This window comes from Pseudomonas sp. B12(2026) (assembly GCF_057767015.1).
The window spans coordinates 4,886,736-4,942,007 of record NZ_CM173430.1 but is presented as its reverse complement, the minus strand read 5'-3'; the positions used below and the strand labels follow the sequence as shown (position 1 = coordinate 4,942,007).

At 68.5% G+C, this 55,272-nt stretch carries 50 protein-coding genes and 2 tRNA genes (2 of these 52 running past the window's edge); 21 read left to right on the top strand and 31 right to left on the bottom strand.

Annotation, left to right across the window (positions count from 1 at the left end; genetic code table 11):
• The 6 genes from AC3B6A_RS23000 to AC3B6A_RS22975 form a co-directional block, all read right to left on the bottom strand.
• Window positions 1-592, bottom strand: the 5' portion of a protein-coding gene (locus AC3B6A_RS23000) for a ribose-phosphate pyrophosphokinase (protein WP_024128138.1). 350 nt of this gene lie to the left of the window's left edge; 592 of the gene's 942 nt are visible here — the first part of the coding sequence; the start codon lies at window positions 590-592; the stop codon falls past the left edge of the window.
• Window positions 593-644: 52 nt separating this feature from the next.
• Window positions 645-719 (bottom strand) — tRNA-Gln (locus tag AC3B6A_RS22995).
• 63 nt (window positions 720-782) lie between these two features.
• Window positions 783-857 (bottom strand) — tRNA-Gln (locus AC3B6A_RS22990).
• Window positions 858-888: 31 nt separating this feature from the next.
• The gene (ispE, locus tag AC3B6A_RS22985) at window positions 889-1,737 is read right to left on the bottom strand and encodes a 4-(cytidine 5'-diphospho)-2-C-methyl-D-erythritol kinase (protein WP_488399418.1); all 849 of its coding nucleotides are present in this window, start codon (window positions 1,735-1,737) and stop codon (window positions 889-891) included.
• Window position 1,738: 1 nt separating this feature from the next.
• Window positions 1,739-2,383: a lipoprotein insertase outer membrane protein LolB gene (lolB, locus tag AC3B6A_RS22980; RefSeq protein WP_488399417.1), complete on the bottom strand. Its 645-nt coding sequence runs from the start codon at window positions 2,381-2,383 to the stop codon at window positions 1,739-1,741.
• 3 nt (window positions 2,384-2,386) lie between these two features.
• Window positions 2,387-4,111 (bottom strand): tetratricopeptide repeat protein, encoded by a 1,725-nt coding sequence (locus tag AC3B6A_RS22975; protein WP_488399416.1) that lies wholly within the window; start codon window positions 4,109-4,111, stop codon window positions 2,387-2,389.
• 188 nt (window positions 4,112-4,299) lie between these two features.
• Between AC3B6A_RS22975 and hemA the strand changes: the two genes are divergently transcribed.
• The 6 genes from hemA (at window position 4,300) to AC3B6A_RS22945 (ending at window position 9,661) form a co-directional block, all read left to right on the top strand.
• Window positions 4,300-5,568 (top strand): glutamyl-tRNA reductase, encoded by a 1,269-nt coding sequence (gene hemA, locus AC3B6A_RS22970; RefSeq protein ID WP_488399415.1) that lies wholly within the window; start codon window positions 4,300-4,302, stop codon window positions 5,566-5,568.
• Entirely contained in the window at window positions 5,565-6,647 is a 1,083-nt protein-coding gene (prfA, locus tag AC3B6A_RS22965) for a peptide chain release factor 1 (RefSeq protein ID WP_488399414.1), read from the top strand. The genes hemA and prfA overlap by 4 nt, the downstream gene beginning before the upstream one ends.
• A 10-nt stretch (window positions 6,648-6,657) precedes the next feature.
• The gene (gene prmC / locus AC3B6A_RS22960) at window positions 6,658-7,488 is read left to right on the top strand and encodes a peptide chain release factor N(5)-glutamine methyltransferase (protein WP_488399413.1); all 831 of its coding nucleotides are present in this window, start codon (window positions 6,658-6,660) and stop codon (window positions 7,486-7,488) included.
• On the top strand, window positions 7,482-8,237 hold the full coding sequence (locus AC3B6A_RS22955; RefSeq protein ID WP_488399412.1) for a molybdopterin-synthase adenylyltransferase MoeB: 756 nt from the start codon (window positions 7,482-7,484) through the stop codon (window positions 8,235-8,237). The genes prmC and AC3B6A_RS22955 overlap by 7 nt, the downstream gene beginning before the upstream one ends.
• Complete coding sequence (gene murI / locus AC3B6A_RS22950) at window positions 8,230-9,024, top strand: glutamate racemase (protein WP_488399411.1); 795 nt, start codon at window positions 8,230-8,232, stop codon at window positions 9,022-9,024. Before AC3B6A_RS22955 ends, murI begins: the two co-directional genes overlap by 8 nt.
• 115 nt (window positions 9,025-9,139) lie before the next feature.
• Window positions 9,140-9,661 (top strand): acyloxyacyl hydrolase, encoded by a 522-nt coding sequence (locus AC3B6A_RS22945; RefSeq protein WP_488399410.1) that lies wholly within the window; start codon window positions 9,140-9,142, stop codon window positions 9,659-9,661.
• A 163-nt stretch (window positions 9,662-9,824) separates the two neighbouring features.
• On the opposite strand, the gene AC3B6A_RS22940 is transcribed toward AC3B6A_RS22945, so the two are convergent.
• The gene (locus AC3B6A_RS22940; protein ID WP_488399409.1) at window positions 9,825-10,808 is read right to left on the bottom strand and encodes an NAD(P)/FAD-dependent oxidoreductase; all 984 of its coding nucleotides are present in this window, start codon (window positions 10,806-10,808) and stop codon (window positions 9,825-9,827) included.
• A gap of 270 nt (window positions 10,809-11,078) precedes the next feature.
• Here AC3B6A_RS22940 and AC3B6A_RS22935 point away from each other — a divergent pair, with 270 nt between their 5' ends.
• From AC3B6A_RS22935 to AC3B6A_RS22925, 3 genes are all read left to right on the top strand, one after another.
• Window positions 11,079-11,984, top strand: a complete 906-nt coding sequence (locus AC3B6A_RS22935; protein ID WP_488399408.1) for a TIGR01777 family oxidoreductase — start codon at window positions 11,079-11,081, stop codon at window positions 11,982-11,984.
• Between the two features lie 124 nt (window positions 11,985-12,108).
• Window positions 12,109-13,131, top strand: coding sequence for a ferrochelatase (hemH, locus tag AC3B6A_RS22930; protein ID WP_488399407.1), 1,023 nt, complete (start codon window positions 12,109-12,111; stop codon window positions 13,129-13,131).
• A gap of 240 nt (window positions 13,132-13,371) precedes the next feature.
• Window positions 13,372-14,736 (top strand): spinster family MFS transporter, encoded by a 1,365-nt coding sequence (locus AC3B6A_RS22925; RefSeq protein ID WP_488399406.1) that lies wholly within the window; start codon window positions 13,372-13,374, stop codon window positions 14,734-14,736.
• A 248-nt stretch (window positions 14,737-14,984) separates the two neighbouring features.
• Here the strand turns inward: AC3B6A_RS22925 and AC3B6A_RS22920 are convergent, their stop codons facing one another.
• The 11 genes from AC3B6A_RS22920 to AC3B6A_RS22870 form a co-directional block, all read right to left on the bottom strand.
• Window positions 14,985-18,044, bottom strand: coding sequence for a multidrug efflux RND transporter permease subunit (locus AC3B6A_RS22920; RefSeq protein ID WP_488399405.1), 3,060 nt, complete (start codon window positions 18,042-18,044; stop codon window positions 14,985-14,987).
• A 135-nt stretch (window positions 18,045-18,179) separates the two neighbouring features.
• A complete protein-coding gene (locus AC3B6A_RS22915) occupies window positions 18,180-19,292 on the bottom strand; it encodes an efflux RND transporter periplasmic adaptor subunit (RefSeq protein WP_488399404.1) in 1,113 nt (370 codons plus the stop codon).
• 254 nt (window positions 19,293-19,546) lie between these two features.
• Window positions 19,547-21,172 carry a methyl-accepting chemotaxis protein gene (locus AC3B6A_RS22910; protein WP_488399403.1) on the bottom strand — a complete coding sequence of 542 codons (1,626 nt, stop codon included), beginning with the start codon at window positions 21,170-21,172 and terminating at the stop codon, window positions 19,547-19,549.
• A gap of 118 nt (window positions 21,173-21,290) precedes the next feature.
• On the bottom strand, window positions 21,291-22,385 hold the full coding sequence (locus tag AC3B6A_RS22905; RefSeq protein WP_488399402.1) for a DUF1513 domain-containing protein: 1,095 nt from the start codon (window positions 22,383-22,385) through the stop codon (window positions 21,291-21,293).
• 144 nt (window positions 22,386-22,529) lie between these two features.
• Window positions 22,530-23,591: an imelysin family protein gene (locus AC3B6A_RS22900; RefSeq protein WP_488399401.1), complete on the bottom strand. Its 1,062-nt coding sequence runs from the start codon at window positions 23,589-23,591 to the stop codon at window positions 22,530-22,532.
• Between the two features lie 15 nt (window positions 23,592-23,606).
• Complete coding sequence (locus AC3B6A_RS22895) at window positions 23,607-25,031, bottom strand: di-heme oxidoreductase family protein (RefSeq protein ID WP_488399400.1); 1,425 nt, start codon at window positions 25,029-25,031, stop codon at window positions 23,607-23,609.
• A gap of 187 nt (window positions 25,032-25,218) precedes the next feature.
• Entirely contained in the window at window positions 25,219-26,562 is a 1,344-nt protein-coding gene (locus AC3B6A_RS22890) for an imelysin family protein (protein ID WP_488399399.1), read from the bottom strand.
• A 274-nt stretch (window positions 26,563-26,836) separates the two neighbouring features.
• Window positions 26,837-28,915, bottom strand: coding sequence for a putative bifunctional diguanylate cyclase/phosphodiesterase (locus tag AC3B6A_RS22885; RefSeq protein WP_488399398.1), 2,079 nt, complete (start codon window positions 28,913-28,915; stop codon window positions 26,837-26,839).
• 195 nt (window positions 28,916-29,110) lie between these two features.
• Window positions 29,111-29,692: a superoxide dismutase [Fe] gene (sodB, locus tag AC3B6A_RS22880; protein WP_152225940.1), complete on the bottom strand. Its 582-nt coding sequence runs from the start codon at window positions 29,690-29,692 to the stop codon at window positions 29,111-29,113.
• A gap of 321 nt (window positions 29,693-30,013) precedes the next feature.
• Entirely contained in the window at window positions 30,014-30,616 is a 603-nt protein-coding gene (locus tag AC3B6A_RS22875) for a LysE/ArgO family amino acid transporter (RefSeq protein ID WP_488399397.1), read from the bottom strand.
• Window positions 30,617-30,619: 3 nt separating this feature from the next.
• Complete coding sequence (locus AC3B6A_RS22870) at window positions 30,620-31,039, bottom strand: ACT domain-containing protein (protein ID WP_488399396.1); 420 nt, start codon at window positions 31,037-31,039, stop codon at window positions 30,620-30,622.
• A 95-nt stretch (window positions 31,040-31,134) separates the two neighbouring features.
• Between AC3B6A_RS22870 and AC3B6A_RS22865 the strand changes: the two genes are divergently transcribed.
• Window positions 31,135-32,040 carry a LysR family transcriptional regulator ArgP gene (locus tag AC3B6A_RS22865; protein ID WP_488403677.1) on the top strand — a complete coding sequence of 302 codons (906 nt, stop codon included), beginning with the start codon at window positions 31,135-31,137 and terminating at the stop codon, window positions 32,038-32,040.
• Here the strand turns inward: AC3B6A_RS22865 and AC3B6A_RS22860 are convergent.
• Window positions 32,027-33,088, bottom strand: a complete 1,062-nt coding sequence (locus AC3B6A_RS22860; protein ID WP_488399395.1) for a saccharopine dehydrogenase family protein — start codon at window positions 33,086-33,088, stop codon at window positions 32,027-32,029. The genes AC3B6A_RS22865 and AC3B6A_RS22860 overlap by 14 nt on opposite strands.
• 164 nt (window positions 33,089-33,252) lie before the next feature.
• Here AC3B6A_RS22860 and AC3B6A_RS22855 point away from each other — a divergent pair, with 164 nt between their 5' ends.
• Window positions 33,253-34,242 (top strand): NAD-dependent epimerase/dehydratase family protein, encoded by a 990-nt coding sequence (locus AC3B6A_RS22855; RefSeq protein WP_488399394.1) that lies wholly within the window; start codon window positions 33,253-33,255, stop codon window positions 34,240-34,242.
• 111 nt (window positions 34,243-34,353) lie between these two features.
• On the opposite strand, the gene AC3B6A_RS22850 is transcribed toward AC3B6A_RS22855, so the two are convergent.
• A complete protein-coding gene (locus AC3B6A_RS22850; protein ID WP_488403676.1) occupies window positions 34,354-34,623 on the bottom strand; it encodes a hypothetical protein in 270 nt (89 codons plus the stop codon).
• Window positions 34,624-34,872: 249 nt separating this feature from the next.
• On the opposite strand from AC3B6A_RS22850, the gene AC3B6A_RS22845 reads away from it, so the two are divergent.
• Window positions 34,873-35,712 (top strand): kinetochore Spc7 family protein, encoded by an 840-nt coding sequence (locus tag AC3B6A_RS22845; RefSeq protein WP_488399393.1) that lies wholly within the window; start codon window positions 34,873-34,875, stop codon window positions 35,710-35,712.
• A 116-nt stretch (window positions 35,713-35,828) separates the two neighbouring features.
• Here AC3B6A_RS22845 and AC3B6A_RS22840 read toward each other — a convergent pair whose 3' ends face one another.
• The 8 genes from AC3B6A_RS22840 to AC3B6A_RS22805 all read right to left on the bottom strand — a co-directional run bounded on the left by AC3B6A_RS22840 (window position 35,829) and on the right by AC3B6A_RS22805 (window position 44,323).
• Window positions 35,829-37,202, bottom strand: coding sequence for a 4Fe-4S binding protein (locus AC3B6A_RS22840; RefSeq protein WP_488399392.1), 1,374 nt, complete (start codon window positions 37,200-37,202; stop codon window positions 35,829-35,831).
• The gene (locus AC3B6A_RS22835) at window positions 37,199-38,047 is read right to left on the bottom strand and encodes an FTR1 family iron permease (protein WP_488399391.1); all 849 of its coding nucleotides are present in this window, start codon (window positions 38,045-38,047) and stop codon (window positions 37,199-37,201) included. The genes AC3B6A_RS22840 and AC3B6A_RS22835 overlap by 4 nt, the downstream gene beginning before the upstream one ends.
• 14 nt (window positions 38,048-38,061) lie before the next feature.
• The gene (locus tag AC3B6A_RS22830) at window positions 38,062-38,388 is read right to left on the bottom strand and encodes a cupredoxin domain-containing protein (RefSeq protein ID WP_488399390.1); all 327 of its coding nucleotides are present in this window, start codon (window positions 38,386-38,388) and stop codon (window positions 38,062-38,064) included.
• 59 nt (window positions 38,389-38,447) lie between these two features.
• Complete coding sequence (locus tag AC3B6A_RS22825; RefSeq protein ID WP_488399389.1) at window positions 38,448-38,978, bottom strand: iron transporter; 531 nt, start codon at window positions 38,976-38,978, stop codon at window positions 38,448-38,450.
• A 204-nt stretch (window positions 38,979-39,182) separates the two neighbouring features.
• Complete coding sequence (locus tag AC3B6A_RS22820) at window positions 39,183-41,303, bottom strand: TonB-dependent receptor (protein ID WP_488399388.1); 2,121 nt, start codon at window positions 41,301-41,303, stop codon at window positions 39,183-39,185.
• 412 nt (window positions 41,304-41,715) lie between these two features.
• Entirely contained in the window at window positions 41,716-42,765 is a 1,050-nt protein-coding gene (locus AC3B6A_RS22815; RefSeq protein ID WP_488399387.1) for an alkene reductase, read from the bottom strand.
• 30 nt (window positions 42,766-42,795) lie between these two features.
• Window positions 42,796-43,959, bottom strand: coding sequence for an MFS transporter (locus tag AC3B6A_RS22810; RefSeq protein ID WP_488399386.1), 1,164 nt, complete (start codon window positions 43,957-43,959; stop codon window positions 42,796-42,798).
• 46 nt (window positions 43,960-44,005) lie between these two features.
• Complete coding sequence (locus tag AC3B6A_RS22805) at window positions 44,006-44,323, bottom strand: ArsR/SmtB family transcription factor (protein ID WP_488399385.1); 318 nt, start codon at window positions 44,321-44,323, stop codon at window positions 44,006-44,008.
• Between the two features lie 271 nt (window positions 44,324-44,594).
• Here AC3B6A_RS22805 and AC3B6A_RS22800 point away from each other — a divergent pair, with 271 nt between their 5' ends.
• Both AC3B6A_RS22800 and AC3B6A_RS22795 read left to right on the top strand, forming a co-directional pair.
• A complete protein-coding gene (locus AC3B6A_RS22800) occupies window positions 44,595-45,188 on the top strand; it encodes an acyl carrier protein phosphodiesterase (protein ID WP_488399384.1) in 594 nt (197 codons plus the stop codon).
• A 75-nt stretch (window positions 45,189-45,263) separates the two neighbouring features.
• Complete coding sequence (locus AC3B6A_RS22795) at window positions 45,264-46,130, top strand: universal stress protein (protein WP_488399383.1); 867 nt, start codon at window positions 45,264-45,266, stop codon at window positions 46,128-46,130.
• A 145-nt stretch (window positions 46,131-46,275) separates the two neighbouring features.
• Here the strand turns inward: AC3B6A_RS22795 and AC3B6A_RS22790 are convergent, their stop codons facing one another.
• Together AC3B6A_RS22790 and olsB are read right to left on the bottom strand one after the other, a co-directional pair.
• A complete protein-coding gene (locus AC3B6A_RS22790; RefSeq protein ID WP_488399382.1) occupies window positions 46,276-47,046 on the bottom strand; it encodes a lysophospholipid acyltransferase family protein in 771 nt (256 codons plus the stop codon).
• Window positions 47,046-47,801 carry an L-ornithine N(alpha)-acyltransferase gene (gene olsB, locus AC3B6A_RS22785; RefSeq protein ID WP_488399381.1) on the bottom strand — a complete coding sequence of 252 codons (756 nt, stop codon included), beginning with the start codon at window positions 47,799-47,801 and terminating at the stop codon, window positions 47,046-47,048. The genes AC3B6A_RS22790 and olsB overlap by 1 nt, the downstream gene beginning before the upstream one ends.
• A 147-nt stretch (window positions 47,802-47,948) precedes the next feature.
• On the opposite strand from olsB, the gene AC3B6A_RS22780 reads away from it, so the two are divergent.
• The 5 genes from AC3B6A_RS22780 (at window position 47,949) to AC3B6A_RS22760 (ending at window position 52,112) form a co-directional block, all read left to right on the top strand.
• Window positions 47,949-48,845, top strand: a complete 897-nt coding sequence (locus AC3B6A_RS22780) for an acyl-CoA dehydrogenase family protein (RefSeq protein WP_488399380.1) — start codon at window positions 47,949-47,951, stop codon at window positions 48,843-48,845.
• A 110-nt stretch (window positions 48,846-48,955) separates the two neighbouring features.
• Window positions 48,956-49,741: an oxygen-binding di-iron domain-containing protein gene (locus tag AC3B6A_RS22775; RefSeq protein WP_488399379.1), complete on the top strand. Its 786-nt coding sequence runs from the start codon at window positions 48,956-48,958 to the stop codon at window positions 49,739-49,741.
• A gap of 244 nt (window positions 49,742-49,985) precedes the next feature.
• Window positions 49,986-51,128 (top strand): serine hydrolase domain-containing protein, encoded by a 1,143-nt coding sequence (locus AC3B6A_RS22770; protein ID WP_488399378.1) that lies wholly within the window; start codon window positions 49,986-49,988, stop codon window positions 51,126-51,128.
• Window positions 51,125-51,472 carry an amidase gene (locus tag AC3B6A_RS22765; protein ID WP_488399377.1) on the top strand — a complete coding sequence of 116 codons (348 nt, stop codon included), beginning with the start codon at window positions 51,125-51,127 and terminating at the stop codon, window positions 51,470-51,472. Before AC3B6A_RS22770 ends, AC3B6A_RS22765 begins: the two co-directional genes overlap by 4 nt.
• 43 nt (window positions 51,473-51,515) lie before the next feature.
• Entirely contained in the window at window positions 51,516-52,112 is a 597-nt protein-coding gene (locus AC3B6A_RS22760; RefSeq protein WP_488399376.1) for a YceI family protein, read from the top strand.
• Window positions 52,113-52,503: 391 nt separating this feature from the next.
• Here AC3B6A_RS22760 and AC3B6A_RS22755 read toward each other — a convergent pair whose 3' ends face one another.
• Complete coding sequence (locus AC3B6A_RS22755) at window positions 52,504-54,003, bottom strand: MFS transporter (protein WP_488399375.1); 1,500 nt, start codon at window positions 54,001-54,003, stop codon at window positions 52,504-52,506.
• A 108-nt stretch (window positions 54,004-54,111) separates the two neighbouring features.
• On the opposite strand from AC3B6A_RS22755, the gene AC3B6A_RS22750 reads away from it, so the two are divergent.
• Both AC3B6A_RS22750 and AC3B6A_RS22745 read left to right on the top strand, forming a co-directional pair.
• Complete coding sequence (locus AC3B6A_RS22750; RefSeq protein WP_488399374.1) at window positions 54,112-55,017, top strand: LysR family transcriptional regulator; 906 nt, start codon at window positions 54,112-54,114, stop codon at window positions 55,015-55,017.
• A gap of 112 nt (window positions 55,018-55,129) precedes the next feature.
• Window positions 55,130-55,272, top strand: partial view of a YceI family protein gene (locus tag AC3B6A_RS22745; protein ID WP_488399373.1) — the 5' end (the start) only. It continues 433 nt past the right edge of the window; 143 of the gene's 576 nt are visible here — the first part of the coding sequence; its start codon is at window positions 55,130-55,132; its stop codon lies beyond the right edge, outside the window.

Below are 55,272 nucleotides of genomic sequence, written 5' to 3'. Positions count from 1 at the left end.
CCTTCGGACGACGCTTGTCGATGATGGCCAGGTCGACGCCCAGGGACTTGGCAACGGCGCGAGCGCGCACCACGCCACCGATGTCCGGGGAGACGATCATCAGGTTCTCGAAGCGCTGGTCCTCGATGTCGTCGACCAGTACGGGCGAGCCGTAGATGTTGTCGACGGGGATATCGAAGAAGCCCTGGATCTGGTCGGCGTGCAGGTCAACGGTGAGGACGCGGTTGACGCCTACGACGGTCAGCATGTCGGCAACGACTTTGGCGCTGATGGCCACGCGGGCGGAACGCGGGCGGCGATCCTGGCGGGCGTAACCGAAGTAGGGGATGACGGCCGTGATACGAGTCGCCGAGGAGCGGCGGAAGGCATCGGCCATTACCACCAGTTCCATCAGGTTGTCGTTGGTCGGTGCGCAGGTCGGCTGGATCAGGAAGACGTCCTTGCCGCGGACGTTCTCGTTGATCTCGACGCTGATTTCGCCGTCGGAGAACTTGCCGACGGAAACGTCACCGAGGGGAATGTGCAGCTGCCGTACGACACGGCGTGCCAGATCGGGGTTGGCGTTCCCCGTGAAAACCATCATTTTGGACACGCTGCGGTACCTGTGTCGGCTTGAGGGTAGGCCCGGTTGAGCCAGAAGAAAATGGCAGGGGCGGCTGGATTCGAACCAACGCATGGCAGGATCAAAACCTGCTGCCTTACCGCTTGGCGACGCCCCTGTAGCTTACAACTTGCGGAGCAAGGTCTTCGTTGGTGCTGTACGTATAACCTGCGTGGGTTAATGGCAGGGGCGGCTGGATTCGAACCAACGCATGGCAGGATCAAAACCTGCTGCCTTACCGCTTGGCGACGCCCCTGTATCGTACAACCGACGACATTGCTTTCTTCTCAGGCCAGGCTTTGCAGCTTGCGGTGCAACATCGAGATGTTGCGACCCTGGGCGACGAAGCTCGGCAGAGTGGCCGGAAGTTGGCGGCGAACTTTATCAGCATCGCCCTGATTTGGGAAGCTCCCAAACACACAAGCTCCGGTGCCGGTCAATCTCGCTTCGGTAAATTTACCTAGCTGGATCAGTGCGTTACGTACATCCGGGTAACGTTTCTCGACGACCGGCTGGCAGTCGTTATGACCGTCCACCCCGAGAAGGCTGCGAACTTTAATGGGCGGAGTATCCCGTGTCAACTCGGGATCGGAGAAAACTTCTGCTGTGCTGACAAAGACTTGCGGCACAACGACGAGGAACCAGGGCTCCTCCAGCTCGACCGGCGTGAGCTTTTCGCCGACGCCTTCGGCGAAGGCCGCGCGGCCACGCACGAACACCGGCACGTCCGCGCCGAGGGTCAGGCCCAGCGCGGCGAGGCGGTCTTCGTCCCAGCCGAGCCGCCACAGATGATTGAGTCCGAGCAGGGTGGTGGCCGCGTCGGAACTGCCGCCGCCGATGCCACCGCCCATGGGCAGGCGCTTGTCCAGCCAGATGTCGGCGCCCAGCGTGCAGCCCGATTGCTCCTGCAGCCGGCGGGCGGCCCGGACGATCAGATTGCTGTCGTGGGGAACGCCGTCGATCTCGGTGTTCAGGCGGATCTGGCCGTCCTCGCGCAGGGCGAAGTGCAACTCGTCGCCGTGGTCGAGGAACTGGAAGAGGGTCTGCAGCTCGTGGTAGCCGTCGGGGCGGCGGCCGTTGATGTGCAGGAACAGGTTGAGCTTGGCCGGTGCCGGCAGGGTAAGGCGTTCCTGCATGTCACTGCCGGCCCGACTGGCTCGATTGGCCGGCGCCCAGTTGGCGGGGCTGCCAGGTCTTCACCACCAGGGTCACGTCGAGGTCCTGGCCATGCAGCTTCAGGCGCTCGGGCAGCCAGTAGCCGTTCTGCTCGCTGTAGCTGGTGTATTCCACCTGCCAGCCATCCTGTTCGAGCCGGGCCAGACGGCTGTCGCTGTCCAGGGTCAGGCGGCTCTTGCTGTCCGGTGCGGGCAGGCCGCGAATCCACCAGAGCAGGTGGGAGACCGGCAGGCGCCAGCCCATCTGTTCTTCCAGCAGGGCTTCGGGTGAGGTCGACTCGAAGCGGCCTTGCCCTGCGACCTCCAGGGTCACCGCGCCCTCGCGGCCGGTCAGGCGCGCGGCGCCGCGGCCCAGCGGGCCGGACAGTCGGATGTCGTAGTAGTCCTGGCGCTGCAGCCAGAACAGGGTGCCGCTGCCGGAGTCCTTGGGGGCGCGGATGCCCACCTTGCCGTCGATCTGCCAGCCGTCGAGGGTGGCGATGCGGGTCTTGTGGGCGCTCCAGTCGCTGGCGTTGCCCTGGCCTTCCAGGGATTCATGGGGGCCGAAGCCGGCGCAGCCGGCGAGCAGGGCAAGGGCGGCGGCCCCGAGAAGATGACGTAGACGCATGGATCAGAGGGTTCCGGAGCCGGTCAGGCGCTTCATGGTGTCGCGCAGGACGGCGCTGTCAGGCTGGCTTTGCAGGGCGGCGGCCCAGACCTTGCGGGCTTCGCCCTGCTTGCCCTGGGCCCAGAGCACTTCGCCCAGGTGGGCGGCGACTTCGTGGTCGGGGAAGCGCTCCAGCGCCTTGCGCAGGTATTTTTCCGCTTCACTGAGGTTGCCCAGGCGGTAGTTGACCCAGCCCAGGCTGTCGAGGATCGCGGGGTCGTCCGGGTTCAGCGTGTGGGCTTTCTGGATCAGCTCCTTGGCCTCGCTGTAGCGGGTGGTGCGGTCGGCCAGGGTGTAGCCCAGGGCGTTGAGCGCCATGGCGTTGTCCGGCTCGCGCTGGATGATCAGGCGCAGGTCCTGCTCCATCTGCGTCAGGTCGTTGCGCCGTTCGGCGAGCATGGAGCGGGTGTAGAGCAGGTTGGGATCGTCCGGGAACTGCTTGAGTCCCTGCTGGATGATGCCCCAGGCGCGGTCGATCTGGTTGCGGTTGGACAGGCCCTCGGCCTCGATCAGGTACAGCTGGATGGCGTAGTCCGGCTGGCGCTCGCGGGCTTCGGCGAGGAGGCGGGAGGCTTCGTCGAAGCGCTGCTGGTCGAGGAGGATTTCGGTCTGGCGCATCTGCGCCGGGAGGAAGTCGTTGCCCGGGCCGACCTTCGCGTATTCCCTGAGCGCGCTTTCCAGGTCCTTCTGCTCCTCGGCCAGGCGGCCCAGGTTGAAGTGGGCGGCGTCGACGTGGCTTTCGCGTTCGACCAGTTCCTGCAGGTAGACCTTGGCTTCGTCCCAGGCCTGGGCTTCCAGGCAGACCAGCGCCAGGGAGAAGCGCAGGTCGTCGTCGTCGGGGAACTGCTCGAGCAGCGCGGAGAACTCGGCCTTGGCTTCCTCCAGGCGGTTCTGCTCCACCAGCAGGCGGGCGTAGGCCAGGTGCACGCGCTTGTCGTCCGGGTGTTCCTTGATGCCGGTCTTGAGCAGCGGCAGCGCTTCGTCGCTGCGCTTCATGTTCTGCAGCAGGCGCGCACGCAGCAGCAACGGGGCGACCTCGTGCTTGCTCGCCTGATTGTCTTCGAGCAGGTGCAGGGCTTCCTGCGGGCGGCCGTCCTGTTGCAGCAGCAGGGCCTTGCCGAACAGCAGCTGGCCGTTGTCCGGGTATTTCTTCAGCAGGCGGTCGAAACTCTGCAGCAGGCCGGCGCGGGTATCCGGGTCGGTCTCGGCGGCGGACAGCGCAAGGAAGTCGAAGTGGGTGTCACCCTGGCCGTTGAGGACTTTCTCCATGTAAATCATGGATTCGTCGTACTGGCCGGTGCGCGCCAGCTGGATGGCGGCGGCGCGCTGGGCGTCGAGGTTGTTCGGCGCGGCCTTGGCCCAGATCAGCGAGGTGTCCAGGGCTTCCTGGTCGGCGCCCAGGTATTCGGCGATGCGGAAGGCGCGTTCGGCGACGCCCGGGTCGCGGGTGGCGCGGGCCTGCTCGACGTAGTTGGCCAGGGCGATGTCGAAGCGGTTGCGCTGGCCGGCCAGTTCGGCCACCAGCAGCGAAAACAGCGTCTCTTCACTGAATGAGCCGAACCGCTGCTCCTTTTGCGCCGCAGCGGCCTTGTCCTTCCCGGCGGAAGAATCATCCGGAGTTTTATGGGAGAGGGACTGGCAGCCGCCGAGCAGCAGCAGAGCAGTCAGCAGCGCAAGAGACTTGTTCATAGAGGAAGGACGGTGACCTGACCTGCAAGATGGGGCCCATCATGACATAAGGAATGTGGCAATCCCATGGGAAAGCACGGCATCGGGCCTTGTATACGATTTGCAGTGTGCGATACGTCGCGGGTGGTTGTCCTTCACAAGGCTAAGTAGGACAATTGCGGGCTTTCCGATCAGCTCAGCGATTCTGCATGGCCTTCATTGCCCTCGGTATCAACCACAAGACCGCGTCCGTGGCCGTCCGCGAGCGCGTGGCCTTTACTCCCGAGCAGATGGTCGAGGCCCTGCAACGGCTGTGTCGCCTGACATCCAGCCGCGAAGCCGCGATCCTCTCCACCTGCAACCGCAGCGAACTCTACCTGGAGATCGAGCATCCGGACGCCGGCGACGTGCTGGCCTGGCTGGCCGATTACCACAGCCTGGGGATCGACGAACTGCGCGCCTGCGCCTATGTGCACCAGGACGAAGAGGCGGTGCGCCACATGATGCGCGTCGCCGCTGGCCTGGACTCGATGGTGCTGGGCGAGCCGCAGATCCTCGGCCAGATGAAGTCGGCCTACGCCGTGGCCCGCGAGGCCGGCACCATCGGGCCGATGCTGGGCCGGCTGTTCCAGGCGACCTTCAGCACCGCCAAGACCGTGCGCACCGATACCGCCATCGGCGAGAACCCAGTGTCCGTGGCCTTCGCCGCGGTGAGCCTGGCCCGGCAGATATTCAGCGACCTGAGCCGCAGCCAGGCGCTGCTGATCGGCGCCGGCGAGACCATCACCCTGGTCGCCCGCCACCTGCACGAGCAGGGCGTGCAGCGCATCGTGGTCGCCAACCGTACCCTGGAGCGCGCCAGCCAGCTGGCCGAGCAGTTCGGCGCCCGCGCCATCCTGCTGGCGGACATGCCCGACGAGCTGGTCAACAGCGACATCGTCATCAGTTCCACCGCCAGCCAGCTGCCGATCCTCGGCAAGGGCGCGGTGGAGCGCGCGCTGAAGCAGCGCCGGCACAAGCCGATGTTCATGGTCGACATCGCCGTCCCGCGCGATATCGAGCCGGAAGTCGGCGAACTGGACGACGTCTACCTCTATAGCGTCGACGACCTCCACGAAGTGGTCGCCGAGAACCTCAAGAGCCGCCAGGGCGCCGCCGAGGCCGCCGAGGAGCTGGTCGGCGATGGCGTACTCGACTTCATGCTGCGCCTGCGCGAGCTGGCCGCCGTCGACGTGCTGCGCGCCTACCGCCAGCAGGCCGAGCGCCTGCGCGACGAGGAGACCCAGAAGGCCCAGCGCCTGCTGGCCAACGGCGCCGACCCGATGGAGGTGATGGCGCAGCTCGCCCGCGGCCTGACCAACAAGCTGCTGCACGCGCCCAGCGTGCAGATGAAGAAACTCTCCGCGCAGGGCCGCGTCGACGCGCTGGCCGTCGCGCAGGAACTGTTCGCCCTCGAGGAGGGCACTGACAAGCGATGAAAGCGTCCCTGCTGAGAAAGCTGGACACCCTGAGCGACCGCTACGAGGAGCTGACCGCGCTCCTGGGCGACGCCGAGGTGATCAGCGACCAGACCAAGTTCCGCGCGTACTCCCGCGAATACGCCGAAGTGGAGCCGGTCATCCTCGCTTTCCGCGAGTTCCGCAAGGTGCAGTCGGACCTGGAGGGCGCCCAGGCGCTGCTCAAGGACAGCGACCCGGACCTGCGCGAGATGGCCGAGGAGGAAGTCGCCGAGGCCAAGGCCCGCCTGGTCGGTCTGGAGGATCGCCTGCAACGCATGCTGCTGCCCAGGGACCCCAACGACGGCCGCAACGTGTTCCTGGAAATCCGCGCCGGCACCGGCGGCGACGAGGCGGCGATCTTCTCCGGCGACCTGTTCCGCATGTACTCGCGCTACGCCGAGAAGCAGGGCTGGCGCGTGGAGATCATGTCCGAGAACGAGGGCGAGCACGGCGGCTACAAAGAGGTGATCGCCCGCGTCGAGGGCGACAACGTCTACGCCAAGCTCAAGTTCGAGTCCGGCGCCCACCGCGTGCAGCGCGTGCCGGAGACCGAATCCCAGGGCCGCATCCACACCTCGGCCTGCACCGTGGCGGTGCTGCCCGAGCCGGACGAGCAGGCGGCCATCGAGATCAACCCGGCCGACCTGCGGGTGGACACCTACCGCTCGTCCGGCGCCGGCGGCCAGCACGTCAACAAGACCGACTCGGCGGTGCGCATCACCCACCTCCCGTCCGGCATCGTGGTCGAGTGCCAGGAAGAGCGCTCGCAGCACAAGAACCGCGCCCGGGCCATGGCCTGGCTGGCGGCCAGGCTCAACGACCAGCAGCAGGCCGCCGCCCAGCAGGCCATCGCCAGCACGCGCAAGCTGCTGGTCGGCTCGGGCGACCGCTCCGAGCGCATCCGCACCTACAATTTCCCCCAGGGGCGGGTGACCGACCATCGCATCAACCTCACCCTCTATTCCCTGGGGGAAGTGATGGAGGGCGAGGTCGAGCAGGTGATCGAACCCCTGCTGCAGGAATTCCAGGCCGACCAGCTGGCCGCGCTCGGCGACTGAGAGAGCGACGATGGCTACCATCATGACCCTGCTCAACGAGGCGCAATTGCCGGACTCGCCCAGCGCGCGCCTGGACGTCGAGCTGCTGCTCGCCGCCGCGCTGGACAAGCCGCGCAGCTTCCTGCGCACCTGGCCCGAGCGGCTGGTCAGCGACGAGGCCCGCGAGCGCTTCGAGCGCTTCCTCGCCCGGCGCCGCGCCGGCGAGCCGGTGGCCTACATCCTCGGCCGCCAGGGATTCTGGAGCCTGGACCTGGAAGTCGCGCCGCACACCCTGATCCCGCGCCCGGACACCGAACTGCTGGTGGAAACCGCGCTGGCGCTGCTGCCGGCCACGCCGGCCCGCGTGCTCGACCTGGGCACCGGCACCGGCGCCATCGCCCTGGCGCTGGCCTGCGAGCGTCCGGGCTGGCGGGTGCTGGGCGTCGACCGCGTCGCCGAGGCGGTGGCCCTGGCCGAGCGCAACCGCGAGCGCCTGGGCCTGGCCAATGCCGCCTTCCGCGCCAGCCATTGGTTCGCCGCGCTGGAAGGCGAACGCTTCTCGCTGATCGTCAGCAATCCGCCCTACATTCCCAGCAGCGACCCGCACCTCGCGCAGGGCGACGTGCGCTTCGAACCGTCGAGCGCGCTGGTTTCCGGGCGGGACGGGCTGGATGACATCCGCCTGATCGTCGAGCAGGCGCCCGGCCACCTGGAACACGGCGGCTGGCTGATGCTCGAACACGGCTACGACCAGGCCGACGCGGTGCGCGACCTGCTGCTCAGCCGTGGCTTCAGCGCCGTGGAAAGCCGCCGCGACCTGGGCGGCCACCAACGCATCAGCCTGGGGAGCTGGACATGCTGAGCGATAACGAACTGCTGCGTTACAGCCGGCAGATCCTGCTGCCGCAGATCGACGTCGACGGCCAGCTGCGCCTGAAGAACAGCCGCGTGCTGATCGTCGGCCTCGGCGGCCTGGGCGCCCCGGTGGCGCTGTACCTCGCCGCCGCCGGCGTCGGCGAGCTGCACCTGGCGGATTTCGACAGCGTCGACCTGACCAACCTGCAGCGGCAGATCATCCATGACAGCCAGAGTGTCGGCGTGAGCAAGGTGGATTCCGCCATCGCCCGCCTGACCGGGCTGAACCCCGAGGTGAAGCTGGTCGCCCATCGCCAGGCGCTGGATGCCGATTCCCTCGACGCCGCGGTGGCGGCGGTGGACCTGGTGCTGGACTGCTGCGACAACTTCGGCACCCGCGAGGCGGTCAACGCCGCCTGCGTCGCCGCGAAAAAACCGCTGGTGAGCGGCGCGGCGATCCGCCTGGAAGGCCAGCTCTCGGTGTTCGACCCGCGCCGCGACGACAGCCCCTGCTACCACTGCCTCTACGGCCACGGCAGCGAAGCCGAGCTGACCTGCAGCGAGGCCGGCGTGGTCGGTCCGCTGGTGGGGCTGGTGGGCAGCCTGCAGGCGCTGGAGGCGCTCAAGCTGCTGGCCGGCTTCGGCGAGCCGCTGGTGGGCCGCCTGCTGCTGGTCGATGCGCTGGGCACGCGCTTCCGCGAATTGCGGGTCCGGCGCGATCCGCAGTGCGCCGTGTGCGGGGTGGCGCATGGCTGACGCCGCGCCCATCGGCGTGTTCGATTCCGGCGTCGGCGGACTCAGCGTCCTCCGCGAAATCCACGCGCGGCTGCCCGGCGAGTCGCTGATCTACCTGGCCGACTGCGGGCACGTCCCCTACGGCGAGAAGACCCCCGAATACATCCGCGAGCGTTGCCGCGCCATCGCGCAATTCCTCCTCCAGCGCGGCGCCAAGGCGCTGGTGCTGGCCTGCAACACCGCCACCGCCGCGGCGGCGGCCGACCTGCGCGAGCTCCACCCGCAGGTGCCGATCGTGGCCATGGAGCCGGCGGTGAAGCCGGCCGCCGAGGCGACCCGCAGCGGCGTGGTTGGCGTACTGGCGACCACCGGTACGCTCAAGAGCGCGCGCTTCGCCGCGCTGCTCGATCGCTTCGCCGGCGATGTGCGGGTGATTACCCAGCCCTGTCCGGGGCTGGTGGAGCGCATCGAGGCCGGCGACCTGAGCGGGCCGCAGACGCGCGAGCTGCTGTGGCGCTATGTCGAGCCGTTGCTTGGCGAGGGCTGCGACACGCTGATCCTCGGCTGCACCCATTACCCGTTCCTGCGCCCGCTGCTGCGCGAGCTGATCCCCGGGGATATTTCCCTGATCGATACCGGCGCGGCGGTCGCGCGCCAGCTGGAGCGTCTGCTGCGGGCGCGCGAGCTGCTGGCGGAGGGGCCGGCGCAGCGGGCGGAGTTCTGGACCAGCGGCCCGGTTGAAGGCCTGGAGAGGGTCATGCCGGTGCTGTGGGGAAGCGAGGAGCCCGTCGGTTCGTTTGCCGGGTGACGGAAAAATTACCTGCCATAAGCCATGCTCTGTCAGGCAATTTTGATAAGTGGCCTTATAATAGCTAGCTATTCGCGGGGATTTTTCATTCAGCTTTCTAATAAAGGATGTACCGATGAAGAAACTACTCTCGCTGGCCGCCTTGGCCGCTCTTTCCCTCGGACAGGTTTTCAGTGCGCAGGCCGCCAGCGTCACCGGCGCGGTCGGTGCGACCGGCCAGGGCGACATGACCTATCGCCTGGGCCTGGGCTTCGACTGGGACAAGAGCTGGTGGGAGAGCTCCACGGGACATCTGACCGGCTACTGGGATGCCGGCTACACCTACTGGTCGGCCGGTGAGCGCGCCGGTGGCCGCCACTCGCTGTCGTTCTCCCCGGTGTTCGTCTACGAGTTTTCCGGCGAGTCGGTCAAACCCTTCCTCGAGGCCGGCATCGGCATCGCCGCCTTCACCGGCTCGGAAGTGGGCGACCGCGACCTGGGCGGCGCGGTGACCTTCGAGGATCGTCTCGGCGCCGGCCTGAAGTTCGGTAGCGGCCAGGCCATCGGCGTACGGGCGATGCACTATTCCAACGCCGGGCTCGGCCAGCCCAACGAAGGCATCGAGTCCTACAGCCTGTATTTCACGCAGCCGCTGTAACGACACCGCGATGAAAAAGCCCCGCCTTCGAGCGGGGCTTTTTTTTGACCTGCGTGGGGCCTTTCGTAGGAGCGAGCTTGCTCGCGAACAGTTTCAGCGCCGGTGCCGTGCGGTTCGCGAGCAAGCTCGCTCCTACAGAAGGGCATCGCCCTTCGGAAGACGGTCAGAGATGCTCCAGCAGGCGGCGGGCCGCTTCCAGACCGCTCAGCCAGGCGCCTTCGACGCGGCCCGAGAGGCACCAGTCGCCGCAGGCGTAGATGCCCAGGTCGGCGTCGGCCAGGGCACCGAACTGGTGGGCCTCCATCGGCCGCGCATACAGCCAGCGGTGGGCGAGGGCGAAGCCGGGGGCGTGCACGGCGCAGCCGATCAGCTCGGCGAAGGCGCCGCGCAGGTGCTCGATCACGCTCTCCTTGGGCAGGTCGATGTGCTGCTTGCTCCAGCTGCTGCTGGCGTGCAGCACCCAGGTGTCCAGCGGTCCGTCGCGGCCGGGCTTGGAGCGGTTGCAGGCCAGCCAGGAGAGCGGGCCTTCGTGCACGAAGCAACCCTGCACCGGGGTCTGCAGGGGCTCGGTGAAGCCCAGGGCCACGGCCCAGGTCGGCTCCATCGAGATGCTCGCCGCCGCCGCCGCCAGCTTCGGCGCGCCGGCCAGCAGGGCGGCGGCCTGGGGCGCCGGGGCGGCGATCAGCACGTGGCTGTAGGGGCCGTGGGTCTGGCCTTCGGCGTCCTGCAGGTGCCAGTGTTCCTCACCGCGGTAGACCTCGGTGATGCGGCAGGAGAAGGTGACGGTCTGGTCCTGCAGCAGGGCGCGGGTGATCGCGCTCATGCGCGGGGTGCCGACCCAGCGCGGTTGTTCGTCCGGCGAGGGGCTCAGTTCGCCGTCGCGGTACTGGTAGAGGGCCGGGTCCCATTCGGCGACCCAGCCCTGCTCGCGCCATTTCTGGACGGCGTCGAGGAAGCGCCGGTCGCGGGCGGTGAAGTACTGCGCGCCGAGATCGAGGGTGCCGGCTTCGCTGCGCTTGCTGGCCATGCGGCCGCCGCTGCCGTGACCCTTGTCGAACAGCTGGACGTCCTGTCCGGCGTCGCGCAGGGCGTGGGCGGCCGAGAGTCCGGCGATACCGGTGCCAATGATGGCAATGGGGGCGCTCATGACATGCCTCGTTGGTTGTGTATTTCAGAGTAACGAGCGTGATTGGCTTGTACAAATGGTTTGACCCGTACAATCGCCTGACTGCAATCACGCTCGTGATCGGCAGGAGCCCGATCATCGGAACCTTCTGCGCCGCGTCGGTTCCTCATGAATGGGCGCGGCCGGTTCCGGCACATACAGCGTAGACGCTCGATGCTGTGTGGGCAGGTGCAAGCTTCGCCGTCTCGTCCAGACTGAGGGTAGGTGGAACACGCTGACAAGGAGTTCGCCATGCATATTCTGTTGACCGGAGGCACCGGGCTGATGGGTCGTCGCCTGTGCCGCCACTGGAGCGCCGCCGGGCATCGCCTGAGCGTGCTCAGCCGCCAGCCGCAGCGGGTCGCCGCGCTGTGCGGCGAGCAGGTGCGCGGGATCGCCGATTTCCAGGACTACGGCGACGAGCCGCTGGATGCAGTGGTCAATCTGGCCGGCGAGCCCATCGCCGACAAACCCTGGACCGCGAAGCGCAAGGCGTTGCTGTGGGGCAGCCGGGTCGGCCTGACCGAGCGCCTGGTGGCCTGGCTGAAGACGCGCGACCAGCGTCCCGGCGTGCTGATCAATGGCTCGGCGGTGGGCTGGTACGGCGATGCCGGCGAGCGGCCGCTGGAGGAAAACAGCGCGGCGGCCGGCGAGGACTTCGCCAGCGAACTGTGCCTGGCCTGGGAGCAGATCGCCCGCGAGGCCGAGGCGCTGGGCATCCGCGTGGTGCTGGTGCGCAGCGGGCTGGTGCTGGCGCCCGAGGGCGGCTTCCTCAAGCGCATGCTGCCGGCGTTCCGCCTGGGGCTGGGCGGGCAGCTGGGGGATGGCCGGCAGTGGATGTCGTGGATCCATATCGAGGACCAGATCGCCCTCATCGATTTTCTTTTGCGGCGGGCCGATGCCGAGGGTCCCTATAATGCCTGCGCGCCGCAGCCGGTGCGCAACCGCGACTTCACCCGCGAACTGGGTCGGGCGTTGCACCGGCCGACCGTGCTGGGCGTGCCCGGCTTCGCCCTGCGGGTGATGCTCGGCGAGCTGTCGGTGCTGGTGCTCGGCGGACAGCGTGTGGTGCCGCGTCGCCTGCTCGACGCCGGTTTCACCTTCCGCTTCCCCGAGCTGCCGGACGCCCTGGCGGACGTGCTGCGCGAGCCGCGCTGAGCCGCCGGCCCGTCGTCGCGCCTGCGGCAACGGCGACAGGCCGGGCGGCAATCCGCTGCGTGTAAACTGCGCAGCCCCACCGGGCCCGCCCGGTGGGACCGTGAACCGTTTCCAAGGACATTGCATGACCCAAAACGCCCTCCTGCTGGTCAACCTGGGCTCGCCGGCCTCCACCCAGGTCGGGGACGTGCGCCGCTACCTCGACCAGTTCCTCATGGACCCCTACGTGATCGACCTGCCGTGGCCGATCCGCCGCCTGCTGGTGTCGATGGTCCTGCGCAAGCGTCCCGAGGAATCGGCCCATGCCTACGCGTCGATCTGGTGGGACGAGGGTTCGCCGCTGATCGTGCTCAGCCGCCGCCTGCAGGAGGCGATCCGCCCCTACTGGCCGCACGGTCCGGTGGAGCTGGGCATGCGCTATGGCGAGCCGTCCATCGAGGCGGCGCTGCTGCGCCTGAGCCAGCAGGGCATCACCCGGGTGACCGTCGCGCCGCTCTACCCGCAGTTCGCCGACAGCACCACCACCACCGCCATCGAGGAAATCCGGCGGGTCATGCGCGAGCGCGGCCTGAAGCTGGAGCTGACGGTGCTGCCGCCGTTCTACGCCGAGCCGGAGTACCGCCAGGCGCTGGTGGACAGCGTGAAGCCTTACCTGGAGCAACCCTACGACCACCTGCTGCTGAGCTTCCACGGCCTGCCCGAGTCGCACATCCGCAAGCTGGTGAAGGACGCCAGCCACGACCTCACCGTCGCCACCAGCCACGGCGTGCGTGACGAGGTGATGGCGGTCTGTTACCGCAGCCAGTGCCTGCGCACGGCGGAGGATTTCGCGGCGGGCGCGGGCCTTGAGGACGGGCGCTGGTCGGTGTCCTTCCAGTCGCGCCTGGGGCGCAACAAGTGGATCGAGCCCTACACCGAGGCACAGCTGGGCAAGCTCGGCCGGCAGGGCGTGAAGCGCCTGCTGGTGATGTGCCCGGCCTTCGTCGCCGACTGCATCGAGACGCTGGAGGAAATCGGCCAGCGCGGCAGCGAGCAGTTCCGTGCGGCGGGCGGCGAGGAGCTGGTGCTGGTGCCCTGCCTGAACGACCAGGCGCTGTGGGCGAAGGCGCTGGCGCAGCTGTGCGAGCGGATGCCGACGGCGATCTGAGCGCCGGCTGCGGCTCTTTACGGGAGCGAGCTTGCTCGCGAACCCGCCTGATGCCGGAGCGGCCGGATAGCTCGCTCCGACGGTAAAACCCGATGGCCAACCCCTGACCGGCCATCCATCAGCCAACGGCCAACGCCCGCATTCAGGGACCTGATAGTGGGCGCGCCGGGCGTCGGCAATGCCTACCCTGCGGGTTCTCCCCTTCGCCATCGCCGCGTTGGCGGCGTTCAGGAGCCCGGCATGCACAACAACAATAACGGCTACCCCTCCAGTCTCGTGGCATGGTCCACGGTCGCGATCCTCATGGTCGCCTACGTCCTGTCCTTCATCGACCGGCAGATCCTCAACCTGCTGGTCGGCCCCATCCGTCGCGATCTGGCGATCAGCGACACGCAGATGAGCCTGCTGATGGGCCTGTCCTTCGCGCTGTTCTACACCCTCTGCGGCATCCCACTCGGGCGCATGGCCGACAGCCGCAGCCGGCGCGGGCTGATCACCGTCGGCGTGCTGATCTGGAGCGCCATGACCGCCGCCTGCGGCCTGGCCCGGCAGTACTGGCAGTTCCTGCTGTTCCGCGTCGGGGTCGGCGTGGGCGAGGCGGCGCTGTCGCCGGCGGCCTACTCGCTGATCGCCGACAGCTTCCCGGCGCAGCGCCGCGCCACCGCCATCAGCGTGTATTCCATGGGCATCTACCTCGGCTCGGGCCTGGCCTTCCTGCTTGGCGGGCTGGTGATCAAGTTCGCCTCGGCCCAGGGCGACGTGCACCTGCCGATCCTCGGCGAAGTGCGCCCGTGGCAGCTGATCTTCCTGCTGCTGGGCGCCGCCGGCGTGCTCTTCACCCTGCTCATGCTGGCGGTGAAGGAGCCCGCGCGGCGCGGTGTCGGCGCCGGCGTGGTGGTGCCGATGAGCGAGGTGGGCGCCTACCTGCGCGCCAACCGCAAGACGGTGATCTGCCACAACTTCGGCTTCGCCTGCATCTCCTTCGCCAGCTACGGCAGCGGCGCCTGGGTGCCGACCTTCTTCGTCCGCACCTACGGCTGGGACGCCGGCCACGTGGGCGTGGTGTACGGCAGCATCGTCGCGGTGTTCGGCTGCCTGGGCATCGTCTTCGGCGGCCGCCTGGCGGACTACTGGGCCAAGCGCGGGCGCACCGACGCGAACATGCGCGTGGGCCTGCTGGCGGCCTGCCTGGCGATCCCCTTCACCCTGGTCTATCCGCTGCTGGACAGCGGCAACGCCGCGGCGGCGCTGATGGCGCCCATCGTGTTCTTCCTCAGCATGCCGTTCGGCGTCGCCCCGGCGGCGATCCAGGAGATCATGCCCAACTCGATGCGCGGCCAGGCCTCGGCCATCTACCTGTTCGTGGTGACGCTGCTGGGCCTGGGCGTCGGCCCGACCGCCATCGCCCTGGTGACCGACTACGTGTTCGCCGACGACATGGCGCTGCGCTACTCGCTGCTGATCGTCAGCCTGGTGGCGCTGCTGGCCGGCGCGCTGCTGCTGGCCCAGGGGCTCAAGCCCTACCGCGCGAGCCTGGAGCATCTGCGGAGCTGGAGCCTGGAAGGGGAGCGCTCCGGCGGCGCGATGCAGCGCCAGCCGGCGTGATCGGGGGCACCGGCGCCCCGTGTGATCTGTAGAGCGGGCTCCCTCCGCGATTGGCCCTGAGCGAAGGGGGATGATCGCGGACGGAGTCCGCTCCTGCGCAGGCGCATTGCATCGGCGTTTACCCGGGGGCGGGATTCCGTCGCGGTGGATTTCGCGGACAAGGTCCGCTCCTACGCGGGCCGGGGTTTCCCTGCACAGGCGGGCCATGCCCGGCAGAAAAAAGCCCCGCGATGCGGGGCTTTTTTCGTTCAGTGCGCCGAGGCTGGCGCGCTGTCGTCGGTGGGCTTCTGGTCGGGCCTGGCCAGCAGCGTGTAGACGCAGGGCAGGACGAACAGGGTGAACAGCGTGCCCACGCTCATGCCAGTGGCGATCACCACGCCGATGTCGAAGCGGCTCACCGCGCCGGCGCCGGTGGCGAGCAGCAGCGGGATCACCCCGAGCACCATCGCCGCGGTGGTCATCAGCACCGGGCGCAGGCGGATCGCCGCGGCTTCCTCCACCGCCGCGCGCACCGACAGGCCGCGCTCACGGCGCAGCTGGTTGGCGAACTCGACGATGAGGATGCCGTGCTTGCTGATCAGCCCGATCAGCGTCACCAGCCCCACCTGGGTGTAGATGTTCAGGCTCGACAGGCCGAGGAACAGCGGGATCAGCGCGCCGCAGATCGACAGCGGCACGGTGACCATGATCACCAGCGGATCGCGGAAACTCTCGAACTGCGCCGCCAGCACCAGGAAGATCACCGCCAGCGCCAGGCCGAAGGTGATCATCAGCGCGCTGCCTTCCTGCACGAACTGCCGCGAGGCGCCGGCGTAGTCGAAGGAGAAGCCGCGCGGCGACTCGTCCTCGGCGATGCGCCGCACGGTGTCGATGGCCTCGCCCATGCTGACCATCGGCACGCCGGAGATGATCGCCGAGTTGAGCTGCTGGAACTGGTTGAGCTGGCGCGGCCGCGCGCGCTCGTGGGTGGTCACCAGGGTCGACAGCGAGATCAGCTGGCCGCTCTGGCTCTTCACGTAGTAGTTGCCCAGCCAGCCCGGGTTGTCGCGGTAGGCGCGCTCGACCTGGGCGATCACCTTGTAGCTGCGCCCGTCGATGGTGAAGCGGTTGATCTCGCCCTCGCCCAGCAGCGCGCCCAGGGCGATGCCCAGGTCCTGCATGGTCACGCCCATCTGCGCGGCCTTGGCGCGGTCGATGTCGACCACCAGTTCCGGCTTGTCGAAGGCCAGGTCGAGGTCGAGGAAGGCGAACTTGCCCGACTCCTCGGCGCGCTTCTTCACCCGCTCGACCACCTGCAGCAGCGACTGGTAGTCGCTGGCGGTGTTGATCACGAACTGGAACGGCAGGCCCTCGCCGGTGCCCGGCAGCGACGGCAGGTTGAAGCCGAAGATCTGCAGGCCGGGGATCTTGTCCAGCTCCGCCTGCACCACCTGGAGCAGCTCCATCTGGCTGCGCTCGCGCTCGTCCCAGGGCTTGAGCAGCATGCCGCCGATGCCGGTCTGCACGCCGTTGTAGCCGTTGATCTGGAACGCCGAATAGTACTCGGGGAATTTGCGGAAGATGCCCTCGAACCCGGCGGTGTACTTCGACAGGTAATCGAGGTTCGCCGTCTGCGGCGCGTTGGACATGATGAAGACGATGCCCTGGTCCTCCTCCGGCGCCAGTTCCTTGTGGGTGAACATCAGCAGCAGCGGGATGATCGCCAGCACCAGCGCGGCGAACACCAGCACCACTGGCCGGGTGTTCAGGGTGGCGTGCAGGGTGCGCTGGTAGCGCCGCTTGAGCGCCTCGAAGAGCAGGTCCAGGCGATGGGCCAGGCCGCTGGGGTTCTCGTCGTGGCGCAGCAGGCGCGAGCACATCATCGGCGACAGGGTCAGGGCGACGATGCCGGAGATGATCACCGCGCCGGCCAGGGTGAAGGCGAACTCCTTGAACAGCGCGCCGGTCAGGCCGCTGAGGAAGCCGATGGGCGCGTACACGGCGGCCAGGGTGATGGTCATGGTCACCACCGGCACGGCGATTTCCCGCGCGCCCTCGATGGCGCCCTGGAACGGCGTCCTGCCTTCCTCGATGTGGCGGTGGATGTTCTCCACCACCACGATGGCGTCGTCCACCACCAGGCCGATGGCGAGCACCATCGCCAGCAGGGTCAGCAGGTTGATCGAGTAGCCCATCATCTGCATGAAGAACAGCACGCCGATCATCGACAGCGGGATGGTCACCACCGGGATGATCACCGAGCGGAGCGCGCCGAGGAACAGGAAGACCACCACGATGACGATCAGGATCGCCTCGCCCAGGGTCTTCACCACCTCGTCGATGGACGCCTGGATGAAGCGCGTGGCGTCGTAGGCGATGGACACCTGCAGGCTCGGCGGCAGCTGCTCTTCCAGCTCCGGCATCCTGGCGCGGACTTCCTTGATCACGTCCAGCGGGTTGGAGCTGGGCGTGCCCTTGATGGCGATGTACACCGAGGGGATGCCGTTGAACGAGCTGAGCGCGTCGTAGCTCGCCGCGCCCAGTTCGATGCGCGCCACGTCGCCCATCAGCACGCGGCGGTCGCCGGCGGTCTTCAGCGGGATGGCGGCGAAGGCTTCCGGGGATTTCAGGTCGGTGGCGGCGTTTACCGGGGTGAGCACCAGTTCGCCCTTCACCTCGCCGGCGGCGGAGAGGAAGTTGTACTCGCGCACCGCGCGGTCGATGTCACCGGCGGTGATGCCGTAGGCGGCCATCTTCACCGGGTCGAGCCACAGGCGCATGGCGAAGACCTGGTTGCCGAGGATTTCCGCCTCGGCGATCCCGGGCAGGGTGGCCAGCTTGGGCTGGATCACCCGGGACAGGTAGTCGGTGATCTGCGGGTTGCTCATCTGCTCGCTGAAGAAGCTGATGTACATCAGCGCCGAGGCGTCGGCGGCTTCCTTGTCCAGTACCGGGTCCTCGGCGTCGGGCGGCAGCTGGGTCTTCACCTCGCCGATCTTCGACAGCAGCTCGGTCACCAGGCGGTCGGTGTTGGCGCCGATGTGCGCGTAGATCGAGATCACCGAGTAGTTCTGCCGGCTCACCGAGGTCATGTAGTCGATGCCTTCGGCGCTGGCCAGGCTCTGCTGCAACGGCTGGGTGATGTAGCCCTGGATGGTCTCGGCGTTGGCCCCGGCATAGAAGGTGGTGACGGTGATCAGCGCGTTCTCCATCTGCGGGTATTGGCGGATCACCAGCCGGTTGAAGGCCTGCATGCCGAGCAGGACGATCAGCAGGCTGATCACGGTCGCCAGCACGGGGCGACGGATGAAGGGATCGGTAAAACCCATAAGCTCAATCCTTTGTGTTCGGAATTGCGGCGCGTCGGCCATGTTGCCTGGCCCCTGCGCGCGAACTCCGTGGCAGAGCGGTTGACTCTGGCTGCCCGCGCCGGCGGGCGGGGCACTGCTGTCGTGTCTGTGCGCTTACTGCGCGGTCGGGACTATCGCCACCGGCGTGCCGTTGTCGAGCTTGAGCTGGCCGGAGGTGACGACCCGCTCGCCGGGCTTGAGGCCCTCGAGGATCACCACGTCGCCTTCGCGGCGCTCGCCGGTCTTGACGAAGCGGCGCTCCACGGCGAGGGCGGGCGCGCCCTGGGCGTCGGTCCGGGCCTTGCCGTCCTTGTCCTTCTGCGGCACGACCACGTACACCGAGTTGCCGTAGAGGGTGAAGGCCACCGCGGTTTCCGGCAGCACCACGCGCGGCGTGCGGTCGGGCAGTTGCACTTCCAGGTTGGCGAACATGCCCGGCAGCAGCTTGCCGTCGGGGTTGGCCATGCTGGCGCGGACCAGCAGGTTGCGGGTCTCGTTGTCCACCCGCGGGCTGATCGCCTCGATGCGCGCCGCGAAGCTCTGCCCGGGATAGGCCGCGACCCGCACGCTGACGGTCTGGCCGGGCTTGAGCAGCGGGAAGTCCTGCTCCGGCAGGAAGAAGTCGACCAGCAGGGTGGAGAGGTCCTGCAGGGTGACGATCTCGGTGCCCGGCGAGACGTAGTCGCCCACGTCCACCCGGCGGATGCCGACGGTGCCGTCGAAGGGCGCGAGGATGCGCTTCTTCGCCAGCGCCGCGCGCAGCTGCGCGACGGTGGCGGTGGAGCGGTGCAGCTGGGCGGCGAGGCGGTCGTACTCGCTCTTGGAGATCGCCTGGCGTTCCACCAGGTTGCGGCCGCGGTCGTATTCCACCTGGGCCAGGCCGAGGTCGGCCTCGGCGGTGCGCAGGGTGGCGTCCTCGACGTCGTTCTCCAGTTGCAGGATGGGCTGGTTCTGCTTCACCTGGTCGCCGGAGACGAACAGGATGCTGCGCACGATGCCCGAGACTTCGGCGGTCACGGTCACGCCCTGGATCGCGCGCAAGGTGCCGATGGCCGGCAGGCGGCTCTGCCAGTCGCGCTGCTCGGCGTCGGTGGCGGTGACGTTGACCGGCGGACGCGGCGCCGCGAACTGGGCGATCTGTTTCTGGATGGCGAGGTATTTCGAGCCGGCGAGCACCGCGATGATGACGGCGACCACGCCCAGCATGATCAGCATGCGGCGCAACATCTTCCTGTTCCTTGGTACGTGCCTGGCGGCTATCGGCCGCGATGCGCTCGTCCGTGCGGAGCCGGACAGCCTTCCGTTCGCGGGATGTCGATCAGGCCCGGGAGCCTATACGGGACCGCCTCGTTGCGGGGCGGAATCTGGCACCTTATGCCTAGTTCCCGGGGGAGTCAAAGGCCCCGGATTACAAGACGTTTCCGCCCGATGCCGATCTGCTGGCGAGGTATTGCCGGGGCCACGTCCGTGTGGCCGGGGCCTCAGGCGCCGAGCTTGTGGGTGACTTCCGCGAGCTCGCCGGAGAGGCCGTGCAGATGGCGGCTGGCGCCCTGGGTGCGCACCACGTTTTCCTCGTTGGTGGCGCCGATGGCGGTGATCTCGACGAGGTTGCGCGAGATGTCCTCGGCCACCGAGGTCTGCTCCTCGGCGGCGGTGGCGATCTGCCGGTTCATGTCGCGGATCGCCTCCACCGCCAGGGTGATGCTGCGCAGCACCTCGCCGGCCTGGGTGACGCGTTCCACGCCCTGTTCGCTGCGGCTCTGGCCGTTCTCGATGGCGCGCAGGGCGTTCACCGAGCCGGTCTGCACGGTGTCGATGATCTGGTGGATCTCGGCGGTGGATTCGGCGGTGCGCTGGGCCAGGGTGCGCACTTCGTCGGCGACCACGGCGAAGCCACGGCCCGCCTCGCCGGCGCGGGCGGCCTCGATGGCGGCGTTGAGCGCCAGCAGGTTGGTCTGGTCGGCGATGCCGCGGATCACTTCGAGCACCTTGCCGATGCGCCCGCTGTCGCTCTCCAGGCGGCGGATGACCTCGGCGGTGTTGGCGATCTCGCTGCTCATCTCGGTAATGGTGAGGATGGTGCTGCGCATCACCTCGCCGCCCTGCTGCGCGTGCTGGTCGGCATCGTCGGCGGCGCGCGCGGCGTCGGCGGCGTGGCGCGCGACTTCCTGGGCGGTGGCGGACATCTCGTGCATCGCCGTGGCTACCTGGTCGGTGCGCGAGAACTGCTCGCGGGTGCCGTCGGCCATCAGCGTGGCGATGGCGTTCAGCTCGCCGCTGGCGGTGTCCAGCTCGCGGGTGCTGTGCCGGAGGCGGTTGAAGGTGTCGGCGAGGAAGTCGCGCAGGGTGTTGGCGGCGCGGGCCAGGCGGCCGAGCTCGTCGCGGCGGCTGGCGTCGACGCGCTCCTCGAAGTGGCCTTCGCTGAGCTGGGCGATGTGGTCGATCAGCCGGGCGATCGGGCCGACCAGGTTGCGGTTGACCAGCCACAGGCTGAGCAGGCCCAGGACCAGCCCGGAGACCAGCAGGATCAGGCTGCCGCCGAGCACGGTGCGCTCGGCGCTGGCGGCGATCCGGCTGGATTGCTCCTGGGCGCTGCGGTGCAGGTCGTCCACCAGGGCGCTCATCTGCTCGCTGGCGGCGCGGTCGATGCCCTTCACCGCGGCATCGCCGGCGCGCGGCTCGCTGCCGGCCTCGCGGTAGGCGTCGCGGCCCTTGCGGTAGGCCTGGCCGAGCTGGCGGTGCTCGTCGCGTAGGCGGGCCACCTGGGCCTTGAGTTGCGGGTCGTCGGCGGCGTTCTGCTCCAGGCGCTGGAGGATGTCCTGCACCCGGCGTTCCTGCTCCTCGAACTGGCCCCAGTACTTGTTCAGGTCGGCCGGCATCTGGCCGCGCAGCAGGACGTTCTTCCATTCCTGCACCTGGATCTTGAAGGCGACGTTGGCCTGGTCGACCAGTTGCGAGGATTGCAGCGGGCCGTCCAGCAGGCGCTGGTAGGCGCCGATGCTGCCGGAGAGGAAGTGGAAGCAGGCCAGGGCGATCAGCAGCACGAGCAGCAGGCTGCCGCCCAGCAGCGAAAGTATCTGGGTGCGCAGGGAAGTATTGGGGGACATGGTGGAACGCCTCTCGGGACGCAAAGGATTTCGGTCAGTCCCTTGCATCGGCAGCGCCCGGGTTTTCCTTAGTCCGGGCGGACGAGCGGCGGTGCGGCGACCGCTCTGGAACGGGGCTTCAGGCCAGGTGCAGGTGGTTGTCCCAGAACGCCGGCGGCAGCTCCAGCGGGGTGCCGGCGATGCGTTCGCCGCGGCAGTCGTAGACGCGGCAGCGACCCTGGCCGGAGGTGACGACGAAACCGTCCTTCACCGCGCCGACGCCGGCGCAGTCGGGCAGCGGCGCATCCAGTCGCACGGCGCCGGTATCCAGGTCCCAGATGAACAAGCGGTTGCCGCGCGGGGCGGTCAGCGCCACCAGGCGCAGCTCGCTGTGGACGGCGACGCTGGCGGTGTACTGGGCCATGGCCAGGCGCTGTTCGTCGGCCACGGGGAAGGGCTGGAAGGCCTCGCCGGGGCGCTTGATGGCGAGCAGGTCGGCGTGGTCGTGGCCGTCGCCCATGTACTGCTGGCCGGCGATGATGGTGCCGTCGGCGGCGATGGCCAGGTGGCGCACGCTGTTCATCTGTTGCGCCAGTGTTTCCCTGGAGATCAGGCCGCCGTCGCGCTTCATCAGCACCAGGCTCGGCTCCATGGCGTCGAGGTTCATCTCCACGCGGCTTTCGGCCTCGGTGCGGATGCCGCCGTTGGCCACCACCAGCGTCTCGCCGTCGGGCATCCACGACACCTGGTGCGGGCCGAGGCCGTGGGTGGAGAGTTCGCCGCTGTGGGTCAGTCGTTCGCCGTCGAAGCGGTAGACGCCGAGCATGCCGCGGCCCGGATCGGTGGTGTCGTTCTCGGTGGCGTAGAGCCATTCGCCGTCCCGGTGCCAGACGCCGTGACCGTAGAAGTGCCGGTCCCGCTGCGCGTCGAGGGTCTGCAGCAGGCGGCCGTCGTCCAGGTGGATCAGGTAGCTCTGCCGGCCCGGGCGGCGGGCGACGAACAGCGCCAGCGGCAGGCCGGGGTGTTGGACGATGTCGTGGCAGCGCAGGCCGACTTCGGTGGCGAACACGCGGCTGCCGTCCAGGCGGTAGCCCACCGCGTAGTGCTTGCCGTCCGCGTCGTCACGGGCGGACAGCAGCAGGGGCTCGCGGCCCTTGCGCGACAGCGTCCAGCCGCCGAAGGTCAGGGCACCGAGCAGCAGGCTGCCCAGGCCGAGCACGTGACGTCGCAACATGGTGTTCACCCCTTTCATTCATTCACCCTGATCTGGCGAGCTAGGGCCAGGCTAGGCGGAGAGCCACGGCGAATGCGGAGTTTGCTACTGCAAATGAGCAATTCGACGTGGCTCTCCAACGACGCATGGCTGACGCGCAGCCGATCAGTCGCCGTCGTTGGCGTTGAAGCCCAGTTGCACCCCGAGGGCCTTCGCCAGGTCGCTCTCGTGCAGGCGATGGATGGCGTTGAGGCTGTCGTACAGCTCGTTCAGCTGCTTGATCCCGGCGTCGTCCTTGAGCAGCTCGCTCAGCGGCTGGTTGATGGCCTTCAGCTTGCCGTGGGTGTCGGCGTAGGCGGCGTCGATCCTGCCTGCCAGCTCCTTCTGCGCGGCCGGCAGCAGGACGCGCAGGCCCTTGTTGTCGGTGCCGTTCCACAGCGCCTGGGCGCCGGTCAGGCTGGCGTCCAGGCTCGCCAGGGAGACGTCGCTGCGCCAGCCCTCGGCCTGGAACGGCTGCGGGATGCCCTTGCTCTGGCGGCCCAGCGGGGTGCCGAGTTTCTTCTTCAGCATGTCCAGCGCGGTGACCTGCACGCGCAGCAGCTCGGCGATGGCCTCGTGGGCATCGGCGTAGCGGTCGTTGGGGAACTTGGAGAGCTGGGCGAGCATGCCGCCGTCCTGCTTCCACTGCGCCAGGACGTTCTCCGCCAGGGCCTGCTGGTGCGCGGCGATGGCTTCCAGCAGCGGGCAGTAGCGCGCCTTGGCTTCGGCGTTGGCCAGGTCGATCTTCGCGTCGAAGAGGATGTACTCGTAGGCGGTCAAGCCCTGGACCACGACGCTGGACTTGTCCAGCGTCGCCGGGGTGATCGGGTTGCCGCTGCCCAGCAGCTGCTCGACCTGGCGCGCGACCAGGTTCTTCTTGTCCGGCCAGAACTGCACCTGCCAGGCGCGGTTGCCCTCGGCCAGCGGGCCGACCAGCAGCGGCTGCAGCTCGGCCCAGGCCTTCTGCGCGGCGAGGTAGTCGGCGCGGGCCTTGGCCAGGTCCTCGCTGCCCTGGCAGTAGGCCAGGGCGCTGGCGGCCAGGGCGCGGTCGGCGTCCACCCAGCGGCTGTAGGTCGGCAGGATCACCTGCTGGGCCAGCGTGGCGCTGGTGGTGGCCTGCGGGTCGGTGGGCGAGCAGGCGCCCAGGGCGATGGCGAGGCTGGTGATCAGTAGGCGGGGGCGGAACATGTTCGGCTCGGCTCCTTAGAGGGAATTCAGGAACGCCAGCAGGGCGTCGCGCTGCCCGGCGTCGAAAGTCAGTACGCGCTGCTTCGCCGCTTCGGCTTCGCCGCCGTGCCAGAGCACGGCTTCGAGCAGGTTGCGGGCGCGGCCGTCGTGGAGGAACTGGGTGTGGCCGTTGACCGTCTCGGTCAGGCCGATGCCCCAGAGCGGCGGCGTGCGCCAGTCGCGTTCGCCGGCGAGGAATTCCGGGCGATTGTCCGCGAGTCCGGGGCCCATGTCATGCAGCAGCAGGTCGCTGTAGGGGCGGATCACCTGGTTGGCCAGTTCCGGCTCGGCGGCGTTGGGCCCGGTGGTGAATTTCGGGGTGTGGCAGCGGGTGCAGCCGCTGTCGAAGAACAGGCCCTTGCCGGTCAGCACCTGCGGATCGTCGACCTTGCGCCGCGCCGGCACCGCGAGGTTTCGGGCGTAGAAGGCGACCTGGTCGAAGATGTGCTGGCTGACTTCCGGCTTGCCGCCGTCGATGGCGTTGCGGCAGTCGACCTGCGCCTCGGTGCAGTCGTCGCTGGGCACCAGGTCGCTGGTCAGGCCCATGTCGCCGGCGAAGGCGTGGGCATCCTGCTGGGGAACGTCGGGCTGCCCGGCCTTCCAGCCGAAGCGGCCGAGCGCGGTCTGCTGGCGCGCGTCGTCCCAGACCTGGTTGGCGCGGCCGCGGATGCCGTCGCCGTTGCGGTCGTCCGGGTCGGCGTTGGCGACGATGTCCGCCTCGCGGATCGATTCCAGCAGGCCCAGGCCGATCATCGGCGGGGCGATGCGCGCGGAGAACAGGGTGTCCGGGTGCATGGCGCCGTAGCCGAGGTCGCTGATGCGCAGGGTCGGCTTGCGCAGCTCGACCACGGTGCCGTCCTTGAAGGTCACCGGCAGCGGCTGGTAGTCCACCCGCACCTTGCCTTCGGGCGCTACGCCGGGAATCGCCGAGTCCTGCAACTGGCCGCCGTACACCGGCTCGGGCACCACGCCCAGGCGCTTGAGCGTGCGCGCATCCTCCGGGCCGGCCGGGATCGACAGGCGCACCAGCATGGACACCGCGTTGATGTCATCAGGCTCCGGCGGATGGCCGCGGCCGTCCTTGATGTGGCAGTTCTGGCAGGCGTTGGTGTTGAACAGCGGGCCCAGGCCGTCGCGCGCGGTGGTGGTGGACGGGGCGATCACCCAGGGGTTGCGGAAGAAACTGTTGCCCACGCTGAAGTCCAGGCGGCGGCTCGGGGTGAGGTTGGCCGAGGGCATGGAGTAGGCATTGCGGTCGCTCTGGCCGACCGTGGCGGCGCCGCCGGAAAGCGCTTCGCCGGGTTCGGCCACGGCGTGCCGGGAAGTCTCCGGCTTGCACGCGGCAAGGGCGAGGACACAGAGCAGCGGTACGAGTCGCAGATTGGCGCGGCGGTGGAGCATCGACTTCAGTTCCAGGGCGTGAAATAGCAACGTGCCATTTTATCAGGGGCGTTAAATGCAAATATGAAAAATTTGTATTTGAGAACCCGGATTTTCCGTCCACGAAAACGGCAAAGCCCCGCACGACGGGGCTTTGCCTGGACCGGCCGGCGCCGCGGCCTGGGGCCGCAGCGCCGACCCGCGCGGATCAGAACTGGTGATCGGCGGTGTCCGGCTTCAGGTCCTGCACGCCGACCGCGGCGGCGGCCTTCTCGATGGCGCCGGTCTGCTTGACCAGCGAGGCGATGGCGTCGCGGATCTTCTGCTGATCGTCCTTGTCTTCCGGGGCGATCATCTGGTCGAAGTGCACGCCGTCCTTCTCGGCACGGTCGACGATGGCCTGCATTCTGGCCTCGGTGGCTTCCAGGTCGGCCTTCAGCTCGCTGTCGGACTGGGCGTTGGCCTTGGCCACCAGGTCGGACAGGCTCGGGCCTTTCACCACGCTGCCGTCCACGCGCTTGTACTCGCCGGTGTAGATGTTGCGGATGCCCTTGGCATCGAAGAACAGGGTCTGGTGGGTGTTGTCGCTGAAGCAGTCGTGCTCGTCCTCGGTGGAGTTGGCTTCCAGGGCGACCTTCATGCGCTCGCCGGCCAGCTCGCCGAGGGACAGGCTGCCCAGGCCGAAGAACATCTTGCGCAGGTTGTTCTCGGCGCTGTCGGCCTCCAGCTTGGCGCGGTAGTTGTCGGCCACGCCGGCTTTCCAGTTGCCGGCCATTTCTTCCATCTGCGCCACCAGCAGGTCGGTGACCGCCTTCAGGTAGGCGGCGCGACGGTCGCAGTGAGCGTTGCTGCAGTCCTTGCCCTGGACGAAGTCGGTGTAGGGACGGTTGCCGGCGCCCGGCTGGGTGCCGTTCAGGTCCTGGCCCCAGAGCAGGAATTCGATGGCGTGGTAGCCGGTGGCGACGTTGGCTTCGGAGCCGCCCAGCTCGTTCAGGCTCAGCAGCTTCTCGCCGGTGATTTCCTTCACGTCGATCTTGTCTTCGCCGACCTGGATCTCGGTGTTGGCGATGATGTTGGCGGTGGCGCCGGCGTTGCCTTCGGCGTGCTGGTAGTCCTTGGCGACGTAGTCGATCAGGCCTTCGTCCAGCGGCCAGGCGTTGACCGCGCCTTCCCAGTCGTCGACCACGGCGTTGCCGAAGCGGAAGCCTTCGCTCTGCGAGTAGGGCACGCGCGCGGCCAGCCAGGCTTCGCGGGCGGCCTTCAGGGTGGCTTCGCTGGGCTTGGCGAGCAGCGCGTCGACGGCGGCCTGCAGGGCCTTGGCGGTGGTCAGGGCGTCGCCGAAGGTGGCTTCGGCGATGTCGGCGTAGTTCTTCACCACGGCCTTGACCGCGGCCTCGTCGATCTTGGCCGCCGCCGGGGCGTTGCTCTGGGCGCTGGCGGCCGGAGCGGCGGCCTGGTTCGCCGGGGCTTCGGCTTTCTTGTCATCGCCGCAGCCGGCGAGGGAGATGGCGATGGCCAGCAGGCTTGCGGTGGCCCAGGGCATACGTGTCATGAGGGGTTCCTTTGAGGTATAGGGGGCAGACGAGAGCTGAGTGCGCAAGAAAAACCGCAACATAATGCGAAAGATTTGCATTTTTGAAAAGGGTGTTCGATTGCGCGTGCCGGTGGTGGGGCCGGCAAGGCGGCGGATGCCGTGACTGCGGGGGCTTTCGCTTTTCGTAGGAGCGAGCTTGCTCGCGAACGGGCTGGGCCATGGTGCCGGGAGGTTCGCGAGCAAGCTCGCTCCTGCAGGGCCGGCTCCGGGATCAAGCGGCGGATGCCGGGGCCTAGTGCCGCTCCACCGATCCGCCGGAGCCGCCGGCGGCCTCGGCCAGGCGCCGGGCCTGCTTGAGGTAGAGGGTCAGCTCGCGCGCCGGCAGCGGCTTGCTGTACAGGTAGCCCTGCCCCTCGTGGCAACCCTCGGCGATGATGTAGGCCTCCTGCTCGACCGTCTCCACACCCTCGGCGATCACCTGCATGCCCAGGCTCTTGCCCAGCTGGATGATGGCGCGAACGATGGTGGCGTCGTCGTCGTCCAGCAGCAGGTCCTGGACGAAGCTCTTGTCGATCTTGATCTTGTCCAGCGGCAGGCTCTTGAGGTAGCTCAGCGAGGAGTAGCCGGTGCCGAAGTCGTCGATGGCGATCAGCGCGCCGGCGCGGCGCAGGCTCAGCAGGTGCTGGGCGGCGGTGGAGATGTCTTCCATCAGGCCGGTCTCGGTGACTTCCAGCTCCAGCGAACGCGGCGGCAGGCGGTGTATCTGCAGCAGGTTGCTGACCACCCGCGGCAGGGCGTTGTGGCGCAGTTGCACGGTGGACAGGTTGACCGCCAGGCGCAGGTCGTCGAAGCCCTGGTCATGCCACTCGCGCAGCTGCCGGCAGGCCTGGTCGAGCACCCATTCGCCGATGCTGAAGATGCTGCCGTTCTGTTCCGCCAGTGGGATGAACAGGTCCGGCGCGACCCAGCCCTGGGTCGGGTGCTGCCAGCGCAGCAGCGCTTCGACGCCGACCACGCGGTGGTCGCGGTAGTCCACCTGCGGCTGGTAGACCAGGTGCAGCTCGTTGCGCGCCAGGGCGTCGCGCAGGTCCTTCTCCAGTTCGCGGCGGCGGCGCATCTCGCTGTCGACGCTGGCGATGTAGAACTGGTAGCGGTTGCGCGAGCGGCTCTTGGCCAGGGTCATGGTCTGCTCGGCTTTCTGCAGCAGCTTCTCGGTGGTCTCGCCGTCCTCGGGGAAGAGGGTGATGCCGATGGTGGCGCGCAGGCGCACCAGGTGCTGGTCCAGCTCGAACGGCGCCTCCAGGTCGTCGAGGATCTGCTGGGCCAGCTCGGCGGCCTCGTAGGGCTGCTCGATGTCGGCCTGGACCAGGGCGAACTGGTCGCCGCCCAGGCGCGCCAGGGCGCCCAGGTGCGCGCTGCGGGTGCGCAGGCGGTCGGAGAGGGCGATCAGCAACTGGTCGCCGAACTGGTAGCTGTACTGCTCGTTGATCCCCTTGAAGTCGTCCAGCCCCAGGCACAGCACGGCGACCCGCCGCTGCTGGCGCGAGGCGCCTTCGAGGATCTGGTCCAGGCGCTGCTGCAGCAGCTTGCGGTTGGGCAGGCCGGTGAGGAAGTCGTACTGGGAGATGCGCAGCAGGCTGTCCTCGGCCTCGCGGCGCAGGTGGCCGTTGCGCTCGATGGAGGCGAGCAGCTGGTTGGCGGTGGTGACCCACAGGCCCAGCTCGTCCTTCTCGTGGCCATGGGGCATCGGCAGCTTGTGCTGGCTGGGGCGGTCCGGGTTGATCGAGGCGAGGTGCTCGATGATCTTCGACAGCGGCTTGGTCAGCATCCAGTGGTAGACCATGAACAGCACCAGGCTCATGGCCAGGGCGCGGAGGATGCCGGAGAGGAAGATGATCCCCGAGGTGGTGACGAAGTCCTCGCCGTAGGGCGCGGTGTCCAGGGTGATCCTCAGGTCACCGTAGTATTCGTTGGAGCCGCCGCGGCCGGCGAGGCGGATGGCGTAGTTCTGCTGGGCGCCGAGGATCGGGTCGGTCAGCCAGCGGGTGGAGGATTTCAGCAGCGGGCGGGATTTCTCCGCCAGCATGGGTTCGTCGGGATGGCCGATGGCGGCGTAGCGTACGGCCTCGTGCTGGAACAGCCCTTCGAGGACCTGCATCGCCATGTCGCGGTCCAGGCTGTAGACCGCCTGGGTGGAGGGGTCGCGGACCATCGCCAGGATGCGCTGGGCGTCGTTGTGCACCGCCTGGCGGGCCTTGTACGCATCGAAGACGATCTGGGCACAACTCAGTACCACCCCGACCACGAGGGCCGCGAGCAATACCATGCGCAACAGCTTGAGTGAAAGGCTGTGCCGGGGGTCCAGTTTCAAGGGGCTTTCCTTGTTCATCGCCGCAGGCGAAAGACTGGTCTGAGTATTGGCAAATGAGGCTGTGACGTCAAAGGGCCATTATCGCGATTTTGACCGCCTGGGCATTTCAGGTTAGCCGAGCCCCGCGCCTTGCGCGCGCAGAATGAAGAAACCCGGCACTGGGCCGGGTTTCTCGGGTCACGCTGGGGGCGGGAATCAGGCGGCGAAGTTCTTCGCCACGAAGTCCCAGTTCACCAGGTTCCAGAACGCTTCCACGTACTTCGGACGCAGGTTGCGGTAGTCGATGTAGTAGGCGTGTTCCCACACGTCGCAGGTCAGCAGCGGGGTGTCGCCGCTGGTCAGCGGGCAGCCGGCGCCGATGGTGCTGGCCAGGGCCAGGGAGCCGTCGGCCTTCTTCACCAGCCAGCCCCAGCCGGAGCCGAAGGTACCGATGGAGGTCTTGCTGAACTCTTCCTTGAACTTGTCGAAGGAACCGAAGGCGGCGTTGATGGCGTCAGCCAGGGCGCCGGTGGGCTGGCCACCGCCGTTGGGGCTCAGGCAGTTCCAGTAGAAGGTGTGGTTCCACACCTGGGCTGCGTTGTTGAAGATGCCGCCGGAAGAGGTCTTGACGATGTCTTCCAGGCTCTTGCCTTCGAACTCGGTGCCCGGGACCAGGTTGTTCAGGTTCACGACGTAGGTGTTGTGGTGCTTGTCGTGGTGGTATTCCAGGGTTTCCGCGGAAATGTGCGGCTCAAGGGCATTCTTCGCGTAAGGCAGCGGCGGCAATTCGAAAGCCATGGTGTCTCTCCTAATCTCACTCAGTCTGGGCTAGCGCGGCGAACGCGCGACCGGTACACGGGGCCGGTTTACGTGTTTGTCGCGGCATTCGGGCGTCGCTGCAATGCGTCCACGAAGGAACAGGGCAGCGCGCCAGTTGCGTCCGGCAGGCCGTAGCCGCCAGCGCCGCGAAGGTCCGATCATAGCACCCGACCTGCGGCATATCCACGCAGCATCTGTAGGGGCAAGGCCATACGGGAAGGGCCGCGCGGGCGTTCGCTTCACTATGCACAGACCCGGATGACGGATCGTCGTTCGGAGTTTTTCCGGCGCGCGGTCAGGTCAGTTGGCGAACACCAGCTGCGTCGCCATGCCCAGCATCATCACCGCCACCATCAGGTCCACCAGGCGCCAGGTGGCCGGCCGCGCCAGCCAGGGCGCGAGCCAGGCGGCACCCAGGGCGAGGGTGAAGAACCACAGCAGCGAGGCACTGGCCGCGCCCATGGCGTAGGCGCCCGGCGCCGCCTGCTGGGCGCCGAGGGAGCCGATCAGCAGCACGGTGTCGAGGTAGACGTGGGGGTTGAGCAGGGTCACCGCCAGCGCCGCCAGCAGCACGCTGCGGCGCGAGCGCGGGCCGGTCTGCGCGGCGTCGGCCATGGCTTCGGGGGCGATGGCCCGGCGCAGCGCCTTGAGGCCGTACCAGGCCAGGAAGATCACCCCGCCCCAGCGGGCGACGGCCAGCAGCGTCGGGTTCTCGGCGAGGAGCCTGGCCAGGCCGAACACCCCGGCGCTGACCAGGATGGCGTCGCACAGCACGCACAGCGTCGCCACCGACAGGTGATGCTCGCGGCGCAGGCTCTGGGCGAGGACGAAGGCGTTCTGCGCGCCGATGGCGATGATCAGGCCGGCGGCCATCAGCAGGCCGTTCAGGTAGCTCTGCCACATGGCTCAGGCCTCCGGATTCATGGATAGAGAGTCGGCGGCCAGGGCGCGCAGCACGTCCAGCGCGCGCGGGCCGTCGGCGTGGGCGACGAACAGGTGGTCGTGGTACCAGGCGGCGACCACGTTGCAGCTGATCCCGGCGCTGGCCAGGGCAGTCGCCACCGCGGCGGTCAGGCCGACCGCCTGCAGCGCCGAATGCACGTCCAGGGTCAGCCAGGCGGCGGCGTAGTCGAACGCCAGCCCGGCCTGCTCGGCCTCGGCGCGCGGCAGGATCAGCGTCAGCCCCTCGCGCTCGCGGAAGCTGCCCAGCGGCTGCGCGCCGGCCGGCAGACGGCCATCGGGCAGGGTGCAGAACACGTACTCGCCGTCGTTGAGTACCGGGGTCATGCCGCGCAGCAGCGCGGTCAGGGAGGTTTCGCCAGCCATGGATGGGACGTCCGTCGATGAGGGGGAATGCTGGCGATTGTCCGGCGTTCGGCTGTATAAGAAAAACCAATACTGCTGATGACTCATTAGGGAAACTGATCATGTTCGACTACAAGCTGCTCGCCGCCCTGGCCGCCGTGGTGGAGCAGGGCGGTTTCGAGCGCGGCGCCCAGGTGCTGGGGCTGTCGCAGTCGGCGATTTCCCAGCGCATCAAGCTGCTCGAAGCGCGGGTTGGCCAGCCGGTGCTGGTGCGCGCGGCGCGGCCGCAGCCGACCGAACTCGGCCAGCGCCTGCTCAACCATGTGCAGCAGGTGCGTCTGCTCGAAGGCGACCTGCAGCAATGGGTGCCGGCGCTGGACGATGGCGCCGCGCCCGAGCGCCTGCGCCTGGCGCTGAACGCCGACAGCCTGGCGACCTGGTGGGCGCAGGCGGTGGGCGACTTCTGCGGCGAGCGCCGCGTGCTGCTGGACCTGGTGGTGGAAGACCAGGAAGTCGGCCTCAAGCGCATGCGCGCCGGCGAGGTGGCCGGCTGCGTCTGCGCCAGCCCGCGTCCGGTGGCCGGCGGGCGCTGCGAGCCGCTGGGGGCGATGCGCTATCGCGGCCTGGCCAGCCCGGAGTTCGTCGCCCGGCACTTTCCCAACGGCGTGACGCCGCAGGCCCTGGTGCGCGCCCCGGCCATCGTCTACGGCCCGGACGACCAGTTGCAGCACCGTTACCTGAAGGCGCTCGGCCTCGACGGGCACTTCAGCTACCACCTGTGCCCGTCGTCCGAAGGCTTCGTGCGCATGACCAGCGGCGGCCTCGGCTGGGGCCTGGTGCCCGAGCAGCAGGTGAGCGGCGAGCTGGCGCGCGGCGAACTGGTGGAGATGCTGCCCGGGCAGGTGATCGACGTGCCGCTCTACTGGCACCACTGGCGCAACGGCGGCGAATTGCTTGCCGCGCTGACCCGGCACCTGCTGGCGAAGGCGCCGGGCGTGCTGGTGCCGATCAGCCGCGAATGACGATGGTGCCGCTGCCCGGCAGTTGCTCGATGCAGCGCGGGCCGAACAGCTGCGACGGGGTGAAGTAGCCGGCCGTGTCCGGGTTGGCCAGCAGGTGGCGCACGGCGAGCAGCACGCCGTGCATGGTCACGTCGTAGCCGTTGGCGGTTTCCAGCCGCGCGGTGCGCCGCTCGCCACGGGCGTTGCGCACTTCGCCCCAGACCCAGGTGCGCAGCTTGCCGCGGGCCAGTTCGTCGGGGCCGTGGACGCGCCTGTCCGCCTGCTCCTTGAGCCACTCCTGCACGCGCTCGCGGCCCAGCAGCGGACGCAGCTTGTCCATCACCCGCATGCCGAAGGCGGCGCCCGGGGGCACCGGCAGGTAGACCTCGATGTCGCCGATGCCGGTGGAGTACCAGGCCGTCGCCACGTCGCCCCAGGGGATGGTCACGGCATGCTTGAGGCCGCGGCCGAAGTCGATGTCGCGGCGCTTGTAGCCCAGCGGCACGTCGCGCAGGCGGCCGGCCTCGCGCACCTTGCCGCCGAGCTTGAGGCCCTCCACCGTGGTCCGGGCGGTGCCCGGCGACAGCCCGCTGCCGCTGTCGAAGCCGAGGGCGAGGTGGGTCGCCTCCGGCATGGCCTGCTTCAGGCAGGCGGCGACGCAGTCGGTGGGGATGACGTCGAAGCCCACACCGGGGCAGAGCGCGATGCCGGCCGCGCGGGCGACCTCGTCGAGGCCGTGGGCGTACTCGAACACGGCGATTTCGCCGGTGATGTCGACGTAATGGGCGCCGCTGGCGATGCACGCCTCGATCATCGGCGCGGCGGTGGCGGAGAAGGGGCCGGCGCAGTTGGCGAGTACCGCGACATCCGCCAGCGCGGCGTGGGCGGCGGCGCTGTCGCCCAGGTCGAAGACCCGGCACTCCAGCCCCAGGGCGCTGCCCAGCGCGTGCAGGCTGGCCGGGTTGCGCCCGCCGAGGAGCGGCGCCAGGCCCTCGCGCCGCGCCTGTTCGGCCACCAGTCGGCCGGTGTAGCCGTTGGCGCCGTAGATCATCCAGTGGGGTTTGCTCATGCTGTGTGCTCGCGGAAAATCCGATCCCTAAAGCGTAGTTCTTTCCGCCTCCCGTCCGTCACCGGCCGCAAGTCGTGCAACCCTGGCGCCGGGGCGCGGTCTGCAAGGATTCGTTTCCGGCGTGCGGGGCCGGGGCGGCCAACAGGAAAGCAGGAGTGGCGTGCATGAAGATTCTGGTCACCGGAGCCAGCGGGTTCATCGGCGGACGCTTTGCCCGTTTCGCCCTGGAGCAGGGGCTGGCGGTGCGGGTGAACGGCCGTCGCGAGGAGGCGTTGCAGCCGCTGGTGGCGCGCGGCGCCGAGTTCCTGGCCGGCGACCTGTCCGACCCGGCGCTGGTGCGCGCGCTGTGCGGCGATGTCGATGCCGTGGTGCATTGCGCCGGCGCGGTGGGCGTGTGGGGGCGCCAGGAGTATTTCCACCAGGCCAACGTGGCGCTGACCGAGGCGGTGGTCGAGGCCTGCCTGAAGCAGCACGTGCGCCGGCTGGTGCACCTGTCGTCGCCGTCGATCTACTTCGATGGCCTCTCCCGGGTCGGCATCCATGAGCGGCAGGTGCCCAAGCGCTTCGTCAACCACTATGCCTCGACCAAGTACCAGTCCGAACGGGTCGCCCTCGGCGCCCAGGAATTCGGCCTGGAGGTGCTGGCGCTGCGCCCGCGCTTCGTCACCGGCGCCGGCGACACCAGCCTCTTCCCGCGCCTGATCGCCGCGCAGCGCAAGGGCCGCCTGCGGATCATCGGCCAGGGCCTGAACAGGGTCGACTTCACCAGCATCCAGAACCTCAACGACGCGCTGTTCGCCAGCCTGATGGCGGACGACGCGGCGCTCGGCCAGGCCTACAACATCAGCAACGGCCAGCCGCTGCCGCTGTGGGACGCGGTCAACTACGTGCTGCGCCGCCTGGAGCTGCCGCCGGTGACGCGGCACATGCCCTATCCGCTGGCCCGCACGCTGGCGCTGCTCAACGAAGGCGTGTGCCGGGCGCTGCCGGGGCGCCCCGAACCGGCGCTGCACCGGCTGGGGGTGGCGGTGCTGGCCAAGGACTTCACCCTGGATATCGCCCGCGCCCGCCAGTACCTGGACTACGACCCGCAGGCCAGCCTGTGGGATGCGCTGGATGAGTTCTGCGACTGGTGGCGGCTGCGCGGGGGGTGATCGCCCGCTTTTTATAGGCGCGAAGGGGACGCCCGGTCCTTGCTCGCGAACCGGCTCCGCTGCGGGGGCTGTTCGCGAGCAAGCTCGCTCCTGTAGGGTGGCGTCCGGCGCTCAGCCGCGCAGCGGTCCGGAATACTGCCGCTCGCCGCCTGTCGCCGGGCGGAAGCTCGGCTCCTGCACCATGCGCGGCGGCATCACGCCGCTCAGCGCGCTGAGCCGCTGGCCCAGCTGTCGGGTTTCTTCCCGCTCGGAGCCGGCGCAGGCCTGGAGCATCCGGCGGATGGCATCGTCCTGCTGGAAGTGGATATCCAGTGCCTGTTCGTCGCGCAGCCGTCGGCGCAGGTCGCGCATGCAGTCCAGAATGGCCTTGTTGAATTCGATCACCCGACATTCCCCCACGAAAGGCGCCCTGGCGGCGCCACGTGTCCGGGGCGGAGCAAGCCACGTGCCACGCCGTCGCAAGGCCAGTGGCGACGGGGCGGCGAGGGGAACCGAGACGCCCGTGGCGAGGTCTTCTGTGCGCCGACGAGGTGCGTTGCGCTCCGTGATGGCACGCTGCTCACGCCTTCGCCCGAACGGATATACTGCGCCCAGCGCAGGCAACACGCCGCTTTCCCACAGGTTCACTCCATGCGTAACGACACGTTCGACGAATTCGATGATGTGCCCAGCCTCTCCACCGACTCCTCCGACCGCGACGAGTTTGGTCACCACCCGCGCCGCGTGGTCGAGCCCAGCGGCCGTCCGCTGCCCCAGCCGGCGAAGCAGGGCGGCAGCACCGCCCCGCTGTGGGCGCTGGTCGCGGCCCTGGCCATCGCCCTGGGCGGCGTGGCCTGGTGGAGCCACCAGCAACTGATGCTGATGGAACAGCAACTGATCGCCACCCAGGAAAGCTTCGCCAAGATCAGCGAGGAGGCCGCCGGTCGCCTCGACGACATCCGCGGCAAGTTCGTCGCCAACGAATCCAACGGCACCACCGACCGCGAGGCGCTGAAGCTGCAGGTCAAGCAACTGCAGGGCCGCCTGGCCGAGCAGGCGAAGGCGCAGCAGACTTCCCTGTCGGAATTCGACGGCGCCCAGGGCAAGCGCCTGGCGCAAGTCAGCGCCGACCTCAAGGCCCAGCAGGAGAGCGCCGCGCTGCTGATGTCGCAGCTCGACGTCAAGCTCAAGTCCATCACCGACGAACAGGCCAAGTACCGGAGCGTGCAGAGCGACCTGGCCGCCGCCAACCAGCAGATCCAGGGGCTCAACACGGAAATCGCCAACCTGAAGAAGCAGGGCAACCAGAGCCAGGCGATCAAGAGCCTGCAGGACGATCTGCTGATCCTGCGTTCCGAGGTCGATGGCCGGCAGAACCAGCAGGGCGGCAACACCGCCGAGTTCGACGCCTTCCGCGCCCAGGTGATGCGCAACATCAACACCCTGCAGCAGCAGGTGCAGAACCTTCAGCAGCAGCTCAGCGCGCGCTGACCCTCAACGCTGCCGCCGCTGCACAAGCCCTCGCTCTCCGGAGCGGGGGCTTTTTCGTTGGGCGACCCCCGGTGGCCGCGAGTCGTGGCGTCGAGCGGTTTTTGCCGGGGGCCGGCTCAATTCCAGCCCCAGAACATCAGCCACCAGCCGGCCAGCACCGGCGCGCCGGCCAGCGCCAGGCAGGCCAGCACGACCGGCTGGCGCAGCGGTGCGACGCCGCGCCGGCGGACGATCCGCCAGCCCAGCCACAGCGCCCAGGCTCCGGCACCCGCCAGCATCAGCGCCCGCGCCGGCTGCACCCAGGCGAGCACCAGCCCTTCGTAGCGCAGCAGCTTCACGGTGGTGGCCGAAAGCCCGAGGAACAGCCCGCAGCCGCCCAGCGGAATCAGCGCCTGGGCCAGGTGCGCGTAGAGCGCCCGGCCGCGCCCCGACAGCCGGCAGGCCAGGCGCAGCATCGCCGCCAGCCAGCCGCCCATGAGCAGCGCCCAGGCCAGCACGTAGACGACCAGCACGCCGCCATCGAGCCAGGTGAAGACGTCGTTGTTCTGCGGGTAATGTGTCAGCAGCCACCAGGGTGCGTCGGCTTCCAGCGGCCAGACGATCCCCCGTTCCACCAGCCATTCCGCGCTGCCCTGCTTGAGGGCGACGAACCAGGGGCTGAGCGTCCAGTTGAAGGCGCCCATGGCCAGGCCGATCACCCCGAAGAACAGCAGGCGCACGGGCCAGGGGCCTTCCGCGCGCTGGCCGTGCACGACGATTTCCTCGCTCGGCGAGCGCGGGCTCAGCGCCACGGCGCCGCGCTGGCCGCTGCAGCGGCCGCAGGAGTGGCACTCGGCGCATCCGGTCATGCGGCGGATGTCGATCAGCGGCGCGCAGTTCGGCGTCGGCAGGTGCGGCCCGGCATTCGCCAGCCAGCGCTCCTCGTCGACGCGGAAATGCACCGGCGCCAGCCGCGCGAGCAGGCTGAACACGCCGCTGACCGGGCACAGGTAGCGGCACCAGACGCGTTTGCCGCGCCCGTAGAGGAAGCCCACGAGGATCGCCGCCAGCGTCGAGCCGCCGAGGATCAGCAGCGCCGGCAGCGCGTAGTCGTAGACGCTGACCAGTTGCCCGTAGAGGGTGGTCATGCAGAAGGCCAGGAACGGCCAGCCGCCCCAGCGCATCCAGCGCGGCACGCCGCGTCCCCGGCCGTGGCGGCTGGCCCATTCGCTGAGCGCGCCCTCGGGGCAGAACAGGCCGCACCAGAGCCGTCCGAACAGCACCATCGAGAGGAGCACGAACGGCCACCAGATGCCCCAGAAGACGAACTGCGCGAACACCGCCAGGTGATCGAGCATGCGCGCCTGCGCCGGGGGCAGGTCGAGGCACGCCGGGACGATCAGCAGCACCGCGTAGAACAGCACCACGGCCCATTGCAGCCCACGGATCAGGCCGGCGTGCCGGCGCATGGCATCCCCCAGCCGGGCCAGCCACGAACGCACGCCGTTCATGCCAGCCGGGCCTCGGCGCGCGGTTCGCCGCGCCGGCACAGGCAGCGGGCCAGCAGCCAGTAGGCCGGCAGCAGCAGCGCCAGCAGCGTCGGCGCGGCGCGGTAACCGGCGAACCCGGCCAGCAGCGCGCCCGGGCCGTGGCTGTCGTCGAGCCAGGCGGAGGTATCCCAGAGCGGGTCGCCGAACAGGCCGTAGCACCATTCGGGCAGGTCCAGCGCCATGACCTGTCCGGCCACCCGGTCCAGCGCCGCCATCAGCAGGGCGCCGCCGAGCAGCAGCAGGAGGATTTCGCTGACCTGGAAGAAGCGCCGCCAGGTCAGTATCCGCGAGGACCACTGCAGCGCCGCGTAGGTGGCCAGGGCCAGCAGGAAGCCGAGCAGACCGCCCAGCGCGAGCCAGGTCCAGTCCGCGCTCTGCTGCGCGACGATGCCGTAGAGGAACACCACCGTCTCGCTGCCTTCGCGGGCCACCGCCAGCATCGCCAGCAGCAGCACGCCCCAGCCGCCGTCCCGGGCGATGCTGCGCTCGGCGTCCTGCTCCAGCTGGCGCTTCATGCCGCGCCCGTGGCGGTGCATCCACACCACCATCTGCAGGATCAGCAGGCTGGCGCAGAACACCATGGCGGCCTGGAACCATTCGCCGGCCGGCCCCGCCAGCCATTCGCCGGCGAGCATGAACAGCGCGGCCAGCGAGCAGGCCAGCGCCACGCCCAGCGTCACGCCGCTCCAGAGCATGCGCAGGCCGCGCGCCGGCTCGGGGCGATGGCTGAGCCAGGCATGCAGGATGCCGACGACCAGAAGCGCCTCGACGCTTTCGCGCCAGACGATGAACAGCGATTGCAGCATGGGGTAGCTCCGGATCAGCGCGCCACGATCTCGCCTTGCGGCAGACCCATGTGGAACTCGTCGAAGAAGGGATAACTGCCGGGACGCAGGGGATGGATCACCACGAAGGAGGTGACGCCCGGCGACAGCACTTTCTCCACCCGCAGCGGCGTGCTCTCGAATTCCGCCGGCCCGCTGCCGGCATTGCGCACGACGACCTTGAAGCGCTGCCCGGCGGGCACTTCCAGCGTTTCGGGGGTGAAGCGGCCATCGGTGATGGTCAGTTCATAGGTGGGGAGCGGTCCCGCCTGCGCGGCAACGGCGAACGGCACTGCCAGCAGGCAGAGGAAGATGCGCAACATGACGACCTCGCGACTCTCGGAAAGGGAACGCCGCACCCGCAGCGGGCGCGGCCCGCGCATCAGTAGCCGCCTTTCTTGCCGATGCCGGCGTAGGTGAAGTCGTATTCCACCTTGCAGGTCCCGAACCAGGGCGCCACGCCGGTTTCCTTGTCGACGTGGCGGCCGAACATGGACGCTTCGGACGGCGGCAGGATGGTGTAGGTCAGGTGGTACTTGCCCGGCCCGAGCAGCTTGACGTTGTCGCCGTAGTGCGGCCCGTCGCTGGCCACCATGCCGTGGAAGTCGCCCTTGAGGACCTGGTCGCTGCCGTCCTTGCGCAGTTCATAGGCCACGCTCAGGTGCGGCACCCAGCTGCCTTCCTGGAAGCCGTTGGGGTTGTCGGCGGTGGCGGCGATGTCGGCTTCCAGGTGCACGTCGGATTGCGCCGCGGCGCGCATCATTCCTGGCGGGTCCATTTCGATCGGCTGCAGGTACACCGCGCCGATCTCCATCCCGCCGCAGGCCTGCGGCGTGCCGATGGGGTATTCCTTGGCCGCCACGAACGGGCTGGCGAGCGCCAGCATCACGGGAATGGCACGATTGACTCGCATGGTCTTCTCCTGGGCTTGGTCGGTGAGAAACAGCGGGTCAGACTCTAGAAATTCTCGGGTGCCATTGAGAATGATTTGTATCAATAATTTCTGACATTCAGCGCCGCGTACCTCTTCCGGGCACCTCGCTGTCCCGCCAAGCGGCGTGCGCGACTGCGCCGCAAACGCGGCGCAGTGGTTCTCGACGACGGGAGCTCGGGCTACCTAGAAGCGGTAGTTGAGGCTGGCTTCGAGGGTCCGGGGTGCGCCGGGGGTGATGAGGTCCACCGAGCCGTGCGCGGAGGCGTAGTAATCACGGTCGAAGGCGTTCTTCAGGCGCAGCGCCATGTCCCAGTGCGGCACGCTGTAGAGCAGGGCCGCGTCGAAGGTGGTGTAGCTCGGCATCACCACCTTGTTGTCCAGCGCCGTGTAGCGGTCGTCGACGTAGTTGGCGCCGGCGGCGACGCGCCATTCCGGCGTGAGGCTGCGCACCAGCCAGAGATTGGCGCTGTTGCGCGGGGTGAGCGTGGGCACCTGGCCTTCGTTGGATACGCCGTTGGTCTTGCTGTTGGACTTGGTGATTTCCGCATCGAGGTAGGCGTAGCCGGCATAGATCTGCCAGTTGTCCGTCAACTGCCCGCTGATCGTGGCCTCGAAGCCGTCGGTGCGCTGCTCGCCGGCCAGCACGGTCAGGTTCGGGTTCGCCGGATCGGCGGTCTTCATGTTGGTGCGTTCGAGGCGGAAGATCGCCGCGGTCACCGAGAGGCGGTTGTCCAGCAGGTCCCACTTGGTGCCGATTTCGTAGTTGGTGGTTTCCTCGGGTTCGAGGTTCTGGTTCGACGGGCTGACCGCGAACACTTCGCCCGAGGGCTGGTAGCTGCGGCTGACAGAGACGTAATAGGACTGGATCTGGTCGGGCTGGTAGACCAGGCCGGCGCGTGGGCTCCAGGTCTTGTCGGTGCGGTCGAGGTCGACGTTCTGCGCGCGATCGTCGTCATATTCCTGGCCGAAGATGTCGTAGCGCACCCCCAGCAGCGCTTTCCACTGGGCATTCAGCTCGATCAGGTCCTGCACGTAGAAACCGGTGGTCTCCTGGGAGTTGGTGCCCTTGGACGACAGGTTGGCGGCGTGATCCGGGACCGGAACCAGGCCATCGCGGAACACCGGGACCTGGGCCACGTTGTTCTGGTTGAACACCCGCTGGTGCTTGTCCTGGAAGCCGACCTCGACGCCATACAGCAGGCTGTGCTGCATGCCGGCCAGCTGTGCCCGCTGCTTCAGTTCGGTCTGGTTGAACAGGCCATATTCGTCACGCGCCACGTTGCCGCGGTTGAGCTTCACCAGCAGTTCGCCGTCGGGAGCGGTGACGAAGCGGGTCGGGCTGCTGTCGGCCAGGGTGTTGTTGCGGTCCAGGTCGTAGCGGTAGAAGCGGCTGGTGTTGGTCAGGGTGAGGTCGTCGTTGATGTGGTAATCCAGGCCGGAGGTGAGCGAGAACACCTCGCTGCGGGCATAGTCCTGGTCCGGGTCGCCGGAGCCGAAACGCTTGTCCCGGTCGACGTCCACCGGCCGGTTGCCGAGGGCGGGGATGCCGAAGTCGATCAGCCGCTTGTCGTACAGGTAGCTGGCGCCGAGGTTCAGCTCCAGGTCGTCGGACAGCTGGAAGTAGGCCGAGGGCGCGATGGCCTTGCGGTCGATGTAGCCGTCGTCGCGGAAGGTGTCGCTGTCCTCGAAGGCGCCGGTGACGCGGTACGCCTGGTTGGTCTGCCGGTCGGCCCAGCCGGTGTCGAACTGCGTGCGGCGCTTGCCCTCGCTGTCGACGGTCATGCCGACCTCGTGCCTGGGCGCGAAGCCGGGGGTCTTGGAGACGCTGTTGATCAGGCCGCCGGAAGAGCCACGGCCATAGAGCACGGCGGCGGGGCCCTTGATGACCTCGACGCGCTCGACGTTGGAAAGGTCGCGGAAGTACAGGGCATCGTCGCGGATGCCGTCGATGTACATGTCGCCGATGGCGCTGAAGCCGCGGATGGTGACTTGGTCGCGTTGCCCATCGCCGTTGGACAAACCGACGCCGGGTACGTTTTTCAGCACGTCCTCCATGGACTGGGCACCCTGGTCCTTGATCACGCTCTCGGGCACGACGTTGACCGTCTGCGGGATGTCTCGCAGGGGCGCGTCGATCTTCAGCGCACTCTTGCTGTCGCCGGCGTTATAGCTTGGCTGCTCGTAAGCGCCGGTGATGGAGGTCTCCGGCAGCGCCAGGGCGTCCTGGGACTCGGCGTGAACGGTGGGGATGACCAGCAGGCCCAGTATCGAGAGGGATGCCGGGGCAACGGACTTTTTTGCCATTGGGGCGACTCATTGTTTTTTGTGGTTAATGATTTGTTAATTATTCTCAAGTGCGAATTGTATGTAAATGATATTGATTTGGTTTTCAGGTGATTCCGCTTGCACATCGAAGCGCCGGCCGAGCGCATGGGCTCGTCGACCGCGCGGGCAGGCGCCTGGAAATCTCTATCGATGCGGACGGGGAGGGGGAGCGGCAGCCTGACGGGCCGCGCCTGATCCACCTGCCGCTCGACGACAGGTGGATCAGCTCTTCGTAGGAGCGAGCTTGCTCGCGAACCTCTCGGCGCCGAGGCTCGGCCTGTTCGCGAGCAAGCTCGCTCCTACAGGAACGCGCTCACGCACTTGGCGTTCGGGAATGAAAAAAGGGCGCCTTCGCAGGAAGGCGCCCTTTTCGCTGGTGCTGGCCCGGCCCTTACAGGCGCGGGTAATCCAGGTAGCCGACCGGGCCCTTGGCGTAGAAGGTCTCCGGGTGCGGCTCGTTCCAGGCGGCGCCTTTCTGCAGGCGGGTCACCAGGTCCGGGTTGGCGATGAACGGAATGCCGAAGGCCACCGCGTCGGCCTTGCCGCTTTCCAGCCATTCATTGGCGGTTTCCCGGGTGAAGCGCTCGTTGGCGATGTACACGCCGCCGAAGATTTCCTTCAGTTTCGGGCCGATGCTGTCGTCGCCGGCTTTCTCGCGGGTGCAGATGAACGCCACGCCGCGCTTGCCCAGCTCGCGGGCCACATAGCCGAAGGTGGCCAGCGGATCGGCGTCGCCCATGTCGTGGGAGTCCATGCGCGGCGCCAGGTGCACGCCGACGCGGCCGGCGCCCCACACGCCGATCACGGCGTCGGTGACTTCCAGCAGCAGGCGCGCGCGGTTCTCGACGGAGCCGCCGTACTGGTCGGTGCGCTGGTTGGTGCTGCTCTGCAGGAACTGGTCGAGCAGGTAGCCGTTGGCGCCGTGGACTTCCACGCCGTCGAAGCCGGCGGCCTTGGCGTTCTCGGCACCGATGCGGTAGGCCTCGACGATGTCGGCGATCTCTTCGGTTTCCAGGGCGCGCGGGGTGACGAATTCCTTGATCGGACGCACCAGGCTGACGTGGCCGGCCGGTTTGATCGCGCTCGGCGCCACCGGGGTCTCGCCGTTCAGGTACAGCGGGTCGGAGATGCGGCCGACGTGCCACAGCTGCAGCATGATGCGTCCGCCGTTGGCGTGCACGGCCTTGGTGATGTTGGTCCAGCCGCGCACCTGGTCGTCGGACCAGATGCCGGGGGTGTCCGGGTAGCCCACGCCCATCGGGGTCACCGAGGTGGCCTCGCTGAGGATCAGGCCGGCGTCGGCGCGCTGGGTGTAGTACTCGGCCATCAGCGCGTTGGGCACGCGGCCTTCGTCGGCGCGGCAGCGAGTCAGCGGGGCCATGACGATGCGGTTGGGCAGTTCCAGGTCACCGATGACGATGGGATCGAAAAGCGTGGTCATTGCGTTACTCCGGGGCGTGAGGATGGAGGATCAATCGAGAACGGTTTGGGTCTGGTTGGGCTTGCCGCTGAAGGCGATCATCACCGCGAGCAGCGCGAGCACGGAAAGCAGGGCGCCGGCCAGGGGCACGCGGGTCAGGCCCAGGCCGTGGTCGATGACGCTGCCGCCGATCCAGGCGCCGATGGCATTGCCGACGTTGAAGGCGCCGATGTTCAGGGTGGCGACCAGGTTCGGCGCGGCGCCGCCGACGCGCACCACGTTGACCTGCAGGGCGGGCACCGCGGCGAACGCGGCGGCGGCCCAGATGAACAGGGTGATCTCGGCCGGGATCAGCGCGGCGCTGGTCCAGCTCAGCACGCTGGAGACGATCGCCATGGTGGCGAACACCCCGGCCAGGGTGGTGCCCAGGCGCCAGTCGGCGAGGCGCCCGCCGACGATGTTGCCCAGGGTCAGGCCGAGGCCGATCAGCACCAGCGACCAGGTGATGCCGCGCGGCGAGACCCGGGTGACTTCACCCAGCAGCGGCGCGACGTAGGTGAACAGCGCGAAGACGGCCGCCGAGAACAGCACGGTGGTGCCCAGCGCCAGCCACAGCGGGCCGTTGCGCAGCGCGGCGACTTCCCGGCGCATGTCCACCGCTTCCTCGTCGTGCTTCTTCGGCAGCACGCGCCACAGGCCGATCAGCGCGGCGACGCCGATCAGGGTCACCGCCCAGAAGGTCGAGCGCCAGCCGGCGACCTGGCCCAGCGCGGTGCCGGCCGGCACGCCGAGGACGTTGGCCAGGGTCAGGCCGGTGAACATCAGCGCCACGGCGGACGCCTTGCGGTTGGCCGGCACCAGGCTGGCGGCGACCACCGAGCCGATGCCGAAGAAGGCGCCGTGGCACAGCGCGGTGATGATCCGCGCGAGCATCAGCAGGCCGTAGTTGGCGGCCACCGCGCAGAGCAGGTTGCCGAGGATGAAGATGCCCATGAGCATCAGCAGCGCGGTCTTGCGCGGCAGGCGGGCGGTCAGCAGCGCCATGATCGGCGCGCCGATGGCCACGCCGAAGGCATAGCCGCTGACCAGCCAGCCGGCGCTGGGAATGGAGACGGAGAGGTCGCCCGCGACCTCGGGCAACAGGCCCATGATCACGAATTCCGTGGTGCCGATGGCGAACGCGGACAAGGCGAGGACGAGAAGCGATGTGGGCATGCGCCTGCTCCTGGAAAGTGGGATGGTGTTGGCGGGCAGTCGCCGGTTACAGCGCTTCGCTCAGGTGGCGAACAAAGGCCTGGATGGTTTCCTCGTTGCGCTTGAAGAAATTCCACTGGCCGACTTTTCGACTGGTCACCAGGCCCGCGCGCTGGAGGGTGGCCAGGTGCGCGGAGACGGTGGATTGCGACAGACCGGTGCGCTGGTCGAACTTGCCGGCGCAGACGCCGATCTCGAAGGATTGGTGTTCCTGCTCGACGAAGTAGCGCTCCGGGTCCTTCAGCCAGCGCAGCATGTCGCGCCGCACCGGGTGGGCCAGGGCCTTGAAGATTTCGTCGAGATCGAGAGTGGGTTGTTCAGTCATGGGCGCATCGGTATATCGCGTTGAGGCGAACTATATATCGGGCAAAGACGATATGAATTCGTTTGGGGCGATAGTAATGATCGACTGGCGTGATAGTAGCCTTCGAGGTGCGCGCTGGAGCGCGCTCTTGTAGGAGCGGAGCTTCTCCGCGAACACCGGCGCGCACTGAACGCTTCGCGGACAAGGTCCGCTCCTACGAAAGCGCACCACAGCCGATCGGCGACGGCTTCCGTTCACACAGTCCCGCAGCATTCCGCGCTACCCTCTGCCCATGAACTATCTCGCGCATCTCCACCTGGGCGGCGACCGGCCCGCCCAACTGCTTGGCAGCCTCTATGGCGACTTCGTCAAGGGACCGCTCGCCGGCCAGTGGCCCGCCGACATCGAGGCGGCGATCCGGGTGCACCGGCGCATCGATGCCTTCACCGACGGCCACCCGTTGATACACCTCGCCAAGACGCGCTTCCCGCAGGAGCGCCGGCGCATGGCCGGCGTGCTGCTGGACGTGTTCTTCGACCACTGCCTGGCCCGCGACTGGGCGCTGTTCTCCGACGAGCCGCTGGAGTACTTCACCCATCGCGTCTACGGTGTACTGGGCCGCACGCCCGGCTTGCCGGAGCGCCTGGCGCGCATCGCGCCGCGCATGGCCGCGCAGGACTGGCTCGGCAGTTACCGGGAATTCGAGGCGCTGCAGGATGTGGTGTCCGGGATGTCCCGGCGCCTGTCGCGCCCGGCCCTGCTGGACGGCGCCTGGGAGGAGCTGGAGCGCTTGTACCTGCCGCTGAGCGCCGACTTCCGCGAGTTCTACCCGCAGCTGCAATCCTTCGCCAGAAATCTGCCGGAGTCGATGAGCGGTCCGGGCTGACTTGATATGTGTCAACCGTCTGGCGCACCGGAGCGTGTGCAATAGACCCATCTGAACGCCGATGAGAGGAGCAGCATGATGAAGTCGTTAATGGTCGCAACGGACCTGTCTGGCCGTTCGGAAAAGGCTTTGCATCGCGCGGCGGCGCTCGCCAAGCGTTTCGCCTGCCCCTGGACCGTGCTCTACGTGGTCGACGAGGACCAGCCGGCCGCGCTGGTCGAGCAGGAGGCGACCCAGGTCAAGATGATGCTGGAGGCGCGCCTGGTCGAGCTCGCCGGACTGGGCGGCAGCAGCCCGAAACTGATGGTCGAGCGTGGCGATCCGAATCAGCGGATTCTTTCCGCGGCCAAGAGCATGGACGTCGAGCTGCTGGTGATGGGCGCCCATCGCAAGAGCGTGCTGCGCGACATCTTCGTCGGCACCACGGTCGAGCGCGTGCTGCGCGCCGGCCAGTTGCCGGTGCTGGTGGTCAACCAGCCGGCGAGCGGGGAGTACCGCGACCTGCTGCTGGCGCTGGACACGTCCCATGCCTCGGCCAACGCGGTGAATGTCGCCGGCGCCCTGGGCCTGCTCGACGGTGCGGTGCGCCGTGGGGTCTATGCGTTCAGTCCGCTGGCCAAGGGCATGATGCAGTACTCCGGGGTCAGCGAGGAGCGGGTCGACGAGTTCGTCAGCACCGAGACGCGCCAGGCCGTGGATGAGCTGAAGCAGTTCCTGCGCGACGAGCAGCTGGAAGATCGCATCGATGAACAACTGGTGGCCGTCGGGCTGCCGGGCAACGTCCTGCAGCGGATGGTCGACAAGCGCCGGCCCGATCTGCTGGTCATGGGCACCCGGGGCATGGGCGGGATCAAGCGTGCCCTGATCGGCAGTGTCGCCGACTACGCGCTGCGCGAACTGGATTGTGACATCCTGGTCGTGCCGCCGGAGGCCGGCGCCTAGAGACTGTTTTCAGGCGTCACCGGGCGGCCCGAGGGTGCCGTCCGGCGCGCTCCGGAAGCCGCCTCGCCAGAGTGGGAACCCGCCGGCCGTGGGTTACGGCGGGCTCCAGCTCCTTCCTGTCTTCGCTCCGCTTTTCCAGAACGTCTCAGGCCGCGATGGCCGTTTCTTCCTGAATGTCACAGACCACCGCGTGGATCGCGTTGCGCGCCTGTTGCGCCAGCAGCGTGCGGTCCTGGTGGGCGCTGGACAGCGCCGGCAGCAGATGGATTTCCACCACGCCCCGATCCTGGCCGAACAGCCGCCGCAGGTGGCTGACCAGATCGTCGTCGCCGATGAAGGGCGCCAGCTCGCACGGCCGGTCGTCGCGGCGGTAGCGCAGCGCCACCGGCTGCACCGGCACGCCGGCCTCGATGGCGCTGGCCAGCAGGCGGCCGTGGAAGGTGCGCAGGTCGCGGCCATCGGTGGTGGTGCCTTCCGGGAAGACCAGCAGCGAGCGGCCGCGCGACAGCTGCGTGGCCAGTTGCGCGTTGACCATCCGGGCATCGCCCGAACCGCGGCGGATGAACAGCGTGCCGGCCTTCTCCGCCAGCCAGCCAGCCACCGGCCACTGGCGCACTTCCGCCTTGGACAGGAAGGTCAGCGGCAGCAGCGCGCCGAGCAGCGGGATATCGACCCAGGACACATGGTTGGACACCCACAGCATCGGCTGGCCGGGCAGCTCGCCGTGCACCTTCACCGCGAAGGGCAGGGCGGCGCTCAGGCGCGCCAGGAACCAGCGGGTCAGGCGCTGGCGCAGGGGCATCCAGTCGCGGCCGGGCAGGCGCTCCAGCAGGCTGACGAAGCAGGCCAGCGCCAGGCCCGTCGTCAGCACCAGCAGCAGGCGGGCGACGCGCAGCCAGGCGCGCAGGCTGCGCATCAGACCGCTGCCTTGAAGTGGCGGGCGTAGCGCGGGCAGAGCTCGTCGCGCTTGAGCAGGATGAACACGTCGGCGACGCCGAAGTCCGGGTCCCAGCAGGGCTCGCCGCAGATCTTCGCGCCCAGGCGCATGTAGGCCTTGAGCAGCGGCGGCAGCTCGGCGGTGAGGTTGTCCGGCACCTCCAGCGGCGGCAGCGGGGTCTTGGGCTCGGCGCGCAGGTTCTGCTGGCACAGGTAGCGGTCGCGCAGGCGCTGCATCACCGCGCGGGCCTGGATGCCGCCGTCGCGCATGGGGATGCTGGCGCAGCCCATCAGGTAGCGGTAGCCGCCTTCGTTGAGCACCTCGGCCAGCTCGCTCCACAGCACCGCGATGGTGCCGCCGTTGCGGTAGTCCGGGTCGACGCAGGTGCGGCCGATCTCCAGCACCGGGCCTTGCAGGTTGCCCAGGCCGTCGAGGGCGAATTCTTCTTCACTGTAGAAACGGCCCAGGCGCTCGGCGGCGCGGTGGTCGAGCAGGCGGGTGGTGGCCACCAGCGCGCCGGTGTTCAGGTCGCGCACGCCGATGTGGGCGCAGTGGCTGTCGTAATCGTCCATGTCCAGCCCCTGCTCCGCGCCCTTGAGCCGGGCGTCGAACTCGCTGCTGAACACGCGGTAACGCAGGGCCTGGGCTTCGCGCAGGGCGCGGGCGCCGTGCAGACGCACGGCCTGGAGACGGCGCTGCGCCGTGGTGTCACAAGAGAGGGCGATCTGACTCATGCGAGTGCCTCCGTGAGCCGGCCATGCGGGTTGCGGCCGGTCGGCTTTGTTGTGCAAGCTCAGGCTAGGAATGAGCGGTGTCACCCCCATGACGGTGCGGTGATGCTTGTATGACAGCGATGAAAGCCCTGAAGAAGGAGCACCGCGATGCCTTGGAAATGTCTGCTCGGCCCGCAGGATCGACTGCCCGCCGGAGCCGCTCTGGACGACTGGTACGCCGCACTGCTGGAACGCGCCGGCGCGCTCGGCAGCTTCGAACTGGCGGTGCTCGGCGGACGCCTGGCGGCGACCCCGGGGCTGGCCTTCCTCGCCGGCTACCAGGCGGCCCTGCGCGCGCTCTGGCCGGCGGCGCCGCTGAGCCTGGGGGCGCTGTGCGTGACCGAGAAGAAGGGCGTGCGTCCGGCGGACCTGCAGACCCGCCTGGACGGCCTGGTGCTGCACGGCAGCAAGGATTTCGCCACCGCCGCGGACAGCGCGGCCTGGTGGCTGGTGGCGGCGCGCGACGAAGAGCCCGGCACGGCGCCGCGCCTGGCGATGGCCGTGGTGCAGGCCGGCGCGCCCGGAGCGAAGCTGGAGCCGCTGCCGGCCCTGCCGCTGCTGCCGGACATTCCCCACGCCCGCCTGCTGCTCGACGGCGCCCATTGCGAGCGCCTGCCCGGCGATGGCTGGGAAACCTACAGCAAACCCTTCCGCACCCTGGAAGACACCCATGTGCTGGCCGCGATCTGCGCCTGGCTCTACGGCCTGGCCGCCGAGCTGCACTGGCCGGCGGAGCTGACGCTGCGCCTGGCCGGCGTGCTGGCCGGTTGCGCGGAAGTCAGCCGGCAGCCGGCCCACCAGGCGGAAACCCATCTGTTGCTGGCCGGGGTGTTCAGCCAGTTCGAGGGACTGTCGGCGGCCCTGGATGCCGCGTTCGCCACGGCTGATCCGGCGCTGGCGGCGGCCTGGACGCGCGACCGTGGCGTGCTGGCGATCGCCGGCGCGGCGCGGGCCAGGCGCCTGGAGAAGGCGTGTGCGGCGCTGGGGCTTGATCCAGGTCAGTGAGCCATGGGTAAAGGGTCGGTAGCCTTTGCGGCCTTTCTGCGGTCGTACCCAGAAATTTCCTCGCGGCTACCCACTTTTTTCCCGCTCACCACCTTGACAGGAATTACCCCATGCGACGCGAACCCATCGTGCTGTTCGACGACGGCAAACACCAGTGCCTGTGTTTCGACGATCTGGTGAGTGGCGATGGGGTCCAGTCCAACCAGTTCCTGATCGTCGACCACGGCAAGCGCCTGCTGCTCGATCCGGGCGGAGACCTGACCTACACCCCGCTGTCGCTGGAGCTGTCCAAGCTGTTCCCGCTGCAGGAGCTGGACTTCATCTTCGCCTCGCACCAGGACCCGGACATCATCGCCGCCCTCGACAAGTGGCTGCTGCACACCCCCGCCAAGGTCATCTGCTCCAAGCTCTGGGCGCGCTTCCTGCCGCACCTGACGGCCAACTACCTGGCGGTCAGCCACGGCATCTCCACCTATGACCGGGTCATCCCGCTGCCCGACCGTGGCGAATCCGTGCAACTGGGGCGCTGCCAGCTGAAGATGATCCCCGCGCACTTCCTGCACTCGGTGGGCAACTTCCAGGTCTTTGATCCGGTGAGCAAGATCCTCTTCTCCGGCGACATGGGCGCCTCCCTGGTGGACGACGCCACCCCGGTGCAGGACTTCGCCGCCCACCTCCCGCACATGGAAGGCTTCCACCGCCGCTACATGGCCTCCAACAAGGTCGCCCGGCTGTGGGCGTCGATGATACGCGGGATGGACGTCGAAATGATCGTGCCGCAGCATGGCCGGCCCTTCGTCGGCAAGGAAATGATCAGCGCCTTCCTCTACTGGATCGAAAACCTGCAGTGCGGCATGGACCTGCTGGGGCCGGAGGATTACCAGGTTCCGCGCTGAGAGCCTGCCCACGATCTGCCGTGCGTCGGCATGACGGCGTTAAAAACAGGCTCTGACCGCTCATTTACAGCTCGTAAACTCCGCGTCCTCGCCTGTTTTTTCCTTGTTCTGCTCTCGCTAGCAAGATCGTGAGCAGACTCTGACCGATTGCGCCAATCGTCCTTGAATACGGCACGATCGGCGCTTAATCCGTCATCTTCGCCGTGCTAGGGTGCGGGCCGACCCAATAACAAGAGGCCCCCCGATGCCCTTCCCCCTGCGCTCTTCCCGCAGCAAGCCGGTGCTGCGCGCGCTGGCCCTGGCCAGTTGCCTGCTCAGCGGCCACGCCCATGGCGACGACGCCTGGCCCGAGGCCGACTGGCCCCACGGCGCCACGCCCGCCGGCGCCGCCGTCCAGGCCTTCGAGGACTACGCCTTCCCCGCGCGCGACGACGCCACCCGCAAGGGCGTGCGCACCGACGCCGTGGTGGTGATCCGCGACGGTCAGCTGATCTACGAGCGCTACGCCGGCCCGACCCGCGCGCAGACCCCGCACCTGGCCTGGTCGATGAGCAAGAGCGTGATGGCCAGCGTGCTCGGCGTGGCCTTCGGCGAGGGTCGCTTCCAGCTCGACGACACGGTCGCCAGCCACTTCGCCCCCTTCGCCGCGCACCCGGACATCCACATGCGCCACCTGCTCAACTGGGCTTCCGGCCTGGCCTGGCAGGAGGACTACGAATACGCGCCGGTGCGCTCCTCGGTGGTGGCGATGCTCTACACCCGCGGCCGCGACGACATGGCGAAATTCGCCGCCGACTTCCCGCTCGACGCGGTTCCGGGGCAGCGCTTCCGCTATTCCAGCGGCGACAGCAACGTGCTCGCGGCGACCCTCCGGCAGATGGTCGGGCCGCAGGCTTACGCGGACTACCCCTGGACCGCGCTGTTCCAGCCGCTGGGCATCCAGTCGGCGGTCTGGGAGCGCGATGCCAGCGGCACCTTCGTCGGTTCTTCCTATGTCTACATGACCGCCCGCGACATGGCGCGCATCGGCCTGCTGATGCAGCGCGGCGGACGCTGGAAGGACCGCCAGTTGCTGCCGCAGGCGTGGATGCAGTTCGTCCTCGCGCCATTCCCCAACTACAAGCCGCAGGCGGAAAAGCCCGGCGAAGCGGTGCCCGGCGGCCAGTGGTGGCTGAACCGCGCGGTGGCCGGCGCCCCGGCGCCCTGGCCGAGCGCGCCGGAGGACACCTTCGCCGCCCTCGGCCACTGGGGCCAGGCGCTCTACGTGATCCCCGGGGAGAAACTGGTGATCGTCCGCTACGCCGACGACCGCGACGGCAGCTACCAGCACGACGCCTTCCTCAAGCTCGCCCAGGCGGCCTTCGCCCACGGGGAGATGCAGCCATGATCCGCCGTCATCCGCTCCTCGGCGCACTCGTCCTGCTGCTGCTCGCGCTGGTCCTGGTCGCCTGGCCGAACCGCGTCCACCTGGCCGCCTTCCCCGGCATCATCGGCGCCTACACCGCCAAGGAATACTGCTCCTGCCGCTACGTTATGGGGAACTCGGCGGACTATTGCCGGGCCTATACCCAGCAGTACGTGCCGATCAGCGCCTTCCTCGACGACGAAGCGCACAAGCGGGTGACCGCCCGCGGCCTCGGCAGTACCCAGACGGCCGCCTGGCTCGGCGCGCGCGAAGGATGCCGGCTGATGCACCAGGCAGATGCTTTGCCCGACTCGGGCAACCACTGACGGGCGCGTTCCACGGAGCGGGGCGGCCCGCTTCGGAGGACCGATGCCCTCTCTGAAATGCACGCTGATCTGCGCGTTGCTGCTGGCCAGCCCGCTGGCGCTGGCCGAGTGGCAACTGGACGGCGACACCTCGCGGATCAGCTTCGTCTCGGTCAAGCGCGGCAAGATGGCGGAAGTGCAGCGCTTCGACCAGTTGTCCGGGCAGATCGACGACAAGGGCGCGGTGCGCCTCGTCGTAGCGCTGGCCACCATCGACAGCGGCCTGGCGCTGCGCGACGAGCGCATGCGCGACGCGTTCTTCGAGGTCGAGCGCTACCCGGAGGCGACCATCACCAGCCAGCTCGACCTGAGCCGCTACGACGACCTGCAGGTGGGCCAGTCGCGCCCGGAAAACCTCGACTTCGACCTCGACCTGCACGGCCAGCAGCGCCGGCTGAAAGCCGAAGTGCTGGTCAGCCGGCCCAGTGAGGAGCGTATCGAAGTGACCACCCTGGAACCGCTGGTGCTCAAGCTGATCGACTTCAACCTGGAGGAGCGGCTGGAGCCGCTCAAGGAAGTCGCCAACCTCCCGTCGATCACCCCCGAAGTCCCGGTGTTCGCGGTGCTCGGCTTCCGCCAGGTGATCAAGCAGGCGCCGTGACGGCAGGACGCTCTCGTAGGAGCGGACCTTGTCCGCGATTGATCCCGTGCCGTGCGGTTCGCGCAAGGACTGGGCGTCCCCCTCGGTCCTACGAAAAGCGCGCCGGCGTGGGCCTGTAGGAGCGAGCTTGCTCGCGAACCCGCCCAACGCCGGACCTGCCGACTGATCGCGGACAAGGTCCGCTCCTACGAAGAGCTGAGGTGCCGTTGCAGGCTGGAACCCCGGGAAAAGCGCCGCGATTTCCCCCGGCTTTTGCCCACGGATCAGACCGACGCGGCGACCGCGACGGCAGGCGGCTGATGCTCTACCTGGAAGCCGAAGCCACAACTGGCGGAGAGGGCGAGGATGAGCGCGAACAGCAGGGCGGTCTTCATGGCGATTCTCCTGCGCTTCAGGGGCGGGCGACTTCCAGTCTACGCCCCGTCGTCCGGTGCGCGCCGAAGACCAGGAAACTGCCCGCCGCGAACAGCCAGGCGCTGATGCCGCCGTAGCCGAGCACCCAGCCGAAGCCCTGCACCAGGGCGGCCCGGGCGGCGGCGGGAGCGCCGCTGTCCAGTTGGCCGCTGGCGATGCTCGCGGCCAGTTGCAGACGTTCACCGCCCTCCATCTCCGGCAACCCGGCGGAGACGCCGGACAGCAGGATCAGCCCCATCACCGCGATGTTGATCGCCAGCGAGATCATCCGCGCGCTCATGTCGATGCCCGAGGCCATGCCGGCGCGGGCGGCGGGCACGGCGGCGGTGGAGGTGTTGGTCACCGTGGTGTTGGTCATTCCCAGGCCGATGCCGGCCAGCACGCAGCCGGGCAGCAGGGTGAGCCAGCTGGCGTGCGCCACGGCGCTGCCCCAGAGCATGAGGAAGAAGCCGGCGCCGATGAGGAACATGCCGCCGGGGATCACCCAGCCGGGTTGGAAGCGGTGCGCGAGACGCTCGGCGATGGGCGGCACCAGCAGCGTCGGCAAGGTGTAGGCGAGCAGCGACCAGCCGGCGGTCACGTCGTCGTAGCCAAGCACGCCGTGGTAGTAGACCGGCAGGTAGATCATCAGCGGCCAGAAGCTGACGTTCATCCCCGCCGAGCCGAGCAGGGCGCCGGAGAAGGCGCGGATGCGCAGCACCGAGAAGTCGAACAGCGGGTGGGCGACGCGGCGCTCGATCACGATGAAGGCCGAGAGGCACGCGATGCTCAGCGCCAGGATCGCCAGTGCCGCCGGGCTGGTGACGCCCATGCCGGCACCCTGGGTGATGTAGAAGACGGTACCGAGCACCGCGAGGGACAGGGTGAGCATGCCGCCGAGGTCGAGCCGTTCGGCCGCCGGGTCGCGGGACTCCACCGCGCCGTACTGCGCCAGTGCCAGGGTGAGCAGGGCGAGTGGCCCGTGCACGAGGAACACCCACTGCCAGCTGGCCAGGGCAACGATGGCGCTGCCGATGATCGGCCCGAAGCCCAGGCCGATGCCGAAGATCACGCCCCAGGCGGCGAAGGCGCGGACGCGCTCGGCCGGGTCGCTGAACTGGCTGGTCAGCACCGCCACCTGGCAGATCAGCATGACCCCGCCGGCGGCACCCTGCAGGAAGCGCCCGGCGATCATGCTCGGCATGTCGCTCGCCAGCCCGCAGAGCAGCGAGGTGAGGCCGAACAGCGCCAGGCTGATGACGAACAGGCGCTTGCGGCCGAAGCGGTCGGCCAGGGTGCCGGCGGCCATCAGCACGCTGGTGACGGCGATGGTGTAGGCGTTCATCACCCATTGCAGGTCCTGGAAATCGCCGTGCAGCACGCGCTCCAGGGCCGGCAGGCTGGCGGGGACGCTGGAGATTTCCAGACCGAACATCATCGCGGACAGGCACACCGCCGCCAGGGCGATGAGGTTTCTGGGGTTGTGGAGGGCAGTCATGGGAGGGGCTCCGTTTTCCGAGCCACCATTGTCGAAAAGAACAGGGTTCCCCATTGGCTCCGTTTCGTCCCATCATTGAGTCTTCTCGGGATTCAAACGGGCAGACCGATGGACGACCGACTCGATGGCATCGCCACCTTCGTCCAGGTGGTGGACGCCGGCAGCTTCGCCCTGGCGGCGGAGCGCCTGAACCTCACGCGCTCGGCGGTGGGCAAGGCCATTGCCCGGCTGGAGGCGCGCCTGGGCGTGCGCCTGCTGCAACGCACGACGCGCAGCCAGAACCTCACCGACGACGGCCAGGTGTTCTACGACAGCTGCGTGCGCGCGCTGGCCGAGCTGGATGCCGCGCATACCGCGCTGGAAGGCGGACGGATGGAGCCGCGCGGACGGCTGCGGGTCAGCGTGCCGATCTCCTTCGGCCACCTCTGCGTGGTGCCGCTGATGCTGGGGCTGGCGCGACAACATCCGACGCTGAAGATCGACCTGTCCTTCAGCGACCGCCGCGTCGACCTGGTGGAGGAAGGCTTCGACCTCGCCGTGCGCATCGGCCCGCTGGGCGACAGCGCCACGCTCGCCGCGCGCAAGCTGGGCGTGCAGTACACCAGCATCGGCGCGGCGCCGTCGTACATCGCGCAGCACGGCATGCCGGAAGGGCTCGACGATCTCGCCGGCCACGCCGCCATCAGCTACTCCGTCGCTGGCGTCACCTCGCCCTGGGACCTGCGCGACGACGACGGCCACGCGCGGCGTATCGACATCGACCCGCAGCTGAGCATGGACGACCTGCAGGCCATCACCGCCGCCGCCGTGGCGGGCTTTGGCCTGGCGCGCCTGCCGTCCTGGCTGCTGGCCCGGCATGTGAAACCGGGCGAGCTGGTGGTGGTGAAGGGGCGCTGCAACCTGCCGCCGCTGGACATCCATGCGGTGTGGCCGAAAAGCCGCTACATGCCGTCGAAGATCCGTTGCGCCATCGATGCGCTGGTGGCCGGGATTCCCGCAATGCTCGCCGACTGAACCCTTTGCGCCGGCGACTGCCCAAGGGCTCGCCCGCCGGCCGGTTTGCAAGCCGGCGGCGGGCCGCTATCGTTTGCCGCTGTTACACCCATTCATGTGCATAAGGGATTCCATGCGCTCGCTGTTCGTCTTCCTCCTCGCCACCTGCTTCGCCGCGTCCGCCCAGGCGGCCTGGTACCTCGACTACGAGTCCTCGCGGCTGACCTTCGTCACCAGCAAGAACACCGATATCGCCGAGGTGAACCGCTTCCTGGT

What these genes read in the sequence shown, in the direction of transcription:
- lolB (WP_488399417.1), bottom strand. Translation starts at nt 2,383, where the DNA reads ATGCGTCTACGTCATCTTCTCGGGGCCGCCGCCCTTGCCCTGCTCGCC.
- AC3B6A_RS22920 (WP_488399405.1), bottom strand. Translation starts at nt 18,044, where the DNA reads ATGGGTTTTACCGATCCCTTCATCCGTCGCCCCGTGCTGGCGACCGTG.
- AC3B6A_RS22945 (WP_488399410.1), top strand. Translation starts at nt 9,140, where the DNA reads ATGAAGAAACTACTCTCGCTGGCCGCCTTGGCCGCTCTTTCCCTCGGA.
- prfA (WP_488399414.1), top strand. Translation starts at nt 5,565, where the DNA reads ATGAAAGCGTCCCTGCTGAGAAAGCTGGACACCCTGAGCGACCGCTAC.
- AC3B6A_RS22765 (WP_488399377.1), top strand. Translation starts at nt 51,125, where the DNA reads ATGATCCGCCGTCATCCGCTCCTCGGCGCACTCGTCCTGCTGCTGCTC.
- prmC (WP_488399413.1), top strand. Translation starts at nt 6,658, where the DNA reads ATGGCTACCATCATGACCCTGCTCAACGAGGCGCAATTGCCGGACTCG.
- hemA (WP_488399415.1), top strand. Translation starts at nt 4,300, where the DNA reads ATGGCCTTCATTGCCCTCGGTATCAACCACAAGACCGCGTCCGTGGCC.
- AC3B6A_RS22955 (WP_488399412.1), top strand. Translation starts at nt 7,482, where the DNA reads ATGCTGAGCGATAACGAACTGCTGCGTTACAGCCGGCAGATCCTGCTG.
- AC3B6A_RS22905 (WP_488399402.1), bottom strand. Translation starts at nt 22,385, where the DNA reads ATGTTGCGACGTCACGTGCTCGGCCTGGGCAGCCTGCTGCTCGGTGCC.
- AC3B6A_RS22790 (WP_488399382.1), bottom strand. Translation starts at nt 47,046, where the DNA reads ATGCGCAGCCTGCGCGCCTGGCTGCGCGTCGCCCGCCTGCTGCTGGTG.
- AC3B6A_RS22895 (WP_488399400.1), bottom strand. Translation starts at nt 25,031, where the DNA reads ATGCTCCACCGCCGCGCCAATCTGCGACTCGTACCGCTGCTCTGTGTC.
- AC3B6A_RS22770 (WP_488399378.1), top strand. Translation starts at nt 49,986, where the DNA reads ATGCCCTTCCCCCTGCGCTCTTCCCGCAGCAAGCCGGTGCTGCGCGCG.
- AC3B6A_RS22845 (WP_488399393.1), top strand. Translation starts at nt 34,873, where the DNA reads ATGCGTAACGACACGTTCGACGAATTCGATGATGTGCCCAGCCTCTCC.
- AC3B6A_RS22750 (WP_488399374.1), top strand. Translation starts at nt 54,112, where the DNA reads ATGGACGACCGACTCGATGGCATCGCCACCTTCGTCCAGGTGGTGGAC.
- AC3B6A_RS22935 (WP_488399408.1), top strand. Translation starts at nt 11,079, where the DNA reads ATGCATATTCTGTTGACCGGAGGCACCGGGCTGATGGGTCGTCGCCTG.
- hemH (WP_488399407.1), top strand. Translation starts at nt 12,109, where the DNA reads ATGACCCAAAACGCCCTCCTGCTGGTCAACCTGGGCTCGCCGGCCTCC.
- AC3B6A_RS22840 (WP_488399392.1), bottom strand. Translation starts at nt 37,202, where the DNA reads ATGAACGGCGTGCGTTCGTGGCTGGCCCGGCTGGGGGATGCCATGCGC.
- AC3B6A_RS22795 (WP_488399383.1), top strand. Translation starts at nt 45,264, where the DNA reads ATGATGAAGTCGTTAATGGTCGCAACGGACCTGTCTGGCCGTTCGGAA.
- AC3B6A_RS22925 (WP_488399406.1), top strand. Translation starts at nt 13,372, where the DNA reads ATGCACAACAACAATAACGGCTACCCCTCCAGTCTCGTGGCATGGTCC.
- AC3B6A_RS22825 (WP_488399389.1), bottom strand. Translation starts at nt 38,978, where the DNA reads ATGCGAGTCAATCGTGCCATTCCCGTGATGCTGGCGCTCGCCAGCCCG.
- AC3B6A_RS22875 (WP_488399397.1), bottom strand. Translation starts at nt 30,616, where the DNA reads ATGTGGCAGAGCTACCTGAACGGCCTGCTGATGGCCGCCGGCCTGATC.
- murI (WP_488399411.1), top strand. Translation starts at nt 8,230, where the DNA reads ATGGCTGACGCCGCGCCCATCGGCGTGTTCGATTCCGGCGTCGGCGGA.
- AC3B6A_RS22805 (WP_488399385.1), bottom strand. Translation starts at nt 44,323, where the DNA reads ATGACTGAACAACCCACTCTCGATCTCGACGAAATCTTCAAGGCCCTG.
- sodB (WP_152225940.1), bottom strand. Translation starts at nt 29,692, where the DNA reads ATGGCTTTCGAATTGCCGCCGCTGCCTTACGCGAAGAATGCCCTTGAG.
- AC3B6A_RS22820 (WP_488399388.1), bottom strand. Translation starts at nt 41,303, where the DNA reads ATGGCAAAAAAGTCCGTTGCCCCGGCATCCCTCTCGATACTGGGCCTG.
- AC3B6A_RS22815 (WP_488399387.1), bottom strand. Translation starts at nt 42,765, where the DNA reads ATGACCACGCTTTTCGATCCCATCGTCATCGGTGACCTGGAACTGCCC.
- ispE (WP_488399418.1), bottom strand. Translation starts at nt 1,737, where the DNA reads ATGCAGGAACGCCTTACCCTGCCGGCACCGGCCAAGCTCAACCTGTTC.
- AC3B6A_RS22755 (WP_488399375.1), bottom strand. Translation starts at nt 54,003, where the DNA reads ATGACTGCCCTCCACAACCCCAGAAACCTCATCGCCCTGGCGGCGGTG.
- AC3B6A_RS22870 (WP_488399396.1), bottom strand. Translation starts at nt 31,039, where the DNA reads ATGGCTGGCGAAACCTCCCTGACCGCGCTGCTGCGCGGCATGACCCCG.
- AC3B6A_RS22830 (WP_488399390.1), bottom strand. Translation starts at nt 38,388, where the DNA reads ATGTTGCGCATCTTCCTCTGCCTGCTGGCAGTGCCGTTCGCCGTTGCC.
- AC3B6A_RS22800 (WP_488399384.1), top strand. Translation starts at nt 44,595, where the DNA reads ATGAACTATCTCGCGCATCTCCACCTGGGCGGCGACCGGCCCGCCCAA.
- AC3B6A_RS22855 (WP_488399394.1), top strand. Translation starts at nt 33,253, where the DNA reads ATGAAGATTCTGGTCACCGGAGCCAGCGGGTTCATCGGCGGACGCTTT.
- AC3B6A_RS22835 (WP_488399391.1), bottom strand. Translation starts at nt 38,047, where the DNA reads ATGCTGCAATCGCTGTTCATCGTCTGGCGCGAAAGCGTCGAGGCGCTT.
- AC3B6A_RS22780 (WP_488399380.1), top strand. Translation starts at nt 47,949, where the DNA reads ATGCCTTGGAAATGTCTGCTCGGCCCGCAGGATCGACTGCCCGCCGGA.
- AC3B6A_RS22940 (WP_488399409.1), bottom strand. Translation starts at nt 10,808, where the DNA reads ATGAGCGCCCCCATTGCCATCATTGGCACCGGTATCGCCGGACTCTCG.
- AC3B6A_RS22810 (WP_488399386.1), bottom strand. Translation starts at nt 43,959, where the DNA reads ATGCCCACATCGCTTCTCGTCCTCGCCTTGTCCGCGTTCGCCATCGGC.
- AC3B6A_RS22775 (WP_488399379.1), top strand. Translation starts at nt 48,956, where the DNA reads ATGCGACGCGAACCCATCGTGCTGTTCGACGACGGCAAACACCAGTGC.
- olsB (WP_488399381.1), bottom strand. Translation starts at nt 47,801, where the DNA reads ATGAGTCAGATCGCCCTCTCTTGTGACACCACGGCGCAGCGCCGTCTC.
- AC3B6A_RS22860 (WP_488399395.1), bottom strand. Translation starts at nt 33,088, where the DNA reads ATGAGCAAACCCCACTGGATGATCTACGGCGCCAACGGCTACACCGGC.
- AC3B6A_RS22900 (WP_488399401.1), bottom strand. Translation starts at nt 23,591, where the DNA reads ATGTTCCGCCCCCGCCTACTGATCACCAGCCTCGCCATCGCCCTGGGC.
- AC3B6A_RS22760 (WP_488399376.1), top strand. Translation starts at nt 51,516, where the DNA reads ATGCCCTCTCTGAAATGCACGCTGATCTGCGCGTTGCTGCTGGCCAGC.
- AC3B6A_RS22910 (WP_488399403.1), bottom strand. Translation starts at nt 21,172, where the DNA reads ATGTCCCCCAATACTTCCCTGCGCACCCAGATACTTTCGCTGCTGGGC.
- AC3B6A_RS22890 (WP_488399399.1), bottom strand. Translation starts at nt 26,562, where the DNA reads ATGACACGTATGCCCTGGGCCACCGCAAGCCTGCTGGCCATCGCCATC.
- AC3B6A_RS22975 (WP_488399416.1), bottom strand. Translation starts at nt 4,111, where the DNA reads ATGAACAAGTCTCTTGCGCTGCTGACTGCTCTGCTGCTGCTCGGCGGC.
- AC3B6A_RS22915 (WP_488399404.1), bottom strand. Translation starts at nt 19,292, where the DNA reads ATGTTGCGCCGCATGCTGATCATGCTGGGCGTGGTCGCCGTCATCATC.